The following is a 54,377-nucleotide window of genomic DNA, read 5'->3' on the forward strand; positions in this document are numbered from 1 at the left end:
CGATAAAATTCCACAACAGAATGCTTGAAAGCAGTGCTGTGCCTGGACATGAAAAACCCCCGAAGGTTGACATCCAACTTTCGGGGGTCAGTTCACCATTGCGGCTTTTGCTTTTTGACTGGAGCCTTCGGTTGTCTCAAGCGTGGCTTGAAACTTTTCGAATTGCGAGGCCGTATCGATCAACTGCGTGGCGGCGAGTGTTGCCCCACCGACAGCTATACCGGCAGCGCCAGCGGCGACACCACCAGCAACAACGGCACCGCGTACAGCTTTGCCGCCGCCATTTTTGACGTGTTCGATCCCCTTCTTGCCGATCGCCTTGGATCGCTCATGCAGGGCCTTTGTCGCGCGTCTGGTCGCTTGTTCAGCAGCACGCGCTCCCGCCGCGACTTTGTTATAAGCGCTTCGGCCAGCCGATCCGAGCCGGTTCAGCGCGGATACCTGTTTCTCGGTTGCCCTGGTGTTGTTGTCGGCGGCGCTCTTGGATGACTTCGCCCCGGCTTTGGTGGCGGCCGCCGTTTTCTTCTCCGCAGCCATGATCTTGTTCATGACCTTGGTCGCGCGGTCGACGCCTTCGAAAATCATCGCAAAGCGCATAAAAAAAACCTCCGGCCGGAATACCTGCCAGAGGTCGCATTTTTCGGAAGTCAGGATGACCGGAACCGGGTTCCGGTCACTTCTCCTGGGCTTTGCGGATCGCCGCCGCTTTTGCCTCTTCGAATTCTACTGTTTCGTTAAACCAAAACAGGAATTCGTCCATATCCATGGCTTCCAGCCTATCATGGTCCCAGCCCTGTTCAACGAGGAAAACATGCTGGGCGGGATATGACAGGTCTAGTTCAGCGCCTTTCCCGGCTCCCCCTCGCTGTCACCTCCATCCTTGCCGCCAAAGACTTCGCCGATCAACTGGAGCATGTCGCCGGCAGGCACGAGTTCAGTGAGGTCAGTCAAGGTCAATTTTTCACCCTCGAAGCGCACCACCTCAGCGACAAACGAAGCCTGCGCCTTCGGGTTATCGCCCTTGGCGGTGCGATGTGCCCGCATCCAAGCGCCGTGATTAATGAAATTCAGCACCGTGCATTCAATCCCGCTTTCATCCAGTTTGACGGTGCGGCTACCAGCACTGGCTTCTTTATGGGCCTTCAGCTTGGCGCGAACGCCGGTCAGTTCTTCAGGCATGTGATTTTTCCTTTTCGGGTGCGTTAGAAATTGCGGATCACTGCCCGGCCCTAACGGGGCCAGACCGGAACGCCGTTGATGTTGTAGATGTTGTTCCAGGCGTCGAATTCGATGATCGGGACACTCGCCCCATAAACCGACTGCTTGAAAATCGAGATGGAGATGTCGTGCTCCTGGGCGAGGTTCTCGCCAAGCTTCGCCGTCCGCCCGCCCGTTTTCATGGTCTGAAAGCCGAGATGGGTGATGAGCGTATGCGACTGGTCGCCATTGAGGCCATCGCCGTCGAAGATATCGACATAGGAGTGGAGCTGCAGCTTGTGGACCTTGGTCGGGTTGAGGATCGACCGGGAAACCTCCTCATCCAGCCATTCGAAGGAAATCTTGCCTTCAATCGCCTCCACTGGGCGACCGGGCAGCTTCAGAACGCCGATCATGCCGAGCGTTTTATGTTCGACCTCGGTGTGACCGATCTCGCCCATGTCCAGTTCGGCCACCCGACCGCACACATCCACCTCGTTGATGTAGCAGTCGGCCTGCGTGATCTGTCCGTTTTTCCGTGCCATAGTTTATGCCTCCTGTCAGGCCGCGAGCGAAAGCGCGTCGGCAATGAATTTCGTATCGACGTAGGAATCGACGGTGATGCGCTCCATGACAGAGATCGGGTGACATTCGAGCCGATAGAAGAAGCGGCCATCCGCGATCTGCTCGGGCGTGTTCTTCGTCCGGTCGAAGCGGAAGGACGCGCCGTAAAACACGCCTTCGCCAACTTTGGAGCGCAGATAGGCGTTGACGCCTTCTTCCGCCGCCTCGACATTCTGGCGGGTGCCGAGCCGATCCACATAATTCATGAGGAAGAAAATGATCGCCTCATGCGTCATGTCGAGGATGCGGCGGGCATGGATGAAGTTCTCGACATGCGAGGATGACGGGAACGCAGCCGACCGGTTGCCGAAGGTGCGGAAGCCGGTGGCGAAGGAGCGCATCGCCGTGACGATGCCCGCTTCGTTCAGAAAGTTGGTGTCGTTCTGGTAGTCGGACGGATAGAAGTTGATCGGCACTTCCAGATCCACGATGCCCTTGATTTCGCGGTTCGATGACGAATGGTGCCAGCCCTGTTCGAGGTCGGTGGCGATGATGACGCCGGCCAGACGCGAGGACAGCGGGTCGAGCCGGGTTTCAGCCGCGCCGGCCGTGTCCTCGATCACGACATGCGGATAGGTCAGGATCGTGCGGGCGCTGGAAGTGTTGGCGATACCCGTCGCGCCGCGCGCCTCGACCGCCTGCTGCTTGGTCAGGCCAAGCGGTAGATCGGCAATCGCCAGCGCATTGAGGCGATGTGCCACCACATCCATTTCGGCACGGACGGTCGCAGCTGGCGAATAGCCCGGCGCGATGAGCAATTTCGGGAAATAGCCGAATTTATTGTAACACTCATACGCACCGGAAAATCCGGTTGCCTGCCCGGCCGGCGTGATCGTGCCGTTGATTTCCTGCGTCGTTACCTTGGACGGATCGGGCGCAGCGCCGTCCTTGTGCGTGTCCGGATCGAACACGTTATTGACGATGATCGTGCCGCCGTCGCCCTGGTCGAAGATGGCGTCCAGTGCGGCAGGGATCGTATAGCCCGCCTTGTGCGGCCCGAATGCCGCCGAGGCTTCAAGGTGCGATCGCACGATCATGCGCTTGTTGATGTAGCCGGCGCGCTTCTGGGCGGTGTCATGAACATCGTGAATGGGGGCCGTGCCGTTGACATATGTCACGGCAGATTTGACATCGCGAACGACCGTCACGCCGTCCTTGTGCTCAACGACCTCCGGGCCGTGGTGAAATGTTGCCGCCATAGGTCAGGCTCCTTCTACAGGGATATCGGCGGCAATGGCTGCGGTCTCGCCGTATTCGGCGACGAGCAGCTTGCGGTCGATCAGATTGCTAACGATCACATGATCTTCCGGCAGGCCGGTATAGGACGTACCGGGAAACAGCATCCGGGTCGGCTCGCCCTCGATGTCGAGCGGTGTGACCGGGCCGGTGTAGCGATAGGACTTTCGGTTCTGCGGCTGCTTTGCCATTCCTTCGTTCCTTCAGAGGGTTGAAAATGCGGGCCGCATGAGCGGCGCGGGTGACTGATTGGCACGGGCGACGGCGGGAAGGCCGAGCGCGATGCGGATTTCCCAGCGCCAGACGCCATCGTCCTCTCCCATCAACTGGTCGCGGGCTATGATGGCGGGACCGGCACCGGCGAAGGCGCGGCCCTGCAGGGCAAGGCGGATATCTTCCAGATGATTGTACGCGCCGCCTTCGCCGCGTAGCGACCGCACCAGGAGCACCAGCGAGAATTCCATGGTGCGGATCTGCGACGTGTTTGCCGGTCCCTTGGGATTGGCATAGCGCGATCCGGCATAATGGATCAGCAGCGCGGCTGGCAGGCCGGAAAAGTCGTAAAGCTTCGGATCGTTTGGAAACACCTCGACCTTGCACTGGCCGGAGACGTTTTCCTTCAGGAAGGCCAGAAGCGCGTCTTCGACCTGTTCGATGACCAGCGGCGGACGGACGGTGCGAAGGCTGTCACTCATGAGTGCCACCCATGAAGAATGCCGCTCACGCGGGAGGGTGGAATGATGGCGTCTACACGGGTCGAACCGGCCTCGCCGTTGACCGGCTCGCCGCCGATAGGCAGTTCGAATTTGCCTGTGGCGACGGCCTTGATGTTGGAGAGCGCCGCGTCGTGGCGTTCCTTCACGATATCAGAGACCTGTCCCTGACCGCCCGACTTGTCGCGCAGCCGGTAACGGGCAACGTCGCCGATCAGGCCCTTGACGAGCACAGGCGTGGTTTCCGGTGTCAGCGTCTCGATGACAGCATAGCGGGCACGGGCATAACCGATCAGAATATCCTCGGCATAGGCGAGCGCCGCGTCGATCTTCACCACATCGAGCGTGCGTCCGGCAGGATCGTTCAGATTGCCGATACCCGCGATCTGCGAGACTTCGGCAAGCCCGAACATCTGCGTAAATTCGTCAACCGTTAGAAATCGCGGCATTAGCGGGTATCCATTGTGAGAGAAAAAGCGAGCGGAGTGGCCCAGGAGAAAAACCACCCCGCTCGAAAGGCCCGGCTTGGGAGACTTCGGGACGGGCCTTATTCGCAATCGATACGGGTCGGTCGAAACACAGCGCGATTGATCGCCATAAAACCCTGCTCGATGTGGGTACGACCGATGGCGAGCCAGCGCTTATCGATGTCATCATTCGTCTGAAAGGCATCCAACAACCGCAACAGATGCTCTTCCAGTTCCTTGTTGGCTTTCACCAACTGGATCGCGCCGTCGGTTTGAGGCTGATAACCGGGGATTGGCAGACCTTCGTGTTTCGGCATCCCTATTTCCCCTCTTTCGCTGGTTTGGATGATTTACCGGCTTCATCTTCCGGCTTCGACTGAGGAACCTCGACCAGCTTCTTTTCTGCCGCCTCGGCTCGGGCGGTCGCGTCGGAGAGCTTCTTCTCCAACTCGTTGGTGTGCGTGACCATCTCCACAAGCTGACGGTCCCGTTCGTCGATGGTCTTGCGATACTCGGCCAGATCGTTGCCGAGTTTGGCGATTTCCAACTGATGCTTTGCCTTCATCTCATCGCATTCGCGTTTCAAAAGCCCGACAACAGCGGGGATCACTTCATCCACCATAGTCTCTGCAAGCACCTTGGCCTTTTGGGCCACCGCCAGATCGAATGCCGCTTGGGAATTGATTTCCAGCGACGTGTCGGACAAATCGACGTTGGCCACACCTCTAACCACTACCGGGTCGATAACGCCGGAGGCGGCAAGCTGGCGCGCGAACGTCGTAGTGACGGCGACAGTCTTTCCGGCCGGTTCTCTAACGCCGTCGATCTTGGCGGGGCCGGTCAGGGTGACGGAGATTTTCCGATCTTCCATATCAGCCTCCATCAAGCCGCTGTTCCAGCGTTCTGGATAAGGAACCCGGCCTCGGCACCGGTGATGGTGGCGCGGCGCTCGATGGTCGTCGGATAAATCCACGAACCGTTGCGATCCTCGAAATAGGGTTTGTTGACCTGCGGATAGCCAATCAGCTCGTAGGTATAGGCGTAGGCCGGCACCTGAAAATTGTTCCCCAGCTCAGGAACGTAAGCGAGGATGGCATCATCGCCCCATACATCATTGGCGAGTGTGCTATCGTCCGCCGTTTCGGGTAGATAGACGGCTGCGCCAACGACGACCTTCTTGACGTCGAAATACGCCGCCAGCATCTCGGTCGAAATGCTGTCCTTTGACGTATATTTGAACTGCTCCCTGATCTTCGGATGGCTCTTCAGCGCATTGGCCGCGTTCGGGCCGAGGGCCAGCGTGTTCGGATAACGCCCGACGGAACGGCGGATCGCCTCCTTCGCCGCGTCGAGATCGCCCTTCGGATCGGAATTCGGGTCCGTCCAGCGGTCCGGACCGATCAATGCCAGCTTGTGATTGGCATCGTATCTCGAAGCATCGCGGGCGAGCCTGGCGCTATCGACCTCCAAGGTTAGGTCGAGAACGTCGAGAACCATGTTGACGGCGCCGGCCGCGAGATCGATGCCGGGAACGGCATTGGCTTCTTGCTGATGTTCGACCGGGACAATCGCTTCAAGCGAATCCTGCGCCAGCGACACCGGATCGTCGGCATAGCCGTACTGGATGCGCTTGCGGTCGGCTCCCGGCGCACGGCGGGTGTTGAGCAGGCGAAAGCTTTCCTTGCCGAAACGGATCGTGCGCATGGAGCGGTTCGGGATCGACACGCGGGGCATCAGGTCGGCGGAAATGAAAGTGGAATTGCGATAGCCGCGCGCATGGGTCGAAAGGATAGGATCGACAACGGCGGCGGTACGCTGATTAAGAGCGGGCATGGACGTTCCTTCTGAAGTTCGGCGAGAGCCTATCGGAGGAGGATGGTGACGAATTCGCCGTCAGCCGCGCTGGTGAGTGCGGTGGCAAAGACGTTGACGGAACCGGCGGCAGCGGTCTTGACGCCGCCCGCCGCAGCGGAAATGAGCTTGTCACCCTTGGCGACGGGGCCGCGAGCTCGAACTCGCGCCGTGCCGATAAGCATCCCAGCCACGTCCAGGCCGATTTCGGTTGCCGGGTTGCAGGCGACGGCCTTCACGGGCGCATCGTCGGCGGTGACCTTGCCATCATTGTAGCCGACAAGGTCAAAAGCATCGAAAAGCGTGGTGGCGGTAATCGTGTCGCTAAGGACAGAATGAAAGAACTGCATGGCGTAATCTCCGGTTACGAAACAGCGGCAACGGCGTCGAGATAAGCCATGCCGGGATGGACCTTCTGGTAGGCGACCGCCTTCGCATGCAACTCCATGTCGGACGGATCGACGGGCTTGCCGTCGGCGGCGAAGGACGCGGCGCGCCCACCTGCGCCGGTCATTTCCGGCATGTCGAACGCGCCGAAGGAAACGATCTTCGGCTGCGCCTTCAGAATGTCGCGAAGCGCCTGGGCAACGGGAACGGCGGCTTCACCGGCAGCGAAGGAAACCGAGGTTTCAGCCGGGAGTGCGCCGAGGATCAACACGACCTTGTCCTTGCTGACCGGCAACAGCTTGCCATCCGCAACAAGGCTTTCGGCAAAAGAGGCGTTGTCGGCGTGCGCGGCTTCCTGCTCGCGCTTCCTGATGCGCTCTTCGCGCTCGGTCAGGGCGGCGTCGCGCGCGGCAAAAGCCGGATCGGGCGGTGTATTGGGTTTCGTCACGGGGAGAGGCTCCTTTTTGCGGGGAACAGGGGGTTCGGAAAAGGCCGGGCGGAGTGAAGGCTTCTCGATCTCGATTTCCGAAAGCCACTCGATGCGGAAAGCGGGCAGCGCCTTGTCGGCATCTTCCCTGCCAAATTTTTCGAGGATGAATTCGCGCAACATCTGGAAAAGACCGGCTGCATCCTCGAAACCGCGCTCGCCGAAATCGGCGCTCACGGTCACCGATGCGTCGGGCGCGGAAAACTGGACGTTCCTCAGGCCGGTCACAGCGGGAGCCGCGCCGCCGAGGAAGCCGATGTGCTTCGGATACCACGTGCCAGGCACAGGATTTGCGGCATGGTCGGGCCGGAAGAAGGAAAGGCTGACTTTTTTATAGCGCCCCTTTATAGCGCCCCGCCTTCACCGCCTCCGAAAACGCCGGCTCGATCTCACCCACCGTTGCATAGAGACGCTGCGCGCTGGCGTCATACTCAAATCCCTTTGCCCAGGCATAGGCCGGCGCGTCGGTGGATGGATGACCGACGACGCACGGCGCAGGGGCGGTTTCCGGATCGTAGCAGTCGGCAACCGCCTTCAGGTCGGCGGCGGTATAGGTGATCGCCGCGCCCTCCATGGGGGTGAAGGTGCCGGGGCGGAAAACCTCGATACGGGCGGTGGCGGTATTGGCGGACGTGGTCATGTCGGCTCCAGAAATCATCTGAAGCGACCTTGCCGTATGCCAGAAAGCAAAATGACCGGAACTGGGTTCCGGTCAATCGAACTGGTGAACTCTCAACCGACAATGCGTCAGGTCGCGGCGGGTTTCAAGCCGGATCGTTTCCGGCAGGTGCCATCACCGGCCCGATAGCCCGGCATTCGATTTCTAACGCGTGTCTAACGCGGGGTGAATCTGAAATCGGTAGATCGGGGCATTGGCAAGGCTTATGCGCATCCGTGGGCCAGAAAATCAAATGGCGTCATTCCACCGCCAGCCAGTCTTCCGCAATCGCAAAAATCTCTTCCTCGTCCCCGGTCGAGATGCCGACTGCCGGACGGGCGGGAATGACAGCGCCCGTCATATAGCCTTTCGATTCCCCGCCGAAATGCATCATCGCCGCCTGGACTTTTGCCGTCCCGACACGAACCTCCGTATCCGATGCTTCATAATTGTAGGAGCCACGCAAACCACCCGTTACCCGCAGGATAGGCGTTGGCCCATATCCCGCCGCTTCGCGCCGGGCAATGGTCACTGGCGACAACGGTGCCCACTTTTCCCCGTCCGGGCCTTGTTCGTTGTCAAAATTGTCGCCAACCGAATTCAAGAGATGCTCGCCCACATTGACATAAAATCCTCGCGGGCTTTCCATGCGGTCGATCAACTCCGCCAGCTTTTCGCGCATGTCCGTGTCGTCAACGGTAGCCTTGTAGCTGATGCCGGTCATGGACTTTTCCTTCGGATGGAACTATATTGAGGCCTGTCAGCAACGCGAGGACCGGTGATGGTCATGGTAGCTCCCTGACATAAGGTCGGATCACCCCGGCCTTTTATTATTCTGGCCGCTTGTAAATGAGTTTCCCCCCACGACGCAGGTCGATGCCTTTCAAGTTAGGCTTTCCAATCTCGCCAGTATTATAAGCGGTAGTTTCCTCCCAGAGCCTTTCTCCAATTTCAAAGACGATCATCAGGCCGTTTTCCGGGTCTGCACGAATATAGCGCCGATCCACAATCAACTCCTCAACCGCCTTGTCGACTGGGTCTTTTTTGCGAGCTACACCTAGCCAGATTTCATCGGGGTCCATGAGCGCCTCCGCCAGCAACCGTGTGACAGTGGCTCGGTGCCCCTTCCCAACCTTCAAATCGCCTTTGCGATCCCGAAAAAGCCGGTCGGAAATAGGTATTTTCGTACCGGCCTTGTCCTCGAACAGGACAGCCTTGCCGATGTCGGCACCGAATGGCTTCAGGAACGCCCGCACGTAATCTTCCGGCTGCAAGCCCTCTTCGAGGGGCTTTGCGGAAAACGGCTTGGCCTTCTTCAGCAAATCCTCAAGCGGCTCCGTAATATCGATTTCAACGGCCATCCGTGGATTGTCCAGCAGCTCGCGGCCTTCATCCATCAGGCTGGATGGCGTCAAGCCCCGCTCCCAGAGGTCACCGGGCATATAGTCCCAGCCATACCCGATGCCCTGCGGCTGCTCGATCAGCTTGCCGGTCATCGGATCAATGATCGGCTCCATCAACTCGACCGGCGCGGCGTCCGGCTTGTCCTTGCCCAAGCGCTTCAGGTCGCGCATGGAGCGCGAACGAACGCCGCAAGTGCAAAGCCAGCCGTTAGGCGGAAAATGCGTTTCCCAGAATGGATCGTCATGCGGAAGGCAGAGACCGTGCCATGCCTCGTGCTGAGGACGCGGCGATCGCGGTGTGCGGGTCTCGCCGTGGCGGTATTCCCAGATCGGGCGCAGCTTCAGTATGTCCGGATCGCGCATCTGCTTGAGCCGTCCGGCCATATAGGAGGTGCGGACATTGGTCTCGAAGATCACCCGCGTTCGCCAGCCGCGCTCGCCTTTATATTGCCAACCATATTTGGCGACGATCCGGTCAAAATCGGCCCGAAAATCCTCGATCGTGCGGCCCTTTTCGATCGCATCGGCAATTGCCGTCTGGAAATCGGAGAGCATCGCCAGATCGGTTGCACCGGCAATGACAAAACCGCGATCATGAACGCCGCGCATCGCGTCGGTCCAAACCTTCGTTATTTTGCCGCGCTTTTGGCGTAGATAGTCGATCTGTTCACGGAACGGTTGGTTGAAAACGTCTGCGTCGGCAAAGCTGGCCTCATCCTCGCCGTCCTGGTAGACCGCCTCGCGGCCATGTAGGGCCGCCAGCTCCAGCCCATCAGCTAGCAGTTTTCCTAACGCGGCGGGCGTCCATGTGGCGGCCAACTGGAGGACCGCGCGGGCGGCGGCGGGCAGATCGGCAGCGGCATCCAGCGCGGCGCGGATGGCACTAAGGCGGCGGGTGAAATGGCCGCCAGCCAAATCCTCGACCCGGCCGGCAATGTCGCTGACCGGATCTGGCTCGGCGGCAAAGCTTACCGAGCTATAGAGTTTTTTTTTACGTCGAGCGGACCAAACAGCGCGGCAAAGACCGGATTTTCCGCCGCAGCCTTTCGCATCACTGCATCGCGCTTGCCATTTTCCATGAAGGCGAAGCGAGCTTCCACGAGACAGTCGATGGCGGTTTGCGACAATGCATGGGTCAATTCGAACGACACGATGAATTCGCGGGCGTCGTCATCATCGTCGATCAAGGCCGCTGATTTTAGAATTTCGACCAGGGCGGCATTCTCGGATGACGCCGCCTCGGCCTTGGCCTTGCGGGTTTCCGCCTTAGCCTTTTCGTTGCTCGGTCGTACCCGCCAGACACGGGGAACGCCGGCGCCGGGGAAATTATAATCCACCAGCCACTGCACGAGCTGCTCATGCAAGGTGTCGGAGAGATGATCGGCATCGCTATCCACCAGCAGGTCGAGGATGCCGGCATGGGTTTCCGCCGCTGCCTTCGATCCAGCCGCGCCGATATCGGTCGTTAGCGTTTCGCCGAGGATGCAGATGGAAATCTGTTTGTCCCAATATTCCAGCCAATCCTGATAGCTGACCGATCCCGACCGCGCCGCTTCCAAAAATTTGACCGACGCACCGACCGGAACCGTGACGGCCGCGCTGGTCTTGATGCTGGCAAGCTTTTGCAGGAACTGGTTTTGCTCTTCCGACAGCATCCCATAAGGCGTTTCGCCAATGACGGTTGGACCAGCGAATTTTTCCAGAAAATGCAGCCAGAACGCCACCCCCTCGCGCTTGAACAGCACGGCCCAGAAGAGTTGATGCCCGAGGCCGAGGCCATAGGGATTGTTGCCGACGACACCATGGCGATGGACAATGAACTTGCGCTCGGGCAGTTCAATACCCTCGTTCATGTTCGTCCAGGTCAACAGCCGGGGACGCCAATCCTGCCCGAAGGCGAAACGCCGCTGATCATGGGTGACGATCTTTTCCAGCACGATGCGGTTGCCATCGCGCTTCCAGACGATTTCTGAGACGGCAAAACCTTTAAGGATCGCCCCGCCCGACAAATCCTCACAAATCCGGTCAAAGGGCAGATTTTCGAGCGTTTCGCGCACGAAATTCGCAGCCTCGACATCGAGGGGCTTATCCGACGCCGCTTCGCACTCCCATTCGCGCGCCACGAGCTGCTTGGTGCGCTTAGTGAGGCAGGCCGACGCATGGGTGTCGCGTTTGATTTCGTCATAAATCTTGAGCCCCTTGCCGCCGCCGCGCTGGATCAGCGTATCGTCGGCATGCTGCAAGGCACCGCTGTAAAACGGGATGGTGATATCGTTCTTTACGTCCGCGATCAGCGTACGGGCATCGGCAGGTAGGTTTTTGCGCTCGGCCGCCGTCACCTCTGAAAAGCTGGCTGTCTTGCGATTCTTGCGGCGGCTCATAGGCGGTATCCCTCAAGTCCTGAATTGCCAGCGCCGGCGGCGGTCATCATGCCACCACCGCCCGCACCAGCCTGCCCACCGCCCGCATAGTGGAGAGCGTGTTGCCAGAGCATGTCGAGACAGTCGGGGCCGTCATCATGGTCGGCGTCGGGCCATTGCTGGAGCTGGTCGATCAGCGTCTGTTGCGTCTGATTAAGGCGGATCAGGCCGTTCGCGATCGGCGGCTGAAGCCGCTCGATGCGCAGATCTTTGTCGGCGTTAGGAATGACGGGCACGGCGGATATGCCGACGCCTTGCTTGGCAGCGGTCATCATCAGCGTGGTCCGCAAAAATTCCTGAAACTGGACCGCCTCGACGAACCACAGCACGCAGCGATATTGCCGCTGCAAGGCGATGATGTCGGAAATGATGATATCCGGCAGGCGGCGGCGGATCGACGCTTCCAGCACATCCATAGTGCCATGCAACCGGTTGTACCCGCCGATCAGGATGGCGCTCGGGTCGCGTCCGTGACCCTTTTTGCCAAGCGACGGATCAACCGCCCCGAAATGGATCAAGTCTGGCTGCTGAAGTGTCCAGAAGGTCAGCTTGCTGAACGGACTGCCGGCATTGATCGGCTTGTTCTGATATTCGGTCTGGAAACTGTCGTGATCGGCGGCGCGCTCGAGCATGAGCCAGACGAGCGGCTGCATCGCGGGCCAGTTGACGATGGCGCCGGCGTCCATATCCGCCTTGTTGGCGTCGTAGAATGCGCGAGCGGCTTCCTCGCCGTCATTCTGGAAAAGCTCTTCGAACCTGTCCCACATATCCATGCGATCCGGAAACCGGATGACCGCCTGGAATTCGGCAACCCGCCAGACGGGAGATTTCGCGGCGCGCACCAGCACGGCGTCGTAGTGCAGCACCGTGCCGACCCAGACCACATCCATGCTGCCGTCGGGCGGACCTACCTTCAAGGCAGCGCGCTTGATCCACGTTTCCAGCTTTTTGCGCTGTTCGGGTGAGCGCACCGCCTCGTCATTTTCCAGATCGTCGAAGAACATGAGGTCCGGGCGATGCGGACCATGGCGGCGACCGCGCAGCTTCTGCACCGCGCCAAGCCCCTCGACACGGACATTGCCCTTGGTGACGATCTCGCCCTCGCGCCAGACCCGGCCCTGTCCGGTGGCGTCTGGAAAATCATAAGATAGGCGCGGGTTTTCGGTCAGTTCCGCCTTGATCGCCTCGATCAGCAGCGCGGCCTGCGCATAGACATCGCAGACCTCAAGGATATAGCGCTTGTGTCCGAGACAGATGCAATAAAGGGCAAACCCGAGCGACAGGTGCGTGGATTTCGACGATCCGCGGGGCGCGATAAACAAGTCTCTAACGCCCTTTTCAGAAGCGAGGATTTCCGGAACCCGTGCGAATATCGCCTTGTGAAAAAGGCTGTGCTCGCCCTTCACATAATGCGGCAGGTAGGTCTCCAAGAAAAACTGGAAGCCGGTTTCGGGATGCCGGACTTTAGCCAGGCGCTCGTCCCTAGCCTTCGGATCAGAGGCAAAGGCTGTAACCGACAGCTCGATCCAGCGCGAAAGCTCATCAGCCTTTTTGCTGATGAACTCCTGAAACTCTTTCGGGCTGACTTTCGCCTTCAGGACTGGCCGCTTGCTCATGATGCGTAACGGCTCGCCAGTCGTTCACCGAACGGCTCGATGATTTCCATGATAGCGGCGACATGCTGCGGGAAGTTTTCCTGAACGAACTCGATCAGGTATCCCATGACATCCTGTGCAACGCCAAGCTCGGAAATTTTTGGAGCAAGTTTCCCGGCGCTGGCGGTCATCTTCGTCATGGCGTCGGCAAGGGCCACCAGATGGCTCACCTTCTGCGCCAGTGCAAGTTCGCCGTTCTTGATCTCGTCAAGCAGCGACTGCGCCATAATCATGAAGTCTTCAACGACGCTGGAAACCACCGTCTCAATGCCTTCACCGGCGATGACGGAGGCCGAGCGCGCAATATCCCAATCGTCGCCGTTTTCCTTGGCAGCTTTCTTCCACCGGCCAAATGTCGCCTGCGAAATGCCGAGTGACAAGGCAATCGTGGCAGCGGTCATGCGGCGATAGATATAATCCGAACGGGCCTTGCGGCGGGTATCCTGATCGCTCGCCATTATTTGCCCCCCTTGCCGAGGCCGAGGATATCCTTGATGAGCTGCGGCGGATTGGCGGATGCCTGCTTGAGCCAGAGGATGAGGTTGCGGCCCGTGATGCCGTAGGCGGCGGCGACGGCATAGCCCCACGATCCGGGGTTTTCCGCCACGCCCAGAAGGTCGAGCGTCAGTTCCGTGGCGACGGTGGCGACGAAGACGCCGGCGATGATCGAGCCGATAGCCGTCAGCGGGCTATGGGAGCGCCACTCAAGCAGGACCGACAAGGCCGCCGCGATGGTGGAGCTTAAAAGTGTCGCGACTTTCATGCCGAAAATGGTTTCAGGCCCTGTCATTTATTTCCGTCCCCTTATGGCGGCAGCAATCGCGTTCAAGCCCCCGCCAAGAGCCTGAATTCCGAAAAATGAAAGTAGGATCGCGCCCTCCCATTCGTCGAAGGGCGCGGGAAACTTGGCGATCCGCCAGCCTAGCGCAAAGCAGGTGTCGAGCGTCACCAGGAGCAAATGCAGCGCGAAGCAACCGGCGATGACCGCCGTGATGAACCGCATTTCCCAAAATCCGGCGGAAGCCAGCCGGATTTCCTTGGCGTTTCGCGCGGCCTCGACATGCCGGGTCACGTCCGCGATCGCGGCATCGGCAACGAGCCGCTGTTCGTCGTTTTCGGCCTTGAGCTTCATCTCATAGGCGCGGGTGAGCGCGCCCATGAGATCGCCGGTGAGCCATTGCAAGAGGGAGGAGAGCATCAAATCTCCTTCAGGCGGTTGACCGACCAGCGGCCCGACGCGAACATATAGACCGCGCCAGCACCAAGAAGCAGGAGCAGCGCGGTAATGCCGAAAGCCCAGGGATTGTTGATGCCGACGATGCCGGATGCGACAGCCGTGCCGACCGTGCCGCCGATCAGGCTCTTCACTGAGCCACTGGCAGCGGGCGGCACATCGTCGGCGGTGGCAAGCGCGGGACTGACGTCGGGCAGTTCTTCCTCTTCGCTCGCGGCATCGATGGCGTCGAGGAAGTTTTTATGGTAGCCCGCGATGAGCTTGGCTTTGTCGGTGCCATTGACGATCCGGCGCGCATTCACTGGATCGTCCACCGTGTCGCTGAAATAGTCCGGGAGCCGTTTGCCGGTAAAAATACCTTCCGTCATGCCGACGATGGCGATCCGGGCGCTGATGACCGGGTCCAGCGCCTTCGTCGGGTTGGTCACCAACTCGAGACCAAGACGTTTGCCGAGACGCCAGTAGTTCCGCTCATGCGTGATCTGGATGAAGCCGCGCCCGAAATGGCCATCACGCCAATAGGGCGTTTTAACGGACGGAAGATCGCCCTTCTTCCAGGCATTTTCGAGCCGATTCATTGCCTGCGTATCGGACGAGGCAAAGGTTTCCCGTACGGGCTGCATGCGTCCGCCCGTCTCGTGGAAAATCTGGGCAAGGATGTTGGCGAGCCAGCGCCGGTCGGTGAGGTGGTAATAGTCCCACTGGCTCAGAATGACATTGATGCCGTCGATCTGCGCCTGTGTCAGCCGTCCGCCGAAAGGTGCGCGGCGCAAATAGGAAAAGAAGGTAGTCGGGTTTTTGATCGGGGACACGGGTTGCCTCGCGGAGCAGGATTGCAATGCGAGGACTTTGGCGCGGTCTCAAAAGCAAAATGACCGGAACAAGGTTCCGGTCAGCTATCATCAAATTCAAATAAAGCCATCTGGTTGCTCGGCGGTCCATTTGCCGCCTTGCGGACCCACCGCTGCGTTATACCGAGGCGGCGGGCAATTTCTCGCCTGGACAAACCTATCGCCTCCAGCCGCTTGATTTCGGCCCGCGCGCTACGAGGCGGACGGCAATGCGGCACGGACAAGAGATTTCCGCCCATATAATTGCATATCGCATAGCCATCCTCCTTGCCAAGAGCCAGAATGACCGGATGCTGGTCATGCGGGTTCTTCGGGAACTTGATTTCCTGCCCGCCATAGACCTGCACGATCTTGAGCGCCAGGCGCACACCGATGGTATCCGCGATCATCTCAATCGATGCCGGCAACGCCTGCAAATCGGTCATGCGGCACCCGTTAAAAACGATTGTCCGCAATGCGGCGCAACTGCTATGCGATCGCCATTGGAAACGGGGACATCACCATGAAAACCATACTTATAGCTGCCTTGCTGGCCCTCGCGCCGACGCTGGCATTTGCCGAAACCAATCTGGAGGATTGGCAGAAAGTTGGTCTGGAAAAGATCAAAGGAGAAAAGAAAGTACGCGATGCTATATGGTCGCAAGGCATCAGCCTTTGGGTTGCGTTGGATGACGACGGAACCAAAAGAAGCGGTTTTGGTGAATATCTTTGCCTTGTTCTCAACCAGGCAGGACGCCCCAAGGGTAGATTTGTAGCAATTTCGCTTCTCGACTACGCGGCAATGTTGCGACAGGAACACAAGGAACTGGGCAAGGCAATTTGCCAATAAACGCGTCATATCCCGCGCGCCTCCATCGCTTTCAGCGCCTTAATTATAGGGTCGGCCTGTTCAACGGATAAAAAATCCGGATCATCAACCGGCGCGCGTCCGCTAACGAAGGACCGCAAGGCGGTGCGGGAACCGTCCTGAATGATACCCTTGCGGTGGCAGGATCGCCAAAGCGCGTGGATCAGCCGGATATAAGGTTTGTGCGAGGCCGGGAGTTGCTTCCCGGCCTTTTTGATTTTGAAGCCACGGCGCTTCAGTTCGTCGACCACGGCGATAAGCTGGCGCTCAGTCATGGCGCGCAAGGAATCGACGCCGGTCACGCGCATGTACATGGCGCGCTTGGTGTCATCATCCAGTCCAAGCTGCTGACAGGCGATATTGATGATGGCCTTGCTGTTCATTTCCGCGCCGCCCTCTTTCGCCGGATGTCATAAACTTTAGAAAGATCATGAAGGACGCTGACGCGGATACGCTGCTCTGCTGCCTCTACCGCCCGGCATGGTCTGGCGTCCAGATTGGAAGCACAACGGCACGAACCGTTTGCGAATTCGCAGACCAGTCGCCAAACCGGCTCCGGTGCGGGCGCGCCAGTGGAGAGAAGATTGGCTTTGCCAGTCACTTCGCACCGCCAATCAGCTTCTGCGGCTCCCGGCCGCGTACGCCATGGGCGATGTTGACGTTGTCGCCCGCCAGTGCACCGGCATACCGGGCATGATCGAAGCGCGGCTTATACGCTGGTGTCTTTACCGACCTCGTCTCGGGATAGCGGCGGTCGCGCTCCGCCTCGGCTTGCTGGATTTCCCTCGCCGAGATGCGTGGCTTGAACAGATCGAGTAGCCGCATCGTGAGGCTGAAAACCAGACCCGAGGTGAATTCAGCAGAAGCCTGCTTGCGCGTGGCCGTCGAACGGCGGCGGCGGTAAAACTCGCTCTTCTTGAATTTTTTCACCTCATGAGTGATCGCAGTTTCGCAAACGTCATGAAGATAAGCAGCGATTTCTGGCCCCGGCTCTTTGCCGATAAAGATGATGACACGGCCATCCAGCGAACTGGAGAGCATCGCGGCGGTGTTCGTGCAACGGGCAATCGCAGCCCAAAGAGTGGCGCGCGGCGAACGTTCGGAGGCATGAAGACGCGCCGCCTCCTGCGTCATGTCCAGTTCGTCGTCGGACAAACCGTATTCCCGCATCAGTTCGGCCATTTTGGCGGCGGCTTCCATGGCCTCCGCCTCGGTGCAGCCGCGCGCCGTGGTGCGCTGACGCAAGGCATTGATGCGTTTCCGGAGAGCTTCGCTGATCATGCCGCACCTGCCGTTCTAGGGCAGTTCAAAACGGCCATGAATATGACGCGTCTCGCAATTCTAGCCGTCATCGTTTCGATGACCTCATTCGAAGCCGAAGGATTGCAGGCCATAAAAATGCCGGCGATCGCATCTGCCAGAAGCATCATGGCTTCGCCGTGAGGCATTCCCGCCGTAGCAGCGGCTATTTTCGAAAGCCGCTGCTTGTCAAAGTCAGAACGGACTCTAGCCATGATCACTTCCTGCGTGGTCACGATCTTGCGCTTGAGTTCGGCCACCCGACCTTTCCAATAGGTCATCTCGCGATCACGCCGTGTGCCGCTATCGATCATATCGGCGCAGAAAAGCTGCGTCTCGGCGCGTTCCAGTTCCTTCTGCAATGTCTCGAGCGTTTCCATCACGCCCTCGCAAGTTCAACGGCGGCGGAAATGTCGGCCTCGAACGGCTCGACGATGAAGTCCTCGCCAGCGGTGCCAATGCCAACGCCGGCGATCATCCGGGCGCGATCAGGATCGGCCAGGAGCGCTTCCTTATTCACCTCCTCCTTCGTGCGGAGGAAATCCGCTGAAAAGCCCAGTTTCTTGATCGCCTCGATTACCCGATCCGCCCCGGTGATGCGCACGCTAGGCGGACGAAGCCGCCAGCTCACCTTGCCCGTGCCCAGATCGGCCGTCTTGGTCCGACCACCAGCGGTCAGTGCATCACGGTTGGCTTCCGCCCATACTTTCAGCCCTTCTGTTTGCGCCGCGACCTTTTCTTTCAACGGAGTGGCCTGCTTTTCCGCTTCGGCCTTGAGGCGGGCCATCTGATCGTTCATATCGGCCTCAATGCGAGCGATCTGTCGGTTCGCCTCGCCGATATCGCGCAGCGCTTGCACAGCGTCCTCTCGGTTCTGCGGTACGGGCAGGTTGACCCCAAGGGTCTTTGTCTTTTTAGCCATTTCTGGTTTCCTTCGGTTCAGGCAATGTTGCTGCCGCCGTCGCCGTCTGGGACAACGAACAGCCGGGGGCGTTTCGGGTTGGGAAAGGGAATGACGGTTTCGTCGGTCGCTAAGGGCGCATCTTGGGCGCACTTTTCCAGATGCCGCGCCACTCGCTCATAAGTCGTCAGGGCGAGAATGTAGGATTGCACCTGGGCACCGGTGAAAAAGACCGCGTTGCCGTTCGACCGGAACGAAACTGTTTCCATCTCGGAACGCAACTCACGCAGGCAGTCAGACAGCGACATCTTTCACCTCGATATTGATGGAGACGGGGTTTTGCGAGCAGCGGCGGCATGCCGCCCAATGGCGCAGCTTGTCGGGATCGCTGGTCGGCATGGGCGCGCTCGCATTATCGCGGCAGGCATCCGGCGCCAGATCGCTGCGAAGGTGTGGGCACCACACTTTTTGGGCGTAGAGCGCCATGACCTTCGGCGCGAGCTTGACTGACACCTTGTCCATGCGGGCCGAGTATTTCCCGGCGACGATCAGGGACACGGCGGTGCGCGAAGTGCCGAGTTCGTTGGCAATGGCCTGCTTCGTCCGGCCCGGCTTCTCGGTTTCCGCCTTCAGGACATCGACCCATTTTGGATCGGCCATTCGCATGAGGGTCATTTGTCGCATGACACCTCCTCGGCGAATTGGCGCAGGTTATAATCCCAGAGCGCCCCCTTGTGTGTCCGCCACGCCGGCGAAATCGGACCGGTGTCCTTCACCAGCCGAAACCGCTTGGAGCTGCCACCGTTGCGGTGCGTTCCGCGCTGGCGAGTAGGCAGTTCCGCCACATACCCGGCACGGCGAAGCAGCCTGATATACTGTCGCACCGCAATATCCGGATAGCGTTCGTCGCGGGCAGCGGCCATGACGATGTCGCCCACGGTAAAACTCGGGCTTATCCGTATGGCGTTCCAGGCCCGCTGGCGAAGCGTATTCTGGAGCGGTTTGCGAGCGATGCAGGTATCCGGCCCGATCGGGCCACCGGCGATCTTTTCCCCGTTAGCGGCTGCGTTCAGACCGGCTTGTGTCAGGCGATAACAACCCCTTTCTGTCCGATCGAGATAGTCGCGCTTGATCAGGATGGAAGCGCCGCCCCAGATTTGCCGCCTGCTCAAGGGCAGCACCGCGCCAATCTCGTCTACCGTCCGGCACGATCCGTCGCTCAAACACTGCAGGACCATGGTGGGGATTTCTCCCGGAGCGTATCTTTCCATCAGAACGCCTCCGGAACCTTGACCGCCTGACTGCTCCGGCGGTCGGTGAAGATGACCTGACCCGCCATGTCGGCAAGCGTGACGCCCTCCGGCCCATAATCGAAGCGCAGGCCGAAGCGTTCGATATTGGCGATGGCTTCCAACACTTCGCGGTTGTAGCCGCCGCTGACCGTATGGACGAACTTGATGAGATCGTCGGCTACCGGCACCTCGCAGCGCGCCGCGACCAGCGCTTTCACGTCTGCTTCGGTCATTTTTTCAAAACGGACCCGCTGCGACACGCGCGAGGCCACTTGCGGGAAACGGCCAAGGTGGTCGTTGACCTTTCCCATACCGACCAGGACGGTCGGCAATTCGATCATGTCGGATATGTCCCGGATCGTTTCTAGAATGCTGGGTTTGTTGGAAACGTGATCTGCCTCGTCGATGACGAGCCCGAACGCGCGCCGCCCCATCATGGCCGCGTCCTGGCGCAGCGCCAGTTCTTCTAACGCCTTGGCATATTTCTTGGCAAAGGCGTGAGGCGGATGAACCCGAAGGCTCTCCAACAACTCGTTCATGAACCACGCCGGCGTCCATTCCTTCTTGGCGCGCAAGTACACGCAGCCATTCTGCGCCACCCAATGCTTGAGCGTCGTGGTTTTGCCGAGACCCGGCAAACCATCGACAACGACGAGACAGGCTTCCTGCGCGCCGCGCTGTTCCAGTGCGGCAAGCGCGCCCTGGTAGCGCTTCACGTTGGATGTCTCGACAAACTGGTTTCTCATGCCTATTTTCCCTGTTAGTTGAGGCTGTCAGGCTACGGCGCGGATGACGTTTCGAAGGGCATCCACGTCGATGCCTGACAGCCGGAAATGTTCAATTGCGGCAGGGCTTTGCAGGCACCCGCGCAAGACGCGAACTTGGTTACTCATTAGCTCGTCGGGATGGTCGAGCGCCCACATGGCAAGCTCGACATCGGAACTGAAGGTCCGCCGTTTCGGCTGGACCTGTTGTTGAGGCTCGCGGTAGTCCGCAAGCACCTCGACATTCGAGGCGGTGACCAGTTCCGGCGTCACGTCGATGATCGGCATGGGCTGGATAGCGGACTGTTCGATGAGATAAGGCGTAATGAATTCCGCCTCGGCATCCTGAAGCTTGCTCTGAAGACGCTTGACGCGGCCCTTCTGGCGCTTTTCTTCCGCCGCCTGCTGGAAGGTCAGCGGGACATAATCCCGCTTGTTACCGGTGTAATCCGCAACGCAGATCAACGGGCCGGGCTGGCCTTCATCACGGTCGATCTCACGCACCCAAACAAAGCGCGCCTGGTCAAAGTCGTACCCGACCATGACCTCTTCGCCGTGATATGCCTCCAGCGCTTGGTGGTAGTATTTATTGTTGTTCCACTCGACGAGGCCGCGTCGCGCCACCCGGATTTCGTAGGGGCGGAACAGATCGTCCATCTCGTCAGCCACAACCGGCACCGGCTCGAAGCCGTCCGCGACATGCTGCGCCCAGAACTCGTTAGGCGAATAATGACGGTACTTGCCGGTCGCCTCGTCCATGAAGCGCGGCAGTCCGCGATGCGGTTTGGCGTTATATTCGGCAATCGCCTCCGCACACATGGCGCGGAAATTGTCCCATGAAGGCAGCAGGCGTGACATGCCGAGCAGCTTCAAATCCTGCCGTGTCGCCTTGTGCGCGGCCTTCGCCGCTTCCTTGTCCATCGGCGCGCCGAGATAGGTCGGCAGCTTCTGGGCAAGCGGGTTCCAGACGGTGCCATTGAAACGTTCGATGATACCCTTGGCCTGTGAGTTATATGGCAGGGCATGCATCTTGGTGATGGCAAGCCGGCCCATCAGGCCGTTCACATCCGCGTCGAAGGTCTTGTTTTTGTAACCGGGACCACGATCGGTATAGAAAATCGCCGGAATGCCGTGGCTGACGCAGGATTTGCGCAAGGCTTCCGTCACCGAGATGACGTTTTCCTTCAGGGCAATGGAAAAGCCGACACATTTGCGGGTTGCCACATCAAGCATGGACGTGATTTCCGGCTTGAACGCCTTGCCGGTGATTGGATGCGCGACCTCGGCGTCGAACGTTTTGCCGTCAGCCGTGTAGATGGTGGTCGGGAACAGGTTTTCCGTCGAACGCTGGATGTAGGCCAACCGCGAGCGCAACGTTAGAAGCCCCTCGCGACCGACATTCTTCTCAATGTCGTTGAGCTTGGTTCTCAACGTGTAACGGACCTTTTCGACGGTCAGTGTGGTGGCAGGATTTTCCTTGCGGTATTCCGCCAACGCCTCGCTTGCAGCAGGTTTACCTGGCTTGGCATAATGCGTTAGAAATCCCCTGAACTCTTCGGAGACCGGCTCTTCGGCCTTGGTCAGCGCAGGGGCAAGCGCGGTGATGCCGGCGCTGTCGCGCTGACTGTACCAGCGCTGAACGGTTCGCAAAGACACTTGAAAATCATCCCCGGCCCGGTCATTTGCCAGCCGCAAAGTATCTTCCAGCAGGCCGAAGCCTGCCGGATCGGCAAGAAGAGAAACACGCTCCAGCAACATGCGCTCGCGGGCTGCCAGTGCCTCACCAGCCTCGACCTTTTCCAAGGCGGCTTTGCGCTCGGCATGTTCCTCCTGCGCGCGAACGAACATCATGATGGCTTCGCGCCGCGCGGCCATGCCGTTGATGGTGATATAGCGGTCGATGGCGGTGAGGATTTCGCCGCGCGCTTCCATGGCCTGCCGCTGGCGGAACCGCAACGACGTAACTGGCAGAAGCGCGACCTTCCGCTTCTCTACTTCACGCCGACGCTCCTGCGCGGCAATCAAAACCGTCTTGATTTCAAGCCCGTCGATGACGTTCTGCATGACCTCCGGCAGCAGCGAACGGTGGTATTCGCGACCGCCGCCGCCTTCACGACCGCTTCGGATGCGGCACTGGTTGTCGGGAAGGCCATTCCAGCCATGTTCATTTGCATGGCGCTGGACGCTGCGCTCTGAACGCGGGAAGCTGGTAAGCCCACGATCATCGGCAATTTTCGCCAACTCTCCGGCGGTGAACCATTCTTTCATCGTCTTGCCTTCCTGCTGGCGGCGAGCGCTCGAATGCGAGCGTCCACGTCGTCGCGATGATCTTCTAAAAGGCGCTCTTCGATCAGATCGGCGTATTCGTCTTCGATCACGGTCAGGCCGAACTCTCCCGGTACAAAGCCGAGCAAATCCTTTGCCCCGGTCGCCTGGACAAGGGCGATGAAGGCGTCGAGCGGAATGCGATGCCCTTCCGATCCTTCGGAGGTCCATTTGTAGAGCGTGGCCGGCGTCACTTCGCGGTCCAGAAATTCACTCATCTTCTGCGCCACGGTTTCCCGGCTAAGCCCCTTTTCATCGCGGACATCGCGAAGGGCATGGGAAATCAACCGTGCAATTTTGCTGTCGAGCCGCCCGCGACCGATCACGTCCGCGCTGTATCCGACCGCCACCTTCGGCGGCTCCCAGCTGAACAGGTCTTTGGTGAGAGGATCGCGGCGGCGGGACATGATCAGATGCGGCCCCGGCGCTGGAGAGAAGCGACAATGCGCTCTTCATGCTGCTCGACAACCTTGTCCAGTTCGGCGTCTTCCAGCTTGGCAAAGAATTTGCTCAACACGGTGATGCTATTTTGCATTTCCGCAAGACGCTCATCGACAACCGCTGCGACCACCGTGTCCGGCATCGCCCTCAGCGTATTCTTGACGGTATCGACCTTCTTTTCCGTAGGCGTCAGCACAACGCCATGGGCGATGATCGTTAGCGCGTCCGACACATTGGTCGCCTTCGGCGGATCGCTGAATAGAATGTCGAGGACCTTCGCCTGATCGGCATGGGACTGCTCGGCAAGCTGCTTCAGCCCGGCCTGATGATCGGCCAGCCATGTCCCGGCGCAACGTTTGCGCGAGGCGTCGGACAGGTCTTTCCAGATTTTAACGGCGAGTTCGATGGAGCGGCGGGAAAGGCTTATTTTGTCGGCAGTGGCGGCGGCGAAGCCAAAGACCTCATCGCTGTCAGCGGCAAGCCGCAATTTTTGCGTTTTGCCACCTGTATGTTGATTGCCCCGGTCACCGCCATGTTTCGCATCGGGGTACAGACGCTCATAGACCTGCTTTAACTCGAATAGATGATGGCAACGGTCGAGCACCTTCAGCTCATGCCGCCCGAGATTCTCCATCACCTCTTCAAGGCGCGCTTCATCATCGGTCGCTGCGGTCGAAATGGTCGCGGGGATCATCTCCCATGCCAACATTCTGAAAGCTTCAAGCCGCTTACGTCCGGCGATCAGGCGAAACCGATCACCGACTAAGCGAACGCGGATCGGATGCTGAAGGCCTGATGCTGCAATGATGAACGCGAGAGCCCCGGCTTCGTCTTGGTCGAACGAGCGAGCGCGATTATCAGGAATGTCGATGTCGGAGAGCTTGATATCTTGAATGGCGGAAATGCGGATTTCCGGGATGGCGACATTGACATGAGTGGTCATGCGTCACCGCCTTCCGGCAGATGACCAAGCTCGCGCGCCATAGACAGATAGCCCGCCTTGAAGGCACGCCACGAGGTAAATCCGTCCGGGCGCGTATAGGCAGGAAGGTCCACATTCTCCCACCAAACATCAAAAGCCTTCTTGGCTCGCTCGACGATGTCGCGTTCGGATGCATACCCTTCCATGGCATTGCGGGCTTCTATGTCGCAGATGTCAGAAGCTGTTTCATGATTTGCCATCATCCGGCCCTCGCGACCATGACGGCAATCGCGGCGATCTCGGCGTAGAACATGACGCCCAGGACAAATGCGATTACGGCCCAAAACGAGAGCGCGTCCAGCAGGGAACCCCTGTCAGAAACGCTAGTGAGTTTAGACAGAAACGCGCTCATGCCGCTGCTTTCCTGTCAAAAGCAGCGTTAGATTTTAGACTTTCTAACGAGGGGTACTTTGAGGTATCAAGGATGCGGGTCTTCCGAATGGGATAGCGATCCGGGAAAAGCTCCTCGACAGGTACGTTGAGGAAATCGGCCAGCGCCCTTTCCGCTGGACGAACGGTTCGGGACCAGACGGCGCGAAAGGTGTTGGGGTTAAGGCCGTGCATTTCAGCGAGGCCGGTGAGGGTCATGCTGCGATCCTCAAGCTGCTTCTTGATCTCGGACTTGGTCCACTTTTTGGGTCTCGACATTGGAACTCCTGAATGGAAAGCGGGTGTTGGCGCATCCGCTTTTTATTGATGGTTAAAACGCAACAGCGAAGCGCCGAAGCGCAGCGCATGAGTTTGGTATAATGACAAATCTGTCATCTGTAAATACAGAATGACATATTTGTCATTGAGGATGGCGCATTGAAAAAAGACCCCGATGACGATCTGATCGGTCAACGTCTTTCGCTCCTAATTGCAGAATTAGGAGAGGAACGAGCCGTGGAGATCGCAGGGAAGTCAGGGCGTCAGCTGAAACGGTATGCGGCAGGCGATGAACCGCCATTTAGTGTGTTAAAAAATCTGGTGTCTGCTTCTGATGCGACTTTGGACTGGCTTACGTTTGGCAACGCAGTCTCGCGTATGGATCACATCCTGCAACAGCGCTTCTTGGAGAAAGAAAATAAGGAGCTGAAGAAGAAACTTCGCTCAGCCGATACAATCGAAGAAATAGAATACTTAAAAGAGATGCTTTCGTTAAATCAAAAGCTAGTTGTTCTTGAGGATCAACTTGTTAAAATGAGAGATAAGTCTGTCTTGAGCCGCTCACGAATGACGACGCCGAGTTTCAAACTAAGCGAAGCCGATATCATAGAACTGTGCGGAAAAGCGGTAATTGAAACGTATAAACGGGCAGACATACATCTTCCAACCACCGCTCTTCCCGGTGAAATAGCTCGGTTCTTCGAGCAAGTCCGCCTTAAAATTGACCACGACACGAGTCGCGAGAAATTGCTTTCTTACATCGAGGAGGCTGCGGAAAACCTATTTAAAAAATTGGCGGATGCTAGATCGCAGCCCGGCTCTGGTAAACGCTCGGCTTGATGCTGGTGCACATCCTGCCCATTGCCGCATTCGCGGCATCGCTGCCCGACTGTAGATTCTTGATTGTCTGAGACGTGGAGATGGCCGCGTTGCCGCGTTAAAATGAGGGCTTGCTACATAGTCTTCTAACGCTGTCGGCGGTTTTGCCCGTGTCGGACCTCGATTTTACGAAGGTCGCAATCAACAGCGGAGAAAACCGTTATAAATCATGATTTTAGCTAAGGTCCGACAGATCGCTTAAAGGTCCGCCAAATTGGCGGACCTCAAATGCAACCATCAGATAAAATCTTCTGGATTAGCTATCAGGCACGTTGCTGACTTCGTCCGTCAGCTGGTCCCGCCTGTCCATAAAAAGCCCAGCACAACGCGGTTCTAACGCCCATGAGCGGCACCGCGCGGCAATGCATCGACTTTGCTGCCACAATGCGCGATAAACGATCTGAAATGCTCGATTTTGCCCCAACTTCTCAACGCCCTTTGCATTCCCATCCACGGCTTAAAATCGCCAGAACCGGAATTTCTCTTTTCTAAACAACCGCTTGTCTTGGTTTTATGGGGAACAGTCCGTGTGCCAAAGGTATTACCCCCCTACACTCGATCCCGAGCAAGGGATATTCGACCGGGCGATCGCCTGAAGCGACGCCCAGAATAAGCCGCCCTGCGGCGAGGCGGTCAGCAGACGCAACCGCCTTTGCCAGCATCACGGGATTGCGCAAGGGGAGCACGATGGCAGCAGTCCCCAGCGCGACATTCCTGGTGAGCCCAGCCAGAAATCCAAGATTGACAAATGGATCGTAGACCGAGCCGGCATCGCCGAAGTTGAGCGGATCGAACACCGGAACATCGCGCATCCAAATGGCGGCGAAGCCCGAGCGGTCGACCTGGGTGACAAGATCGGGATAGGCGGAAAGATCCGGCACACCGAAAGGACGGCCATCCGCTTTGCGGCGAGCCTCGCCTTCAGGAGACCAATCATTGTCGAGCGGCAGTTCGATGCCGAGAGTCAGCCCATCCCGACGGCGGATCAGATCGAGCGCGGTTGGGGAACGGTCAGTAGCCATGACCACCTCCCTGGAGCTGCGGGCCGGCATTTGTGACCATCGCCCTTTCCCGCCGGTCGAGCAGCCCACTCCAGACGGTGAGACCGAGAGCGACAGTCACCAGCAGAGCGCCGACCCAAGGCGTCGATCCAAGGCCGAGCCGCGAGTCGACGACCATGCCACCGACAGCGGCGCTCAGGGCGATGCCGAGGTTGGCGGCAGCGATATTGAGGGCAGATGCAACATCGACGCCGCCGGGACGGTGCTTTTGCGCAAGCTGCACGACGTAGAGGTGCAGGCCGGGAACATTGCAGAAGGACAAGCCCCCGAGCAGGGCCAGCGTAAGGACGGTTCCAATCAGGGAGCCGGCTGTCAGCGTGAATGCCGCCAGCGCGACCGCCTGCAAAGCGAACATGATGATGAGGACGGGAACCGGGTCACGATCCGCCACGCGCCCGCCGATGATATTGCCCGCGATAACCGACGCCCCATAAAGGAACATCATGATTCCGATCTGGTTCGGAGCAACGCCGGTGATGTTTTCCAGGATCGACGCGAGATAGGTGAACGCGACGAAGGTTCCGCCATAGCCGAAGAGGTTCATGCCGAAGGCCATCAACAGCCGCCCGCTTCCCAACACCCGTGCCTGATCAGCGAGTGTGCCCGGCGTCTGGACTTTTATGGAGCGCGGAAGAAGGGCGAACATGGCAAGGAGAGAGACGAGGCCCAAGCCGGTCACCGCCCAGAAGGATGCACGCCATCCCAGGGCTTGCCCCAGCATCGTGCCGAGCGGGACGCCGGTAGCAATGGCGATGGTGAGACCGGAAAAGACAATGGCGATAGCCGATGCCCTGCGGTTTTCCGGGACCATGCTGGCGGCAATGGTCGCCCCAATGGCAAAGAACACGCCATGCGCAAAGGCGGTCATGATCCGGGCGATGAGCAAAATCTCATAGTTCGGGCTGATCGCCGCGACCATGTTGCCAAGAGTAAACAATGTCATCAGCCCGAGGAGAAGCGGCCGCCGGGCAATATGTCCAGTTAGCGCCGTGAGGACAGGTGCGCCGATTGTCGCGCCAAGGGCGTAGACGCTCACGATAAGCCCGGCCATCGGCAGGGTGATGCCAAGATCGTGAGCAACGTTCGGCATGATGCCGACCGTCAGGAATTCGGTAGTTCCGATTGCGAAGGCACTGATTGCCAGTGCGAAAAGAGCTGGGTGCATTGTCGTTATCCCATTGTTCGTCTCGATGAGGTTTCTGGTTTCGGGCGGCAGAAACGCCGCAAACGGTGATGGAAAATGTATTGCCTCGTAATTCCGTCGTTAATCGCGTATATTGAAAATGGATCAGTGAATTAGTTTCATGATTGGAGCGGCGGATGAACAACCGCGCCGGCGAAATGGAAGTGTTTATTGAGGTCGCGGAGCAGGCGAGCTTCGCTGCCGCCGCCCGACGGCTTCACCTCTCGCCGTCGGCAGTCAGCAAGGTGATCAGCCGCATCGAGGAGCGGCTCGGTACTGGCTTGCTGGTGCGTTCAACCCGCTCCTTGCGCCTGACCCAGGAGGGTGAAGTCTATCTGACGCATGCGCGGGATATTCTCGCTCAGATCAACGGGGTCGAGCGTACGATAACGTCAGGAGCATGCGCGACGCCGCGCGGCAGGCTGCGCGTGAACGCGTCGGTGCCAATCGCCAATTGCTGGGTGACGCCGTTTCTTCCTGAATTCCTCGAGAAATATCCCGAGATCGAATTGGATTTCTCGCTGACCGACGCCCTGATCGATCTCATCGAGGACAGAACAGACGTTGCCATCCGCGTGGGTCCGCTGCGCGATTCAAGCCTGAAGGCGCGCAAACTGCGGGAAAGCCGCTATGTCGTGGTTGCCGCCCCGAAATATCTCGCCCGGCGCGGTATTCCGCAGAGGCCCACGGATCTCACCAACCATAATTGCCTGGCTTTCAACTTCCGGCGCAGCATGGATGAATGGCCTTTTCAGGAACATCCCGCCGCACCAATCCGATCCATTCCCATCCGCGGGAATATCCAGGTCAATAATGGCGAGACCGTCCGCCAACTGGCGGTAGCAGGCCTCGGTATCGCCCGTCTTGCCCGCTTCCATGTGCAGTCGGATATCGACGCCGGACGTCTGGTCCCGATATTGGAGGAATTCAACCCTGGCGACACCGAGCTGATCCATGCGGTGTTTGTCGGGCATGAACAACTTGTCGCACGGGTCAGGGCTTTCGTCGATTTTCTGGCGGAGCGCATGGGCGCAAGCAACTGAAAGCCGAAACCGCCCTTGGCGCCAGCTATCGGCTGGAACTCTCTCCCCCCCCCTCCCCCGTTTCGCTCCCACCACGGCGCACCTCTCGCTCTATTCAGAGCTTCATCCTGCAGGAGAGGCAGCAAGCAAATCCACCTTCGTTGAAAGTTCAACAATGTTGAACTTTTTGCGCCGGGCATTGGCAATTTTCGCTTTGCGATTAACCGTTGAATGGTCGCGTGCTAATCAATCCTACGTTCGCACCAGGCGGACGACAACAAATCGAGTGCTAGTCAGAAAAAGATCCTTCCCCGTTTCAACTACATTGAGAACGCGGTGTTACTTGGGATTGCCGAAAGGCCATTCCCGAGAAGGAAAGATGCGTTCAAGCGGGCGAAGCCTGTTTAACCCTTTTGGATGGACTATCATGCAGAAAATCGCCTTTATCTTTGGTACGCGGCCTGAAGCCATCAAGTGCGCTCCGGTTATAAACGCCATGAAAGAAGATCCGCGTTTTGAACCGATCGTCATTGCCACGGGGCAGCATCGGGAAATGCTCGATGTCGCATTGGAGGAATTCAATATCATCCCCGATCTCGATCTTCATGTGATGATGCCAGGGCAAACCCTGTCGCAAGTGACACATAGGATTATGGAGGCATTGTCACGGCCATTAAGCGAACTCGATATTGATGCCGTGATCGTGCATGGCGATACCGCCAGCACGCTGGCGGGCGCCCTTGCGGCATTCCAACACCGGATTTGTCTTGTCCATCTTGAAGCGGGCCTGCGAAGCGGGAATATCGCTTCGCCCTTTCCCGAAGAGGCCAACCGGCGATTGGTCGCGCAAATTTCCGATCTGCACCTCGCGCCGACTTCCGGCAGCGCGGCGAATCTTATTCGGGAAGGCGCACCGAAGGATCGCGTGAAGGTCACGGGGAATACGGTTGTGGATGCGCTCCGCTGGGCTGCGGCCAATGCGCCTGCTTTCCGGGACGGCCCCTTGGCCGACCTCGAACAGGACGAGCGCCGTATCATCGTCGCCTCGGCGCATCGTCGGGAATCATGGGGCGAACCCATGAAAGAAATTGCAGCGGCGCTTTCAGAAATTGCCAATCAGGACGATGTTCGCCTGATTGTTCCGCTTCATAAAAATCAATTGGTCCGGGATATCATGATCCCGGCGCTCAGCCATCGCGCCAATATCGATCTTATCGAGCCTCTGCCATATCGATGCTTCTGCCGGCTGATGCAGCGGGCGGATATCATCATTTCAGATAGCAGCGGCGCGGAGGAGGAAGGCCCCTCCTTGGGCAAGCCCACACTTGTCCTGCGAGAAATCACTGAACGCCCGGAGGCGATCGAAGCGGGAACAGCGCGCCTGGTGGGACGCTGTGCATCCCGGATTGTCCAGGAAGTGCGAGCGCTGCTGCGGGACGAGGAATTGTATCGGCGTATGGCGCGCCCAGTCGATGCCTATGGCGATGGCTGCGCGACAATGCGTGTGCTCGACGCGATTGCTGAATTTCTGCAATACCCGCGGGCATGTGATCTTCGCGTGGCCTGATCAAGGTGAGGAAAATGAAACAGAGCGAAACACGGCTCGCTTTCTCGGGCGAGTCATTAAAGGCGACCTTCATTGAAACGGCCGATGGCTATGCCGCCATCGGCAGAGCCATTGTCTTCAATCTCGGCTCAAATCCGGCGATTATCGATGGCGAACCGGCCCAGTCGGTTCCGCCGCTCGCATCGACCATTCTCTACAATGCCGTGGTGAAGACCGGAGAGCGGCTGATCGTCGTTCAGCTTCCTGAAAATTTCGTGACGGAGGGTTTCGCCGGTAGAGAGGGATGGGATAAATATTGTGATCTCGTTACCGATCCCAGCGAGCAACTTTCGCGCACCCCGCTTTACAGATCAGCACAACACCACCTCGGTCATTACGATTTTGGCCAGCATGTGCCCGCAGCCCTTCAGGATTTAGTGCGAGCCGATGAGCGCTTCACGGTGAAAGCCAATTTATGGTTTTCTCCGGCGGGGACTGATTGTCTCATTCATAATAGCCATGGGTTCCTCGAAACGCATGTACAGATCCACGGCCTTGGTCGTATGCAAAAATTCCGTAGCGCGGAGCATGATACGCTCTATGAGGAGATATTGATGGCTCCGGGGCAGAGCCACCGAATTTTCGACTGTCAGAGATCCTCGTCTGGAACTTACATTTATCCATGGCATCAGTATTATTCAGACACGGATTGCATATGGATGGCGATTGAGTTCCATCCTGCGAGCAAAGCTTGATTTATTTCTCATAACGATCCGCTGTGCTTTGCTCCGGTTGCCAAGGTTCCGACGGGACTGGAACAACTTTGTGGTGGGGGTATTGTGGGTGAGAAAAAGCTGATTCAATCTATTGAGCGCGCGGTCGCCCTCCTGGAAATCATAGCGCGAGAGGGCGGCAGCGCGAAGCTGAGCACCATCGCTGAAAAGGCAGGGATCAAGAAAACCACTGCTCATAATATATTGGCAACGCTGGAGGCGCTCGGATACGTAAAGCGGGGTATTGGCGATGTCCGCTACCGCCTCGGGGCGCGTATCCTCAATCTGGCACGTATCGCCGGTGACGACAGCATCTTGCGGAAACGGCTGCGCCCAGTCCTTGAGCAAATCGCCAAGGAGACCTCGGAAACGGTGTATCTGGCAGTCCCGAGCGGTGACGAGGTTTTTTATCTCGATGTGGTCGAGAGCAAGCGCAGCCCAAGAGCAAACTGCCTGCTTGGGCGACGGGAGCGCCTCGAAGGTTCGGCGATCGGATTGGTTTTTCTCGCGACGATGCCAGGTTTGCGCAAACGGGTTCTCGCCACACGTAGCGACGCCTTGGGGCGGTCGATCTGCGAGGAGATCGATACCGTCGCAAGGCTTGGCTATGCACTTGATCTGGAACGGCACCAAGAAAGAGTAAACTGCGTCGCCGTTCCTTATTATGAAGGCGGAGAGGTTCGTGCCAGCATCGGGCTGAGCGGTCCTTCAACGCGCCTTCATCGCGACGATCTTAATGCCTGCGCCTGGGTCATGCTGCGTGCGGTCGATCGTGCACATCGGATGAATCTGCGTCGACCATCCACGGCTTCAGAAGGTCTTGTTCTCTCCCATGTTCGGGAAGATGTTTAGATCCCGACGGCTGCGTTCACCCATGCTGAACTTTGGCGCTTTGGCTGATAGCCAAGACGGAAACCTACGGCGCTTTCGTTCATCCTCCGGCATACTCCGGACATAGAAGAGCCCCACGGCTCGGAGGCACTTCGGCTTCCGCTTGCGGGCGGCATGGGAGGTAGAGGATGGAAAGGCTTTTATATTATTCACCGGGGACGATTTCTCTGGCGAGCCATATTCTTCTGCGGGAGACAGGACTTCCGTTCAGCGCAGCACGGGTCCGCGTGGCGCAGAACAAGCATAGGAATTACCGCACTCCTGAATTCCTGGCAGTCAATCCACGCGGCCTGGTTCCGGTTCTGGTCGTTGGGCAGGAGACGATCACCGAATCCGTGGCTATCGCCCTGTATCTGGCCGAAACCACGGAAGGGCAAAGCCTGCTTCCCCCCATGGGGACATTTGATCGGGTGCGAGCGTTGGAGTGGCTCGCTTGGCTGGCCACCGCCGTGCATAGGGTAATCGGCGGATATTACCGGCCTGAGCATGTGGTGGAAGAACCTATCGCCGCGAGCGAAGTTCAAGCATTCGCGAAAGCCCAGTTTCAGCGCTACTGCGAAGAAATAGAGGCGAAGATCGTCGAAGGGAGCCATTATATCCTGGGCGACCGCTACAGCCTCGTCGATCCCTTCCTGCTGGTTTATTACCGCTGGGGTGCGCAGATGGGACTCGATATGCGTTCGCTTCGCAGATGGTCCAGCCTTGCCGAAAGAATGCTCGAACGCCCGGCGGTAACCGAAGCCCTTCAAGCCGAGGGCATCGCAATCTGGCCCGAGCCGCCGGCATAGCGCGGCATAGTTCACCACGATCAACAATAGACACTGAAACCGTCCTTCGAGGCGGATGGTGGAATTTTGCGTAAAGAAAGGAGGATGCCATGTCGAATGGTGAGAAATTATCGCAGTTTACACCGCCAGCGTTCCGGCCGGAAATCATCGCCGAGCACCTCAGAAGCGCCTACTGGATCGAGGCAATGGATCTGGACCAGGACGGCCGGATCGAATTTATCGGGCACGGCATGTCGCTCGATGAAATCTATTCATTCCGGAAAGAGCGCGGCGACGAAACCATCTGGCGAAAGCACCTCGTTGCCAGTGGGGTTAACATGCCGGTGGGAATGGACCAGGCCGACATCACTGGAAACGGCTATCCGGATCTGATCGTGTGCTACGATCTTTATGGCGAGGCGGGGACATTCAAAGACCCCTCTCCTGACGGCGGCAAGATCGACTGGCTCGAAAACCCCGGCGCGACCAGCTCGTCAGCAGCGCGCTGGAACCGGCATTATATTGGCCAGGTCCCCGCAGCCCACCGTGTAAAAATCGGCCATTTCACACAGACAGAACGCCTTGAGGTTCTGTGTTTTCCCATCGTCTCATGCTCGGGAACCCATGGCGTGCTGGATATCACGCTGTTTACCCAGCCCGACGATGTCTACAACGCCGAAAGCTGGCCAAGCACCGTTATCGACAACAGCTATTTTCGCTTCGTTCACGGCGTCGAGAAACATTCCGATCTCATCCCCGGCTCGAACCTCGATTCCGTCATCGTTTCCTCGGACGAAGGGGTGACATGGCTCTTCTATAATGAATGGGAAAAAATCTGGCGAAAGGTGCCGATCGGAAGCGGCGAGTTCAGCCAGATCGATCGAACCCACTTCAAAGGAACCGGCGATGCCGATGTCGGCCGCATCGGTGGCGATCGTTTTGCCTATGTCGCTGCGATCGAGCCCTTCCACGGGAATACTGTGGCTGTTTACGTCAAGGACGGCAGCGCTGGAACCGGGCAAACCCGCTGGCAGCGGCATGTTCTCGACATTTACAGCGAGCCGAATAGCCTTGGAGAGAGTCCAGGCCATAGCGTCCTTTGCGCAGATTTCGATGGTGATGGCGACGATGAATTCCTCGTCGGTCTGCGCGGCCCCCATCCATGGCAAGGGGTCCTCTATTACAAAGCGGTGGATATAGCGAAAGGCGCTTTTACGAAATGGAAAGTCGGGACGGAATCGGTCGCGCGTATCATCGCGGGTGATTTTTCGGGATCTGGCCGGATCGATTTCGCAACTATCGGCTATTCGATCAAGAACTATTACGAAGCGCCCAATCCGAAGATTGTCCTCTATCACAACCTTATCGGGGAAGATCGGTAGCCTGCGCCTTTCCAGGATAAATCCAGCTTTTCAGAGGAGTATTGCAATGCTGACTGACCTCAGTGGAGCCCGTGCTCTCATCACGGGGTCGACGACGGGCATCGGGTTTTCCATTGCCGAACAGATGCTTGCTACAGGCGCCCAGGTAATCATCAACGGCCGCTCTTCGGAGCGGCTTGATGCGGCGCTGGAACGGCTGAATTCGCGTGGACAAGTATCGGGCATCGTTGCCGACGCCGGGACGGCGGAAGGTTGCGCTGCCATTGCCGAGGCTGCACCGCACGTGGACATTCTGATCAATAATGTCGGGATATTCGCGCCGCGCCCTGTATTCGAAATTCCGGATGAGGAATGGGAGCGCTTCTTTGCGGTGAATGTCATGAGCGGCGTCAGGCTCACGCGCAGCTACATGCCCGGAATGATCGAGCGAGGATGGGGGCGCGTGATTTTCATCTCCAGCGAATCCGCTGTTCAGGTTCCCTCCGAGATGGTTCACTACGGCATGACCAAGCTTGCCCAACTCGCCGTCGCCCGCGGGTTTGCCGAGGCGGGTGCCGAAACCGGCGTGACGGTCAACAGCGTATTGCCCGGCCCGACATCGAGCGAGGGGGTCCAGCACTTTGTTCGCGAGTTGGTCGAGCATCGCGACCGACCGGGAGATGAGGTTGGCCGGGAATTTATGAGGCAATTCCGGCCCACATCGCTGATAGGCCGGCTAGCGTCCACCGAAGAGGTCGCGAACGCCGTTGTTTTTCTGGCGTCCCGGCAAGCCTCGGCCATTACCGGAACGGCATTGCGTGTCGATGGAGGGCTGATACGGCACGTCATTTGAGGTTCAGGCGCTGGACGCCGGCCTCAGAGCAAAACGCCGATCATGCTGGACCGGCATGATCGGCGTCTTGCTATGCTGTTCTGAACTATTTTATGCGAGTGGTTTCCGCATCGGGCGCGAAGATATGAACAGTCATTTCCTGCGCAAGCACTTCATGTTTCGTTTTCTGGAATTCCTCGAAGTGCTTCGATGCCGTATGTGCATCGAGATCATCCTGGGACTGCCAGTTCTCGTAAAACATCCACGTAGCCGGGTTGGCTGCGGAGCGGTGCAGATCGTAATTGATGCACCCTTTCTCCTTAAGTGTCGGCTCGATCATTCCGCGGAGCCGTTTACCCAGTTCTGCTTCCCGCCCGGGCTGGGCAGTGAGTTGCGCTATCACGGTGACGACAGACATGATAATCCTCCTCATCTGTTAGGCAGCGTTCTGTGCCGCCGACAAGATGAGGGTAGTAAATATGGCCGTTGCGCTAAATTCCTCGTCGGCAAAAGTTCATCCATGTTGAATGGTGACAGCATTTTGTTGCGCGCCGGATAAATTCGACGGCGTTTATGCAGGTCGAATTTCCCGGCTTGGATGCCGATCCGCTGTGGGTTTTAACGCTAGCTACCGCTGTGATCGCGATGACCCCGGCGGCTTTGGCCGCCGGGCCTTCGAAACCCGCTCAGAACGGTATATCGCTGTCATCGACGAGTTGGCCGTCCTCCTTTTCGGTCGGCTTCGCCCGGCTCAGGAAATCCACCGTCTCGGCGATGATCTCGGTGCTGTAGCGATCGACACCATCGCGGTCAGTCCATTTGGTGTAGTGGATGCGGCCGCGGACCAGCACCTTCATTCCCTTCTCGCAATATTGCTGGACCGTCTTGCCCAGCCCGTTGAAGGCAGTGATGCGATGCCATTCGGTGTCCTGGACCCGGTAGCCGTTCTCGTCCCGGACAACTCTGCCCTCCGAGTAGCGTGGCCGCGAGGTGGCCAAGGTGAAGTGGGTGATGCTGGTGCCGCCTTGGGTGGCGCGGGTTTCGGGGGCCTGACCGATGTTGCCGGCGAGAATGGCGATGTTCTGCATTTTAGTGTCTCCGTTGCTCCTCGGAGGGACCATTCCCTCCGACGAGACCCGGCCAAGGCCGTCGGGAGACACCTGCAACTGGCGGCCTGCCGCCAGCTCGCCCCCAAGCCCCGGGTGGAGCGGGCCAGCCGCGCTTGCGCGGCAACACGGCCGGGAGCCGCGGGGGTTGCGGGTGGAAACCGAACGGCATTAGGGGATCAGTCAGTCGGAGGGATTGGTGCCTTTCGAGAGCATAACGGAGATGCGCAACAGAACCATCGTCCTTGCCTTCCACAACGTGCGGTAGGCTCTGGCCGAACCATCATTCATAAGCGTGGCCGCAAGAGCCTCTTCATCGGTCATTCTGCAGTGACAGCCGAGAGGCAGGGTTGTCCGGGACGAGAACGACTATTGGAACCAAGGTATTTGGCACCCCCTCGCGCCGTGACCTCCACCAGCGGATTCCAACAATATTGTAAAAAGGGTATGCAGGTGACGGCCGTCGACTCTCACGGTATAGAAATGGATCGACCGCGACGGTGTCGATCGCTACAATCACGCGGTCGTCCGACGGTCTGGCTCGGCGGGCAGAGGTGCTGGCCGAATATGACGGCCAGTTCGATGACAGCGATATACCGTTTTGAGCGGGTTTCGAAGGCCCGGCGGCCAAAGCCGCAGGATAAGTGCAGCAAGTCGCGCAACGCCTCAGCGCGAGAACACAGCCGTACCGAGCGCGTTGAGATGGAGCATCGCCGCAATACCGATGAACAGGCCGCCTGCGCCGCCAAGCAGGTTCAACGCAACGCCCGAGTCGATGAAATGCTTCGTGGTGCCATGGATGAGCGCATAACCGGCAACGGTTGCGGGTACTGCGAAAACCGCCAGCGCGATCAGGCGCAAAGCCGGATTCTTCGCAAAGCCCAGCACTGCAAACACGAGCGCCACCGAAAGCAGCGCAGCGCCAACTGCGGCGAGGCCTGACATCAGGAAACCAGTTCCCATGTCATGGAAATACTGGAAGGCGCTCAGCCCGACCATGAACGGCAGAGCATAGACGGCAAAATTATAGGCGACGATGCAAAGTATGATCGTCAGAGAAATGGCAAGCAGGATCAGCGTCATGAAAGCCTCCGCATGAACAGTTGAGGATCGCGTCAGGCTGCCGTTGGATACGCTCCGCCTGCGACTATGCCACTGTTCCGGTTCTGCAAGGAAGTTTCATTGGACGGCGAAAATGGACTCGCGTCAAGTTATAGGCATGAAGTAGCGTCTCAGTTAGCCATTCGTTGCAATCTGAGGGGTCACTCCCAGTGTTTAAGATCCAGCTTTGTCGGATTGGCAATCTTGAAGGTTCGAGTAATTCCATCGCCGGCATACAGAAGACGAAACCCGCCGAATTTTCCATCGCCACTCTTGGACCAGCTAGTGAGGAGAGAGCCGTAAATTCCAGAATTTGTTTCACCGGCCAACTTGTCGTCTAGCGATAGCACCCATTTGACTCGGTCAAAAGGATGATCATCGTCAAAAGAATACAGCGGAAGCCTGGCGAGTTTTATCGCTGTTTTCCGGAAAATCGAGGTATCGCGAGCTTCAACTATTCCAGGGTCGCAAGCTTTGATCCTTGTCAGGAATTCTGCCAGAGCCACCGACATTTCCCCAACATAAGTAAGCACATTCCAAAGAAATGATGTGACTGAAAGAACAGCCTTGCCGCCGCTGTGAAGAACCCGATGAGGTGCAACACCTCCATCTACCCACCCCTCGATGAAGAACCCCAATACGCGAAGGGTATGTCCGTCGTGGTGAAAATCAGTCTCGTATAGTCGCAAACGACCATGCGCGTGTTTGATCGTATTGGCGAAGTTCGATATTTCATCCCGTAAAGGCTTTATCGCCTTCTTGAGCAATCTGACATCTGCCGACGAGGCGGATTCTCGGTCGGATTTATAGAATGTCTTGGCTATTTCTTCGAGATCATCGACGTGTTCCGCAGCCGCATACATAGTGAGTTCAAGGTAATCGATTATCTCGCCTTGAACGACATTGACGTTGTCCATGCTATCCAAGCTACTTGATACCTGCCAATAGGCTTCCAGCTTGTCAGCGCATTTAGCTACTTTGTCACAAATTCGGGCAATAGAAAGATTGTAGATACCAAGCGGATGCCGACTGTCGCGCTGCTCATGATAAGACAGACCATTCTTCAACGAAGGAAGAATATTGAGAGCGGGCAACGGTGATCGGCCGCCATCCGGCGATATTTCTATTACTGGCTTTGACATTATTCACCTAGTGATACCCGCTTATATAACGGTCTGATCTGGGATTCCCTTTTTGGACTGCGCGTGCGCGTCTGCGACGTGCGTATTGGAATATAACACCTTCGCGCTGCGGCGTTTGCCGGACAGAATCGATCCCGTGCAAGTCTAATGCCTTTCAATGCTGGGATTCGGGCTGCGGCAAATTAAGCTAGAAGACCACTATCAGGTCTGCAATTCGGTTTCAAAGATCTGATCTGACCGTCGCCCTAGAACGGTATGTCGTCCGTTGGCTCGAAGCGGACCTCGGGCACGGCACCGGCGGGCAGCGGGATGTTAGTCACGACAAAAAGATTGAGAATGTCCTCACGGTCCATGAAGAGAATTTGGGCTCGCTTGCTCTGATCCAGCTTGCCGCCGAGCCAATTCCGCGCCTGCTTGGTGATTTCGCCACCGGCGACGATGAAGGCGTGATCGACGAGGACGCGCCGGTTAAGCTCTGGATCGAAGATCTCGTGGCCAAGCATCATCGAGACCTGGTTGTAGATTTCGGCGATGTTGGCGTTGCCGGCCTTTGTGGCGCCCGATGAATCGATCTTGCCCTTTTTCGCCTGGATGCCGAAGTAGATTACGTGCATCGTAGGCAACGTGAAGCGCATCCAGATGTCCTTGCCGTACTCAAGCTGTTTGTCCGCGTGCCCGGCCGCCGTTATGCGATGGTAGCCGAGTTGCCGGAACATCGGCAGCAAGATCTCCTCGATCAACTCGTCCTCGCTGCACTTATCGAGGTAGTCCGACAGTTGCGACCGCTTCTTTATCTCTTCGGGCGCGAACGGCCGGTGCGGGTTCGAGACCTCCGTGACCTTATTGGTCTTGATGTGCCGGAACTGAAGCATCGCCCCTTCGTCGAAATAGGCTTCGTAACCCTCCTTCCGGAAAGGCGCATTTAGCACCTCGAGTGCCGATGACCGATCAGGGTCACCATCAACTGCCTCGGAACGATCCATGAGTGTCCTAAACAGGTGGACGAACCTGGGCGGCAAGGCATTCGGCTGGGCCGACGGCTCTGCCAACAATTCTGTGAGCCTGTCCGCCGCCCAGATCGCCCGAGTGGAGCCGTCGTGCCGAAATGGTAGACCGCAGTCCTCGAAAAACTCGCTGATGTAGAAGCTGGAGCGGTACGGAAAATGCTTCGCATCCCCCACGACACACTCTGCCAGCGCCCGCATGTTTTTGGTTTTAAACTGCATTCCATTTCCAAGGCCGATTCAGCAAAACTATGATAATATAACAGCTCTGCAAATTGTATGGCGGCTCGTTCACCGGTTTGTTTAAGTTATGAGGGGTGATGCGGCCGAGAAGATATCAACCCGCGACTTTTCCCGAGACGCGAAGTGATTGTGAGCGCCTGAAAGAGAGCAGATGACGCGCCAACGGCACAATTCAGGCCAGTGTGTATTTCGGGATTTCGTGTCGTGAACCCAACTGGCCGCAATGGTTGCAAGCGGAAATTCAAGATTTGTGCGGCTGGAACAGTTGCCTGACGGCGACGCTTACGCGCCGCCGTCGAACTTCATGACGGGGATGCCCAGCTTGCGCGCCTTGTCCGCGAGGTTCTCCTGGATGCCGGTGCCGGGGAAGACGAGGACGCCGACCGGCAGGACATCGAGCATGGCGTCGTTACGCTTGAAGGGAGCGGCCTTGCCATGCTTCGTCCAGTCCGGGCGGAAGGTCACCTGCGGCACCTTGCGATTATCTGCCCAGCGGGAGGCGATCAGTTCGGAGCCCTTCGGTGTGCCGCCGTGCAAGAGCACCATGTCGGGGTGCTTGGCGTGGACCTTATCGAGCTTCGCCCAGATCAGGTGATGGTCGTTGAAGTCGGCGCCGCCGGTTACGGCAACCTTGGGTCCGGCAGGCAGCAGTACCTCGGTTTCGGCCCGGCGCTTGGCGGCGAGGAAGTCGCGGCTGTCGATCATCGCCGAGGTCAGATGGCGGTGGTTGACCATCGAGCCGGCTCGTGGCCGCCAAGCGGTGCCGGTGTGGTGCTCGAAAGCTTCCGCCGAGAGGTCACGGAAGAGTTCCATGCTGTTGCGCCGCTCGATAAGGGTCTGCCCTTCTGCCGTGAGGCGTTCGAGTTCGACCGACTTCACCTCGCTGCCGTCCTGTTCCCGCTGAAGGCGACGCTGCGCCTGCTCGTTGTCGTCGAGTTCCCGCTCCACCCGGCTGGCGGCGCGGTGGAAGAGGTTGACGGTTCCCCAGAGCAGATCGTCGAGGTCGGGTTCGAGCCGAGTGTCGCCGAGCGTGGCGACGAGGGCATCGAAGATATCCGCGACCGCGGCGGCTATCATGTTGCCCTCTGGCAGCGGCCGGGGATCGGGTTCATCCCGGAACGGACGCCAGCCATAGAGCTGGAGTTCGGTGAGGAGATGATCGGTGGGGGATGAGGTGCGGGCCGCATCGAGACTCAGGTGTTCGTCTGCGTTCATCATCGGGAGCGTCCTTCTTTCCGAGACCGCGCCCATCGCGGCCTTCGCAGGCGTCGAAGCTCACAGGCGGGACGGACTGGCACCCGGAGCGAAGCGCAGGGCTCGATGGCCAAGGCCGGCTATTTTGCCTCGCGATGCAAAGGCGGCTGCCCACCGCGCGCGCCGTGTCGCGTGCGGTGAGCAGCCGCCGGCGGAAAATAGTCGGCCGCCGCGCCATTGCCCGGCCGGCCCGTTTGTGAGCCGATCGCCCTCTTGAGAAGGCCGTGGGCGCCGCTCTCTGCGACAATGAAGGATGTTCCGATGATGAACGCAGACGCCGATGAAGAGAAGAGCCTGGCCGCGCCTCATTCCCCACCGCGCTCCTCACGCCTCCATGAACCGGCTGACGTCCTCGGGATGAAGCTGTTCCTTGAGGACCGCCCGGAGGGCATCGACGCCGCGCTGACGCAGATCGTCGTTGAAGTCCGCGCCGATCGGCGACACCGCAATCGCCTCGATCCCGACGCTTTCTGCTCTGGCCATCAGGCTGTCTCTTGCAGCGTTGCCTGCCGGGTCGCGATCTCGCAGAGTATAGAGCCTGCGCAGCGTTGCCGGGAACAGGATTGCGGCGAGGTGTGCGGCCGAGAGCGCCGCCAGCATCGGCATTTGGGGCAAGACCTGACGGGGCGACAGAACGGTCTCGATCCCCTCCCCGGCGGCGAGCACCTCATCGGCAATGCCGAAGCGGACGCCATGCCCGAGAAGATCGCCCATCGCCCGTCTCGGCGTCTCGACAGGCGCCTTGCCCGAACCGTCCGGAGCGAGCCCAAGAGGAGCAAGATACGTGCGGTGCGCGCCGGTCTGCCGTCCGTCGAGGTCGGTGACGGAAGCGACCATCGCCGGCCAGATCTCTGTGGGAGAACGCTCGCCCGCCCAATAATAACACCGTGGATGGTAGCGCAGCGCGGCGGTGCCGGAGAGCGACCTGATCGCCCGCCCGTTGAGGTAGATCTCCGCAAGTGTTCCGGGGATTGGCCGGGACATGGTGAAGAGCCGCCGCGCCGCTTCAGGCGAACGGACGGCCACGTTCGTTGTTCCGCCGGGCGGTCTCCTGGTCTTCGCCGGTCCGGGATGCGGGAGTGAGAGGAACCGGCGCGCTTCCTCGACAACCTGCCTGAAGTCGACAAGGCCAAGCGCCTCGCGGATGACATCGAGGAGGTCGCCGTGCTGTCCCGTCGCCATGTCGGTCCATTTGCCCGCCGCCCCTTTGCCGGTTTCCGGCCCGGTCAGGCGCACGAACATGGACCGGCCCGGACTGTTCTTCACGTCGCCGACAATCCAGTATCGCCCGGCGCGCCGACCGGACGATAGATAGTGGCGGCAAACCGCCTCGGCATTGCGGCCGAGACGGATTGCCAGATCGGAAACATCGTGGCGGGACATCAGGCCGCCTCCCGCTCCGTAATACGCTCGACCGGATAGGTGTCGAGCAGCTTGCCGAGAACAGCCGGACCGGACGCGTCGACAGGCACGAAGAAGCGAAGCTTCCACGAAATGATCTCCGTGAAGAGACCATAGACGCGCAGGCGCTCCCGCATGGCCTCGGTAAAACCGGAAAGCTCGATGCGGTTCGCGCCCATGACACGGACGCGGCGAAGCTGCAGGTCTTCGGCAAGATCGAGGATCGTGCGGCCATCCAGAAGCGCGGCGAAGGCATCGTCCGCCGCAAGCGATGCCGTGCCCATCGCGGTCGCGTTGGCAGCCCAGGCCGGAGAGACACGGCGGCCGATGATGCGCTCGCCGTCATCGGTCTGGAGCCGATAAACCCGCGTCGACTCGTTCGGCAGGCGCTTCCACACCGGCAGGAGAAGCCCGGCGACCATATGGATGGTGGTGTCGGAGAATTGCGGGACCTCCGAGACTTCCCGGCTCCAGATGGCGGCGAAGGTATCGTGGTCGGTTTCCTCCCAATGGCTTTCGGCCATCATCTTCAGCGATGCGTGATGGTGGTCCATCGGCCGGATAAGCCGGACGCGCCGCTCGATCTCGCCATCGTCGAGCATCAGCGAAGGAGCCGGAACCTGCACGGCGGCACGGCCCGACTTGGAGTTCACCAGCAGCTTGCCACGATTATCGTCGGCAAGGGCCAGAGCCTCTTCCAAAACCTTCGGCCGGTTGCGCCGCCGCTCGGTGATGGTGAGCAGCCGCGTCTCCGCGCCCGTCGCCGGATGGATATAGATCATCTTCCGGTCGCTGACGACGAAGCTTTCGGCCGTCAGGGTCTCCAGCCCGACATCGTAGACGCCGCTGGCGACGGCTCCTTGCACCTTGGCGTCGAGTAATTGCTCAAAGGCGGTAAACAGGATGCCCTGAAGCTCAATGGTGAGCGCCAGCAGGCGGTTCAGGAAGGTCGTAATGGACGGCAGCTCATCCTTGATACCGTTCGGGTCCGTCAGCTTCAGGCCGGTGGCCGTCTCGAAGCAGTCGAGCGAGCAGCCCTCGATCTTACCCCGCACCAGCAGGAGATAGAGCTGACGCAGGGCGTCGCGGGCATAAGACGATTCCAGATTGTCTTCAGGGCGGAACAGCCCCTGCCCGCCCGTCTGGCGCTGGCCTCGCGTGATCGCGCCGAGCGTGTCGAGACGCCGGGCGATGGTCGATAGGAAGCGCTTTTCCGCCTTCACATCGGTCGCGATCGGGCGGAACAGGGGCGGCTGGGCCTGGTTCGTCCGGTTGGTGCGGCCGAGGCCCTGAATGGCGGCGTCGACCTTCCAGCCCGGCTCAAGCAGATAGTGAACACGCAGCCGCCGGTTTCGCGCCGACAGATCGGCATGGTAGCTGCGCCCGGTTCCGCCCGCATCCGAGAAGACGAGGATACGCTTCAGGTCGTCCATGAAGGCGGCGGTCTCCGCGAGGTTCGCGGACGGCGCGCGGTTCTCGACCACAAGACGGTCGCCCTTGCGAACGATACGGCGCGAGCGGCCCGTCACCTCGGCGACCTGTGTCGTGCCAAAGCGCTGGACGATCTGGTCGAGTGCGCCGGGAACGGGCGGGAGCGAAGCCAGCCGCTCGATCAGCTCGTCGCGGCGGGCGACGGCTTCGCGGCTTTCGACGGGCTGTCCATCGCGATAGACCGGCCGCGACGACAGATTGCCTTCGGAGTCGGTGAACGGCTCGTAGAGCTGTACCGGAAAGGAATGGGCGAGATAGTCGAGCACATATTCCCTCGGCGTGATGTCGACGCGGACATCGTTCCATTCCTCGGTCGGGATCTCGGCCAGCCGGCGCTCCATCAGCGCTTCGCCGGTCGAGACGATCTGGATCACGGCGGTATGGCCCTCCTCCAGATCGCGCTCGATCGAGCGGATCAAGGTCGGGGTCTTCATGCTGGTGAGCAGATGGCCGAAAAACCGCTGCTTGGCCGACTCGAAGGCGCTGCGGGCGGCGGACTTGGCCTGCCTGTTCAGCGTGCCATCGCTGCCGGTGATATTGGCCGCCTCCATCGCCGCATCGAGATGATTGTGGATGATGGCGAACGCTCCGGCATAGGCATCGTAGATGCTCCGTTGCTCGTCGGTGAGCTGGTGCTCAACCAGCTCATATTCCACGCCGTCATAGCTAAGCGAGCGCGCGGTATAGAGGCCGAGCGAGCGAAGGTCGCGGGCCAGAACCTCCATAGCCGCGACGCCGCCATCCTCGATCGCTTCGACAAACTCGGCGCGGGTGGCGAACGGGAAATCGTCACCGCCCCACAGCCCGAGCCGCTGCGCATAGGCGAGATTGTGGACGGTGGTGGCGCCGGTGGCCGAGACATAGACGACGCGGGCATCGGGAAGCGCGTGCTGCAGCCGCAGGCCGGCGCGTCCCTGCTGCGAAGGGGCGACATCTCCGCGTTCTCCCTTGCCTCCGCCGGCGTTCTGCATCGCGTGGCTCTCGTCGAAAATGATTACCCCGTCAAAATCGGAACCCAACCATTCGACAATTTGTCGGACGCGCGAAACCCTCTCCCCACGGTCGTCGGAGCGTAGCGTGGCATAGGTCGTAAATAGGATGCCTTCATGAAGCGTGATCGGCTTTCCCTGGGGGAAGCGCGACAGCGGCGTGATCAGCAGGCGCTCCATGCCGAGCGCCGACCAGTCGCGCTGCGCATCCTCGATCAGCTTGTCGGACTTCGAAATCCACACGGCCTTGCGGCGTCCGCGCAGCCAATTATCCAAAATAATACCGGCCGATTGGCGGCCCTTGCCCGCGCCGGTGCTATCGCCGAGCATGAAGCCGCGGCGGAAGCGCACGGCACCCTTGGCGTCAGTGGGCGCGGACTGGACGAGATCGAAGGTCTCATCCACCGTCCAGGATCCGGTAAGATAGCCGGAATGTGCCTCACCGGCATAGATGACGGTCTCCAACTGGGCGTCGGACAGGAGATCCCGAATGTTCGCCGGGAGCATCGGGCGATAGCTCGGCTTTGGCGGCGCGACGCTCGCCATCGCGGCGGACTGCACGAGCTTGGTGGGATGCGCCTGAGAGCCGGGAATACGGATCGACTGCAATTCGTATTCCTCATAGATGGCATCGGTCAGCCGGGTGCCCCCGGGCGGCGTCCAGTCAACGGTTTCATAGGCGAGCTCCACACCCTCCGGATCGGCGGCAACGGTCGCGATGGGACGCACAGCGGATGAGCGCGCAAGATAGCCGCGCACAGATCGGGGCGTTGCGGCCGGAAGCACCGCCGGGATTTCCGGCAGCGAGACCGGCAGACGTGGGGGCACCTGCGCCTCGATCCATCCGAGCAGCGTTGCGACATCCGGCGCCATGCCCGGCGACGCCGGGAAGACAACGGGATCAGCGGCGGGCGTCTTGTCTATGATGGTTAGCCGCGTCGGGAAGGCCGTGCCATGCTTGGCATAGACCGAACCGGCTATTGCCGCAGAGAAGACAATCGTGCCCCGCTCCTGCAAGCGGACGAAGGCATCGCGCCAGTTGGGAAGGTCCGGCCCGACATTGGCCCCGGTAATCGTCACCAGCCGCCCGCCGGGTGCAAGGCGGTTCAGCGCCGATGCAATATGGCGGAAACCGGCATCGGCTACGCGCCCAGCGACGTTCGCCAGAGCCGAAAACGGCGGGTTCATCAGCACGACTGAGGGCACGGTGCTGGCCGCGAGATGATCGTCGATTTGGGCTGCGTCGAAGCGCGTCACGGCAATGGCCGGAAAGAGTGAGGCGAGCAGATCGGCGCGAAGCTCGGCCAATTCGTTGAGGATAAGAGAGCCGCCGGAGATCTCGGCGAAGATGGCGAGGAGACCCGTGCCGGCCGATGGTTCAAGCACGATATCGTTCGGCGTGATGGCGGCCGCGGTCGCTGCCGCGAGACCCAGCGGCACCGGCGTCGAAAACTGCTGGAGCACCTGGCTCTCCTCGGAGCGGCGCGTATGCGTCGGCAGGAGGCCGGTGATTTTCGTCAGGGCGGAAAGCCGCAATACCGGAGAGGCGGCTTTACGGAAAAGCGCACGTCCGTACTTGCGCAAAAACAGAACGGTCGCCACCTCGCAGGCGTCGTAGGCCGCTTTCCAGTTCCAGGCGCCAGCAGTGTCGGAAGCGCCGAAGACTGTTTCCATGGCCGCGCGCAGGATGGCGGCATCGATACGTTCCCCGCGTTCAAGATGGGCAAGAAGACGGTTGGCGGCGCCAAGTATGGCGGGCGTATGAGCAATGGGCGCGACCGAAGCGGCCACGGGCAAAGTGATGTTCATGTGAGAAGCCTTGAGGAGAGCGGAAACAGGAGAGCCGGCGCAGCGCTCTCTCAACCGCCCAGGCTCACCCGTCCCGCCGGTCCTCTCCCTCTCCATGCATGGCGACAGCCCGCATAGAAAAAGCGCCTCGCCGGAAAGCGAGGCGCTGGACCAAATCACCCGAAACGGCGGCCGTTTACGGTGAAGGTATATTCGTTGGCGGCGATCACCGCATCGACGGCTTCGTCCGAGGTCAGATATTCGTATTCATATTCGAGCTGGCGATAGAGCCAGCCTGCCAGATCGCGAAGCGCCTCAATCACGATTTCCTCGGCATCCGCCGTCACGTCCTGACAGGTCGGACTGTCGCGCGCGACCGAGATGGCCATGCAATTCTCATGATAATAATGACCGCGATGACTGGCTTCGGCGTGAAGCTGGTAGAAATTGCGGCGTTGGATAGCCTGAAGGGTGTCTGCAATCCCATGCAGCGCCGCATCCTTCGGCGCGTAGGCACGGATCCGATGCGGAGCATCCTGCTCATAGGAATAGAATGTCTCGAAGCAGGCGCCGTCGCCCTGACTCCAAAAACCGCGGAACCAGATGCAGGGCTTCTGTCGAGTGCCCCCGCCCAGAAGGGGAACGGCGCGGGTTTTGAGGCGCAGCCCCAGGATTTCCGCGATCTGCTGGAAATCCCCGTAGACTGAATCATACCAGTCGTAGTCGAAACCGCCTTCGCGGTACCAGGCACGCGCCTTCTCCTTGGCGGCATCGGACAGTTCATCGAAGCGATAGACCGTGGTTTCGATGATTTTACTCATCGGCATCACCTCCATCGAGAACCTGCGTGAAATGTATGGAATGGTCGGCCATGTCAGGCTCCTTAAAACGGAAAACCCGGCGCGATGGCCGGGTCGGATTTACGGGAAAATGGAATGCGTGATCGTGAGCCTCACTCGGCCTTAAGCAGTGCCATCCGCGCGGCCTGCCGCCAGTCGGGGTGAACGAGGCGACCTTCGATTACGCTGGCGCGTATGCCGAGCCTGCGGGCGGTATTATAATTGTCCCAGCCCGCTTCGAAGGACGCTTCAGCGCGCAATTTGCTCGCCTCTTCCATCACGAGACGAGCTTCGTCGTCCGAGGCAACAGGATGACACCATTTGACACCGCCCCGTACGGGTTCACCGGCGAGAACCTGACATTGCTCGTTGTCGATAATGATGAACAAGAGCGGCTCGAAATCGGCGATCTCGTCGTCGCCGGTATCGATGTGAGCCTGCCCGGCGATCCGTTCAACGCAGGTTATGGCGTCGTTGAGGGTATCGCATTGGTCCAACTCGATGGTGAGCAAAACCTCAGAGGAACCATAGAGCGGATTGTCTTTCAGACTGGCTTCGCCGAGGCAGGTGACCCGCAGAGGAAATTTCCGGTGGAGCGCCGCGTTCGAGGACAAGTTCGTAGCGGTAACGGAGTTGAAGGTGTTCATCACGATTGTCTCCCTGACGGGCGGCGGAAGCCTCTCTCCCGCCCCACAATCCCGTCACGGCCAAACCGGTCGCACTCTCCCTCTCCTCGCCCTCATATAATTGGCCGTAGCCTGCATGAGAAAAGCGCCCCGCCGTGGAGCAGCAGGACGCTCCACATCAGTCAGTCGATGGCCTGGAATATCTCGGACGCCTCCGGATGGCCGGTCGAATAATCGTAAAGCCGCCCGTAACCACGCGCGAGAAACTCGGATTCGTACCGGAAGGAGAGATGCGAGAAGGTGAACAGCGTGGCGATGATACCAGCCGCCTCCGCCGAGACCTCGCCGCAATATTGGGTGATGCCGCCCTCAATTCTGCAGCGCTGCTGCGAGGCGGGCGCCAGGAACAACGGCTGGCCTTCATACTCGTAGAAATTCCAGAAGCCACCGCCATAATCGCGCGGGCTGAGCCGCTGCATGAATGTATAGACCGCGTTCTCGGCGACTATCAGAAGCGGCAGTCCGAATAGCCCCGGCAAGAACGTCTCGCGGCGATCCTGCGGAACGAGTGTAGCAAGGCGGGATGTGGTGGCCTGTGTTGTCATCGGGCTTTCTCCGGAGAGCGAAACGGGAAAGATTCGGACAGCGCTCTCTTTGCCCGTCCGAACCCATCCCGGCCCCAGATGGCCCTCTCCCTCTAAATCCCCTCTAGACGGCTCCGCAGCAGAGTAATTCCAATAAACTGGTGGGCGTGAACAGTTTTCGGAAATCGCGAAGTTGCAGCAAAGATACTACAATAACTCAGTGATTCGAGGAGATATAAGAATGGTATCTGTTATTTGGACCCCAGCAGACAAACCAACAGAACGGCACGTTGTTGTGCATGCACACCGCGACGGAATGCCAGCCGCAGACAAGGGTTATTTCTTTCTCAGTGATGAGAGCGACTGGGGTGGATCTGGTCCGTTTGACATGAGATTGGACGAGGTCATTGACCGGGCGAAGCAAAAGGCCTCGGACGAGGGACTTCACACCGTCGTCGTGGTTCGCAAACCCTGATGAGCACCCACATCCGCTTGATGGAATAGCTTGTATGCCTGCGATCAGCACTGATCTTTTCAAGAAGAATTTCACAACCACACCCAAGACGGTAAGCGCTGAAGTGCGGGCGTTTTGCCAGCATATCAGTCCCGACCACGAGCCTACCTATGTGCCAGTGTCTCCGGATGCCGGTGCGTTGCCCTCGGAGTGCTTTAACAACGTGGCGAGCAAGGTCGAACGCGATGGCGGAACGCTGGTCTATGGCTGGCTGATTTGGGAATGGCCCCGTGTCTTTGTCGAAGCCGAGCATCATGCGGTGTGGGAGCAAGATGGCGTTCTCACCGATATCACGCCCTATGTGAATGACGAGCGGCAGATCCTATTCCTGCCCGATCCAACGCGTACATATGATTTCATCACGCAGAAACGCCTGATCAACATCAAGAAAAACTTGGGTAAACTGACATCAGTTGATGATTGGATCGCGGCGGCCGACCGGTTGCATCGTGCTATCAAGACGAACTCCATAGGGAACCACTTTATGCTTGAGCGCTCATATCTCGCGTCGATGGATCAGGAGATCCGAAATGCTTTGGGATTGGTATTTGTCGATCTAGCCAAGAGCACAGGCCCCAATAGCCAGTGTTTCTGCGCAAGCGGCCGCAAGTTCAAGAAATGCTGTGGACCGCTCATCCAGCTTCACCCCTAACAGTACCCAGGTTGTCATGACAAATGGCCCGGTGCTTTAAAGGAAGCACCGGGCCACGGTGAAGTTGTGGGTCTATCGATTACACAAAATCACTCGGCCGCGATCATTGGGGCTTCGTTGTTTTCTTCGGCGTAGGACAGCCCGTCCTCGTCGATGTCCTCGGAGAGGAAGGCGGGCAACGTGTCGCTACTACCCCCTTGATTGCAAGCGTCGGACCTGCGCAGCGGTTCCGGCAGCCAGCCGCTGTCCGCCAGAAGGCGTTCGGCTTCCTTGGCCATGTCGCCCTTCTTGAGGTGATCGATGAGCTGCGCCGCCCGTTCGCCCGCGCCTTCCCATACCGCTTCGAGGATGCGCGGCTTGGTCACGCGGCCGAGATAATTCTCGGCAGTCGTCCTGAATCCGGCGTCTACCATGTCCAGACCGACGGCTCGCGCCAGCCGATCCGCCTCGGCCATGCGACGGTCGAGCCCCGCCTGCGAGATGCCAGTGGTGCTATAGGGATTCGGCCGTTCGTAGAGCGCGTTGATCCCGTAGGCGACGCAGTGGGCGAGCAGCGCCAGGCGACTGGCCTCGTCAAGCGTGGCGAGCCAGTCCCAGAGAGCGTCCTCCTCATTCGGCAACTCAGCCTTCCAGTCTTCATGACGCCGCATGACGGATTTCGCGTAAGGAGCCTCCGCGAGATCCTTGCCCTGCTCGCGGAAGAAGACATGCGTGACGGAAGCCTGCAGGCTGGCGCCTGACGTGCTGGCGCGTTGGAAGGTGTCGCGTACCACTTTGTAGAGCAGCGCCGTGAGGGCGACATGCGGATTGGCTCCGACCGCATCGCGTAACGCCAGGGTGCGATGCGCCGTCAGTTCGGTCACAAGCCGTTCCGGAAGCGGCTTGATGGCATCCTCCTCTTCCTCCTCCGGCTCGGCCGGCTGCCCGCTGAGCGTGATGACGGCACGCTGGACGGAGGCTGCAACGGAATCAGCACCGGCACCGCCAGCCTCCCTGGTTCCCGCGCCATCGGCATCCATCTGGGGCTCGTCCTCGGAGCGGACATATCCGCGATCCACCAACAACGATCCGTCGGCATCGATGCCGATGAAGACGCCGGCGATGGCGATGTCGGCAGGATCGTAGACCATCGGCCGCTTCTCGAATGCCTTGAGCGCCGTCTCGATCTCGCCGAGACGCTGATCGATTTCGTCGGGCAGCTCGTCGGCGCCTTCATATTCCGCCTCGAGACGATCATATTCCTCGCGCAGTGCATCGCGAGCGGCGCGCTCCTCATCCGTCAGATCGGCGAAGGTGCCGGCAAGCGCGCGAAGGCTGTGATCGTAGCCGTAGGGAAGATTGATATCGACGGCGATCCATTTCCATCCCTCGGTGGCGATCTCGTCGGCGGCAGCCTTCAGCTTCTCCGCCACCAGCCGGTCGAGCAGCGGCACATCCTCCAGCCACCCCTCCCCGTCGTCATCGAAGAGATAGCGCGGCAGCAACGAACCGCCCGCCGCGATATAGGCGTCGATGCCGACGAAGAGCGCACGCTTGTCGGAGGCGGGAACGCTGGTTTCGGTCAGCATCTGACGGATGCGCCAGGGCTCGCGATAGTAGGACTGTTTGACCGCATCCCATACCTGCTCCTGACGACCATGGTCCGGATGCGCGGTGAACGCTTCCAGCGTCGCGAGCGTCATGCCGTTCTGGGCATAGACCTCGTGCAGCACCGGCGAAACCTTGGCGAGCACCAAGCGCTGCTCGACATAGCGCTGGGTGGTGAAATATGCGCTGGCCACCTCCTTGGTGCTCATCCCGCCGTCGACCATGCGCTTGAACGCCTTGAATTGGTCGAGCGGATGGAGCGCGAGCCGGAAGGTGTTCTCGGCGAGCGAGTCATCGATAGCCGAGGTCTTGGCATCGGCCTTCTTGACGATGCAAGGGACAAGCCCGTCCTCCGGGAAGCGGCCGGTCTTGACCAGCCGTGCGATCGACCTGTAACGGCGTCCGCCCGCAGGGGTCTCAAAATCGCCGGTCTCGTTGCCATCAGCATCGAGGATAGCGCGGACATTGAGGCCCTGCACGAGATCCTCGCGGCGCTCGATGTCGGAGGTGAGTTCATCGAGGCCGACATCAATATCGGTTTCGCGAACATTGCTGTCCGACAACCTGATCCGGTTGAACGGAATATCGCGCGCCCGCGAGAAGACGATCATCGGGGCAGGTTTCTTCTTGGCAGCTTTGGCCATGGTGGTTTCTCCGCGACGGGCGCCGAGAGCCTCTCTCTCAGCCCGAAACCCGTCGAGAAGCGCAGCGCCGCCCCTCTCACTCTGGAGGGCAGCGCCACGCAATCGGCAAAACGGAAATGCGCAAAGCCGGAGAAACTGCATTTCCGGCTTTGGGCAAATTAGAATGACCAGATGTGTAAGTCTTTGTGACGAGTTGATCGGCTCTCGCGTACGCCAAGCTGCGATAGCGTTACCCGAGGATATCCGCTTTTCCAAAACCGGCTGAAAAACCGGCTGAATTTTAAAAATTAAGCCGGTGTCAGTTGGCCTAAGTTTCTGAATTGCTATGAAATTCAAATAGATGGAATGGCGCGCCCGAAAGGATTCGAACCTCTGACCCCCAGATTCGTAGTCTGGTGCTCTATCCAGCTGAGCTACGGGCGCTTGACCATTTTGTGCGTCACTTGACGCAGCGCGGTAACTAATTGGTTCGGTTCCGGATTGCAAGCGCTTATGACAAAAAACTGTAATCTATCAGCAATTTCTTTTTGAGCGGCGAAAGGTGGTAGCGCCATGTTTTTTAAGCCGCATGATCTTGTCCCGAAAAGTCTGCAACTTTCCTGGATCATGCTCAGGCGCTTTTGCCGGCTTTCGCGGCCTGCCGCTGCTTGCGCCAGCTCGCCAGCGAAACCGGCATGTCGGGGATACGGATCTCGAAATGCGTGCCGAATGTCCTGTCCCCGCGCAATTCGATGGCGCCGCCATGCGCGCGGACCAACTCATGCGCGATGGCGAGGCCAAGGCCTGTGCCGCCGCTGCGTGTCGAGCCGCGGAATGCGGTGAAGAGATTGTCGCGGGCCATTTGCGGCAGGCCGGGGCCGGTATCCTCGATGCCGATAATGGCAACCGACCCGACCCGTCCTCCCGTGATGGTCAGGCGCTTCACCACGCTTGAATCGCTCGGCCGGTCGGCCGCCATCGCCTGCACGGCGTTGCGGCAAAGATTGGTCATGATGCGGAAGAACTGCTCCGCATCCACATCCACCTCGAAATCCCGCGGCACCATATTGCGGAATTCTATGCCGCTGTCCGGGTCAATCGGCAGCGTCTCCTCCACATCGGCAATGATAGTGTGCAGCAGCACGCGGCGCTGCTTCGGGGGCGCTTCCTGCGCGCGCCCATAGGCGATGACGCTTTCCGCATAGCCAATCGCCCGGCTGAGCGTGCGAATGAGCTTTGGCGCGAAGCGCTGCACGATCGGATCCTTGGCGTCCGCCAGATGATCCGACATCAACTGCGCGGAGGCGAGGATGTTGCGCATGTCGTGGTTGATCTTGGAAACCGCCAGCCCCAGATCGGCCAGATGCTTCTGCTCGGAGAAAGTACGCTGCAAATCAGTCTGGATTGCCGCCAGCTGGCGCTGCGCCACGCCCAGTTCATCCTTTCGACTGTCGGGAACGATGATGCGCGTCGGGTCGTCCGGCGCTTCGGCGAAATGGATGATGTTGCGATGCACGCGGCGCACCGGGCGCAGCAGCAATTCGTTGATCGCGAGATAGACGAGGCTTGCGGCGATGAGCGAAATCACCAGTGATACAAAAGCGACGTTCGCCGCATAATCCAACATCGCCTCACGCAGCGGCGCATCCGAGGTGACGAGTTCGATCACCTTGTCGCCGTTGCCCACCGGCCCGTAGACCCGCAAGGTGCGGTTACCGCCGGCGAAGAGGGTATCGAAGGCGTCCCATATCGCCGCTGCCTCGCTGGTATGGGCAAGGTCTATATGTTGATCGATGGTTTTCGGCATCTCGGACATGGCAAGAAGCCGCGAGGCGTCTTTCTCGCGCAGCGCGATGGCCTTGGTGCCTGTCGCCAGAAGCACGCTGTCCTGCACCGCGCGCGGCACGTCGGGCGTCTGCCCGTCGGCCAGAACGATGCTGACGGCGGCCACGGTATCAAGCCGCGCCGTCAGCCAGCGCATCCGCATGCTGGCGACGGAAGGCACGAAAATCAGCACTTCCGCCACGAGCACGGAAAGAACGGTCAGCAGCAGGACTTTGCTGGAAAGGCGATGGCGCAGGGGCAATTTGATCAGCGGGCGGTTTTTCTCGCAGGCGCTGGCGCGGTATGCTGCCCCCGGCACGGCAGCGGCCCCACCCTCCATTTCCCTGCCATCATCTTTTTCGGCCATCGATCCAACCCGCCGTGCCGCCGGCGAAATGCCAGCAATTGCGGCTTATATATGCCGCGAAATGGGTGGTTTCCATGGCAGGCACACAATTTCTTGAGTCCTCCCGGATCGATCCCTCACGCGGCCTTATGGTCGGCACGGCGCTCACATCGATTTCGCGGGCCCCATGCCACGCATCATGAGAAGCCTTCGGTCATTGCGGTTATCCCTTCAATAATATTGCTCGAAATCGACCGAATAGGCAT

62 protein-coding genes and 1 tRNA gene are annotated in these 54,377 nt (G+C 59.2%); 11 read left to right on the forward strand and 52 right to left on the reverse strand.

Annotated features, from left to right (window positions below; genetic code table 11):
- Nucleotides 1-87 precede the first annotated feature (87 nt).
- From C7477_RS11025 to C7477_RS11125, 22 genes are all read right to left on the reverse strand, one after another.
- On the reverse strand, nt 88-597 hold the full coding sequence (locus C7477_RS11025) for a hypothetical protein (protein WP_110752038.1): 510 nt from the start codon (nt 595-597) through the stop codon (nt 88-90).
- A gap of 237 nt (nt 598-834) precedes the next feature.
- Complete coding sequence (locus tag C7477_RS11030) at nt 835-1,179, reverse strand: hypothetical protein (RefSeq protein WP_110752040.1); 345 nt, start codon at nt 1,177-1,179, stop codon at nt 835-837.
- Between the two features lie 50 nt (nt 1,180-1,229).
- Nucleotides 1,230-1,742, reverse strand: coding sequence for a phage major tail tube protein (locus tag C7477_RS11035; protein WP_110752042.1), 513 nt, complete (start codon nt 1,740-1,742; stop codon nt 1,230-1,232).
- A 15-nt stretch (nt 1,743-1,757) separates the two neighbouring features.
- Entirely contained in the window at nt 1,758-3,020 is a 1,263-nt protein-coding gene (locus tag C7477_RS11040) for a phage tail sheath family protein (RefSeq protein WP_110752044.1), read from the reverse strand.
- 3 nt (nt 3,021-3,023) lie between these two features.
- Complete coding sequence (locus tag C7477_RS11045) at nt 3,024-3,248, reverse strand: hypothetical protein (RefSeq protein ID WP_110752046.1); 225 nt, start codon at nt 3,246-3,248, stop codon at nt 3,024-3,026.
- A 12-nt stretch (nt 3,249-3,260) separates the two neighbouring features.
- Nucleotides 3,261-3,752 (reverse strand): Gp37 family protein, encoded by a 492-nt coding sequence (locus C7477_RS11050; protein ID WP_245411813.1) that lies wholly within the window; start codon nt 3,750-3,752, stop codon nt 3,261-3,263.
- On the reverse strand, nt 3,749-4,219 hold the full coding sequence (locus C7477_RS11055; protein WP_110752051.1) for a phage protein Gp36 family protein: 471 nt from the start codon (nt 4,217-4,219) through the stop codon (nt 3,749-3,751). Before C7477_RS11055 ends, C7477_RS11050 begins: the two co-directional genes overlap by 4 nt.
- Before the next feature lie 98 nt (nt 4,220-4,317).
- Entirely contained in the window at nt 4,318-4,554 is a 237-nt protein-coding gene (locus tag C7477_RS11060) for an Acb2/Tad1 domain-containing protein (protein ID WP_110752053.1), read from the reverse strand.
- Nucleotides 4,555-4,556: 2 nt separating this feature from the next.
- On the reverse strand, nt 4,557-5,108 hold the full coding sequence (locus tag C7477_RS11065) for a hypothetical protein (RefSeq protein WP_146226089.1): 552 nt from the start codon (nt 5,106-5,108) through the stop codon (nt 4,557-4,559).
- An 11-nt stretch (nt 5,109-5,119) separates the two neighbouring features.
- A complete protein-coding gene (locus C7477_RS11070; protein WP_110752057.1) occupies nt 5,120-6,070 on the reverse strand; it encodes a major capsid protein in 951 nt (316 codons plus the stop codon).
- Nucleotides 6,071-6,099: 29 nt separating this feature from the next.
- Entirely contained in the window at nt 6,100-6,438 is a 339-nt protein-coding gene (locus C7477_RS11075) for a DUF2190 family protein (RefSeq protein WP_110752058.1), read from the reverse strand.
- A gap of 14 nt (nt 6,439-6,452) precedes the next feature.
- Nucleotides 6,453-7,247, reverse strand: coding sequence for a hypothetical protein (locus C7477_RS11080; RefSeq protein WP_210206143.1), 795 nt, complete (start codon nt 7,245-7,247; stop codon nt 6,453-6,455).
- A gap of 46 nt (nt 7,248-7,293) precedes the next feature.
- Nucleotides 7,294-7,602, reverse strand: a complete 309-nt coding sequence (locus tag C7477_RS19090; RefSeq protein ID WP_210206144.1) for a hypothetical protein — start codon at nt 7,600-7,602, stop codon at nt 7,294-7,296.
- A gap of 277 nt (nt 7,603-7,879) precedes the next feature.
- Entirely contained in the window at nt 7,880-8,344 is a 465-nt protein-coding gene (locus tag C7477_RS11085) for a phage virion morphogenesis protein (protein WP_110752060.1), read from the reverse strand.
- Between the two features lie 106 nt (nt 8,345-8,450).
- Nucleotides 8,451-9,938 carry a PBECR2 nuclease fold domain-containing protein gene (locus C7477_RS11090; RefSeq protein ID WP_110752062.1) on the reverse strand — a complete coding sequence of 496 codons (1,488 nt, stop codon included), beginning with the start codon at nt 9,936-9,938 and terminating at the stop codon, nt 8,451-8,453.
- 53 nt (nt 9,939-9,991) lie between these two features.
- Nucleotides 9,992-11,404: a phage portal protein family protein gene (locus C7477_RS11095; protein WP_110752064.1), complete on the reverse strand. Its 1,413-nt coding sequence runs from the start codon at nt 11,402-11,404 to the stop codon at nt 9,992-9,994.
- Complete coding sequence (gene terL / locus C7477_RS11100; protein WP_110752066.1) at nt 11,401-13,059, reverse strand: phage terminase large subunit; 1,659 nt, start codon at nt 13,057-13,059, stop codon at nt 11,401-11,403. Before terL ends, C7477_RS11095 begins: the two co-directional genes overlap by 4 nt.
- A complete protein-coding gene (locus C7477_RS11105; protein ID WP_110752068.1) occupies nt 13,056-13,556 on the reverse strand; it encodes a DUF1804 family protein in 501 nt (166 codons plus the stop codon). The genes terL and C7477_RS11105 overlap by 4 nt, the downstream gene beginning before the upstream one ends.
- Nucleotides 13,556-13,888 (reverse strand): hypothetical protein, encoded by a 333-nt coding sequence (locus C7477_RS11110; RefSeq protein ID WP_110752070.1) that lies wholly within the window; start codon nt 13,886-13,888, stop codon nt 13,556-13,558. Before C7477_RS11110 ends, C7477_RS11105 begins: the two co-directional genes overlap by 1 nt.
- A complete protein-coding gene (locus C7477_RS11115) occupies nt 13,889-14,296 on the reverse strand; it encodes a hypothetical protein (RefSeq protein ID WP_110752072.1) in 408 nt (135 codons plus the stop codon).
- Nucleotides 14,296-15,144, reverse strand: coding sequence for a glycoside hydrolase family 19 protein (locus C7477_RS11120; protein ID WP_110752074.1), 849 nt, complete (start codon nt 15,142-15,144; stop codon nt 14,296-14,298). The genes C7477_RS11115 and C7477_RS11120 overlap by 1 nt, the downstream gene beginning before the upstream one ends.
- An 80-nt stretch (nt 15,145-15,224) precedes the next feature.
- Nucleotides 15,225-15,608, reverse strand: a complete 384-nt coding sequence (locus tag C7477_RS11125) for a helix-turn-helix domain-containing protein (RefSeq protein WP_110752077.1) — start codon at nt 15,606-15,608, stop codon at nt 15,225-15,227.
- 77 nt (nt 15,609-15,685) lie between these two features.
- Between C7477_RS11125 and C7477_RS11130 the strand changes: the two genes are divergently transcribed.
- Nucleotides 15,686-16,012 (forward strand): hypothetical protein, encoded by a 327-nt coding sequence (locus tag C7477_RS11130; protein WP_146226090.1) that lies wholly within the window; start codon nt 15,686-15,688, stop codon nt 16,010-16,012.
- A gap of 5 nt (nt 16,013-16,017) precedes the next feature.
- Here C7477_RS11130 and C7477_RS11135 read toward each other — a convergent pair whose 3' ends face one another.
- From C7477_RS11135 to C7477_RS11195, 14 genes are all read right to left on the reverse strand, one after another.
- Complete coding sequence (locus tag C7477_RS11135; protein ID WP_110752081.1) at nt 16,018-16,413, reverse strand: gp16 family protein; 396 nt, start codon at nt 16,411-16,413, stop codon at nt 16,018-16,020.
- A gap of 214 nt (nt 16,414-16,627) precedes the next feature.
- Entirely contained in the window at nt 16,628-17,311 is a 684-nt protein-coding gene (locus C7477_RS11140; RefSeq protein ID WP_110752083.1) for a DUF7168 domain-containing protein, read from the reverse strand.
- The gene (locus C7477_RS11145; RefSeq protein ID WP_110752085.1) at nt 17,308-17,709 is read right to left on the reverse strand and encodes a hypothetical protein; all 402 of its coding nucleotides are present in this window, start codon (nt 17,707-17,709) and stop codon (nt 17,308-17,310) included. The genes C7477_RS11140 and C7477_RS11145 overlap by 4 nt, the downstream gene beginning before the upstream one ends.
- Nucleotides 17,709-18,251, reverse strand: coding sequence for a host-nuclease inhibitor Gam family protein (locus tag C7477_RS11150; protein ID WP_110752087.1), 543 nt, complete (start codon nt 18,249-18,251; stop codon nt 17,709-17,711). Before C7477_RS11150 ends, C7477_RS11145 begins: the two co-directional genes overlap by 1 nt.
- Before the next feature lie 17 nt (nt 18,252-18,268).
- Complete coding sequence (locus C7477_RS11155; protein ID WP_110752089.1) at nt 18,269-18,538, reverse strand: hypothetical protein; 270 nt, start codon at nt 18,536-18,538, stop codon at nt 18,269-18,271.
- The gene (locus tag C7477_RS11160; RefSeq protein WP_245411814.1) at nt 18,525-18,914 is read right to left on the reverse strand and encodes a MarR family transcriptional regulator; all 390 of its coding nucleotides are present in this window, start codon (nt 18,912-18,914) and stop codon (nt 18,525-18,527) included. The genes C7477_RS11155 and C7477_RS11160 overlap by 14 nt, the downstream gene beginning before the upstream one ends.
- Nucleotides 18,902-19,501 carry a hypothetical protein gene (locus C7477_RS11165; protein WP_146226091.1) on the reverse strand — a complete coding sequence of 200 codons (600 nt, stop codon included), beginning with the start codon at nt 19,499-19,501 and terminating at the stop codon, nt 18,902-18,904. Before C7477_RS11165 ends, C7477_RS11160 begins: the two co-directional genes overlap by 13 nt.
- The gene (locus tag C7477_RS11170; RefSeq protein WP_110752093.1) at nt 19,501-20,268 is read right to left on the reverse strand and encodes an AAA family ATPase; all 768 of its coding nucleotides are present in this window, start codon (nt 20,266-20,268) and stop codon (nt 19,501-19,503) included. Before C7477_RS11170 ends, C7477_RS11165 begins: the two co-directional genes overlap by 1 nt.
- A 27-nt stretch (nt 20,269-20,295) precedes the next feature.
- Complete coding sequence (locus C7477_RS11175) at nt 20,296-22,554, reverse strand: Mu transposase C-terminal domain-containing protein (protein ID WP_110752095.1); 2,259 nt, start codon at nt 22,552-22,554, stop codon at nt 20,296-20,298.
- Nucleotides 22,551-23,018 carry a hypothetical protein gene (locus C7477_RS11180; RefSeq protein WP_181418397.1) on the reverse strand — a complete coding sequence of 156 codons (468 nt, stop codon included), beginning with the start codon at nt 23,016-23,018 and terminating at the stop codon, nt 22,551-22,553. Before C7477_RS11180 ends, C7477_RS11175 begins: the two co-directional genes overlap by 4 nt.
- Nucleotides 23,019-23,020: 2 nt before the next feature.
- Nucleotides 23,021-23,995, reverse strand: a complete 975-nt coding sequence (locus C7477_RS11185; protein ID WP_110752099.1) for a ParB N-terminal domain-containing protein — start codon at nt 23,993-23,995, stop codon at nt 23,021-23,023.
- Nucleotides 23,992-24,237 carry a hypothetical protein gene (locus tag C7477_RS11190; protein ID WP_110752101.1) on the reverse strand — a complete coding sequence of 82 codons (246 nt, stop codon included), beginning with the start codon at nt 24,235-24,237 and terminating at the stop codon, nt 23,992-23,994. The genes C7477_RS11185 and C7477_RS11190 overlap by 4 nt, the downstream gene beginning before the upstream one ends.
- Complete coding sequence (locus C7477_RS18975; protein WP_181418398.1) at nt 24,234-24,386, reverse strand: hypothetical protein; 153 nt, start codon at nt 24,384-24,386, stop codon at nt 24,234-24,236. The genes C7477_RS11190 and C7477_RS18975 overlap by 4 nt, the downstream gene beginning before the upstream one ends.
- Nucleotides 24,383-24,682 carry a helix-turn-helix domain-containing protein gene (locus C7477_RS11195; RefSeq protein ID WP_110752103.1) on the reverse strand — a complete coding sequence of 100 codons (300 nt, stop codon included), beginning with the start codon at nt 24,680-24,682 and terminating at the stop codon, nt 24,383-24,385. Before C7477_RS11195 ends, C7477_RS18975 begins: the two co-directional genes overlap by 4 nt.
- 159 nt (nt 24,683-24,841) lie before the next feature.
- Here C7477_RS11195 and C7477_RS11200 point away from each other — a divergent pair, with 159 nt between their 5' ends.
- Complete coding sequence (locus C7477_RS11200) at nt 24,842-25,522, forward strand: hypothetical protein (protein ID WP_110752105.1); 681 nt, start codon at nt 24,842-24,844, stop codon at nt 25,520-25,522.
- Nucleotides 25,523-26,049: 527 nt separating this feature from the next.
- Here the strand turns inward: C7477_RS11200 and C7477_RS11205 are convergent.
- Nucleotides 26,050-26,583, reverse strand: a complete 534-nt coding sequence (locus C7477_RS11205; protein ID WP_245411815.1) for an LLM class flavin-dependent oxidoreductase — start codon at nt 26,581-26,583, stop codon at nt 26,050-26,052.
- Nucleotides 26,573-27,787: an MFS transporter gene (locus C7477_RS11210; RefSeq protein WP_110752107.1), complete on the reverse strand. Its 1,215-nt coding sequence runs from the start codon at nt 27,785-27,787 to the stop codon at nt 26,573-26,575. The genes C7477_RS11205 and C7477_RS11210 overlap by 11 nt, the downstream gene beginning before the upstream one ends.
- A gap of 155 nt (nt 27,788-27,942) precedes the next feature.
- On the opposite strand from C7477_RS11210, the gene C7477_RS11215 reads away from it, so the two are divergent.
- The 7 genes from C7477_RS11215 to C7477_RS11245 all read left to right on the forward strand — a co-directional run bounded on the left by C7477_RS11215 (nt 27,943) and on the right by C7477_RS11245 (nt 35,018).
- Nucleotides 27,943-28,848: a LysR substrate-binding domain-containing protein gene (locus tag C7477_RS11215; RefSeq protein ID WP_110752109.1), complete on the forward strand. Its 906-nt coding sequence runs from the start codon at nt 27,943-27,945 to the stop codon at nt 28,846-28,848.
- Between the two features lie 406 nt (nt 28,849-29,254).
- Nucleotides 29,255-30,394 carry a non-hydrolyzing UDP-N-acetylglucosamine 2-epimerase gene (gene wecB, locus C7477_RS11220; protein WP_110752111.1) on the forward strand — a complete coding sequence of 380 codons (1,140 nt, stop codon included), beginning with the start codon at nt 29,255-29,257 and terminating at the stop codon, nt 30,392-30,394.
- 14 nt (nt 30,395-30,408) lie between these two features.
- A complete protein-coding gene (locus C7477_RS11225; protein ID WP_110752113.1) occupies nt 30,409-31,128 on the forward strand; it encodes a hypothetical protein in 720 nt (239 codons plus the stop codon).
- 84 nt (nt 31,129-31,212) lie between these two features.
- Nucleotides 31,213-31,998 (forward strand): IclR family transcriptional regulator, encoded by a 786-nt coding sequence (locus C7477_RS11230; RefSeq protein ID WP_110752115.1) that lies wholly within the window; start codon nt 31,213-31,215, stop codon nt 31,996-31,998.
- A 167-nt stretch (nt 31,999-32,165) separates the two neighbouring features.
- Nucleotides 32,166-32,825, forward strand: coding sequence for a glutathione S-transferase N-terminal domain-containing protein (locus tag C7477_RS11235; protein WP_110752117.1), 660 nt, complete (start codon nt 32,166-32,168; stop codon nt 32,823-32,825).
- A gap of 89 nt (nt 32,826-32,914) precedes the next feature.
- The gene (locus C7477_RS11240; protein ID WP_110752119.1) at nt 32,915-34,186 is read left to right on the forward strand and encodes an FG-GAP repeat domain-containing protein; all 1,272 of its coding nucleotides are present in this window, start codon (nt 32,915-32,917) and stop codon (nt 34,184-34,186) included.
- Between the two features lie 46 nt (nt 34,187-34,232).
- The gene (locus tag C7477_RS11245; protein WP_110752121.1) at nt 34,233-35,018 is read left to right on the forward strand and encodes an SDR family NAD(P)-dependent oxidoreductase; all 786 of its coding nucleotides are present in this window, start codon (nt 34,233-34,235) and stop codon (nt 35,016-35,018) included.
- An 85-nt stretch (nt 35,019-35,103) separates the two neighbouring features.
- On the opposite strand, the gene C7477_RS11250 is transcribed toward C7477_RS11245, so the two are convergent.
- The 11 genes from C7477_RS11250 to C7477_RS11300 form a co-directional block, all read right to left on the reverse strand.
- Nucleotides 35,104-35,415 (reverse strand): putative quinol monooxygenase, encoded by a 312-nt coding sequence (locus C7477_RS11250; protein ID WP_181418399.1) that lies wholly within the window; start codon nt 35,413-35,415, stop codon nt 35,104-35,106.
- A 268-nt stretch (nt 35,416-35,683) separates the two neighbouring features.
- Entirely contained in the window at nt 35,684-36,085 is a 402-nt protein-coding gene (locus tag C7477_RS11255) for a single-stranded DNA-binding protein (protein ID WP_110752125.1), read from the reverse strand.
- A gap of 684 nt (nt 36,086-36,769) precedes the next feature.
- On the reverse strand, nt 36,770-37,186 hold the full coding sequence (locus tag C7477_RS11260; protein WP_110752127.1) for a hypothetical protein: 417 nt from the start codon (nt 37,184-37,186) through the stop codon (nt 36,770-36,772).
- Between the two features lie 179 nt (nt 37,187-37,365).
- Entirely contained in the window at nt 37,366-38,346 is a 981-nt protein-coding gene (locus tag C7477_RS11265; RefSeq protein ID WP_146226092.1) for a hypothetical protein, read from the reverse strand.
- Between the two features lie 245 nt (nt 38,347-38,591).
- Nucleotides 38,592-39,572, reverse strand: coding sequence for a hypothetical protein (locus C7477_RS11270; protein WP_110752131.1), 981 nt, complete (start codon nt 39,570-39,572; stop codon nt 38,592-38,594).
- Nucleotides 39,573-39,875: 303 nt separating this feature from the next.
- Nucleotides 39,876-40,808 carry a DUF2493 domain-containing protein gene (locus C7477_RS11275; protein WP_110752232.1) on the reverse strand — a complete coding sequence of 311 codons (933 nt, stop codon included), beginning with the start codon at nt 40,806-40,808 and terminating at the stop codon, nt 39,876-39,878.
- A 363-nt stretch (nt 40,809-41,171) separates the two neighbouring features.
- Entirely contained in the window at nt 41,172-42,230 is a 1,059-nt protein-coding gene (locus C7477_RS11280) for a DUF7146 domain-containing protein (RefSeq protein ID WP_110752133.1), read from the reverse strand.
- A complete protein-coding gene (locus C7477_RS11285) occupies nt 42,230-46,537 on the reverse strand; it encodes a strawberry notch family protein (protein ID WP_110752135.1) in 4,308 nt (1,435 codons plus the stop codon). Before C7477_RS11285 ends, C7477_RS11280 begins: the two co-directional genes overlap by 1 nt.
- A 155-nt stretch (nt 46,538-46,692) precedes the next feature.
- On the reverse strand, nt 46,693-47,337 hold the full coding sequence (locus C7477_RS11290; protein ID WP_110752234.1) for an antitoxin of toxin-antitoxin stability system: 645 nt from the start codon (nt 47,335-47,337) through the stop codon (nt 46,693-46,695).
- A 131-nt stretch (nt 47,338-47,468) separates the two neighbouring features.
- Complete coding sequence (locus C7477_RS11295) at nt 47,469-48,002, reverse strand: hypothetical protein (protein WP_110752137.1); 534 nt, start codon at nt 48,000-48,002, stop codon at nt 47,469-47,471.
- Between the two features lie 161 nt (nt 48,003-48,163).
- Nucleotides 48,164-48,586 carry an antirestriction protein gene (locus C7477_RS11300; protein WP_110752139.1) on the reverse strand — a complete coding sequence of 141 codons (423 nt, stop codon included), beginning with the start codon at nt 48,584-48,586 and terminating at the stop codon, nt 48,164-48,166.
- Nucleotides 48,587-48,806: 220 nt separating this feature from the next.
- Between C7477_RS11300 and C7477_RS11305 the strand changes: the two genes are divergently transcribed.
- A complete protein-coding gene (locus C7477_RS11305) occupies nt 48,807-49,040 on the forward strand; it encodes a hypothetical protein (protein WP_110752141.1) in 234 nt (77 codons plus the stop codon).
- Between the two features lie 34 nt (nt 49,041-49,074).
- Entirely contained in the window at nt 49,075-49,731 is a 657-nt protein-coding gene (locus C7477_RS11310; protein WP_110752143.1) for an SEC-C metal-binding domain-containing protein, read from the forward strand.
- Between the two features lie 89 nt (nt 49,732-49,820).
- On the opposite strand, the gene C7477_RS11315 is transcribed toward C7477_RS11310, so the two are convergent.
- The 3 genes from C7477_RS11315 to C7477_RS11325 form a co-directional block, all read right to left on the reverse strand.
- Nucleotides 49,821-51,962 (reverse strand): ParB/RepB/Spo0J family partition protein, encoded by a 2,142-nt coding sequence (locus C7477_RS11315; RefSeq protein WP_110752145.1) that lies wholly within the window; start codon nt 51,960-51,962, stop codon nt 49,821-49,823.
- A gap of 346 nt (nt 51,963-52,308) precedes the next feature.
- Nucleotides 52,309-52,385 (reverse strand) — tRNA-Arg (locus C7477_RS11320).
- A gap of 187 nt (nt 52,386-52,572) precedes the next feature.
- Nucleotides 52,573-54,132 (reverse strand): sensor histidine kinase, encoded by a 1,560-nt coding sequence (locus tag C7477_RS11325; RefSeq protein WP_245411816.1) that lies wholly within the window; start codon nt 54,130-54,132, stop codon nt 52,573-52,575.
- Nucleotides 54,133-54,377: the final 245 nt, after the last annotated feature.

This window comes from Paramesorhizobium leguminum (genome assembly GCF_003217235.1).
Taxonomy (GTDB): Bacteria; Pseudomonadota; Alphaproteobacteria; order Rhizobiales; family Rhizobiaceae; genus Paramesorhizobium; species Paramesorhizobium leguminum.

What these genes read in the sequence shown, in the direction of transcription:
- C7477_RS11205 (WP_245411815.1), bottom strand. Translation starts at nt 26,583, where the DNA reads ATGGCTACTGACCGTTCCCCAACCGCGCTCGATCTGATCCGCCGTCGG.
- C7477_RS11060 (WP_110752053.1), bottom strand. Translation starts at nt 4,554, where the DNA reads ATGCCGAAACACGAAGGTCTGCCAATCCCCGGTTATCAGCCTCAAACC.
- C7477_RS11310 (WP_110752143.1), top strand. Translation starts at nt 49,075, where the DNA reads ATGCCTGCGATCAGCACTGATCTTTTCAAGAAGAATTTCACAACCACA.
- C7477_RS11150 (WP_110752087.1), bottom strand. Translation starts at nt 18,251, where the DNA reads ATGGCTAAAAAGACAAAGACCCTTGGGGTCAACCTGCCCGTACCGCAG.
- C7477_RS11025 (WP_110752038.1), bottom strand. Translation starts at nt 597, where the DNA reads ATGCGCTTTGCGATGATTTTCGAAGGCGTCGACCGCGCGACCAAGGTC.
- C7477_RS11240 (WP_110752119.1), top strand. Translation starts at nt 32,915, where the DNA reads ATGTCGAATGGTGAGAAATTATCGCAGTTTACACCGCCAGCGTTCCGG.
- C7477_RS11305 (WP_110752141.1), top strand. Translation starts at nt 48,807, where the DNA reads ATGGTATCTGTTATTTGGACCCCAGCAGACAAACCAACAGAACGGCAC.
- C7477_RS11115 (WP_110752072.1), bottom strand. Translation starts at nt 14,296, where the DNA reads ATGCTCTCCTCCCTCTTGCAATGGCTCACCGGCGATCTCATGGGCGCG.
- C7477_RS11270 (WP_110752131.1), bottom strand. Translation starts at nt 39,572, where the DNA reads ATGCAGTTTAAAACCAAAAACATGCGGGCGCTGGCAGAGTGTGTCGTG.
- C7477_RS11225 (WP_110752113.1), top strand. Translation starts at nt 30,409, where the DNA reads ATGAAACAGAGCGAAACACGGCTCGCTTTCTCGGGCGAGTCATTAAAG.
- C7477_RS11215 (WP_110752109.1), top strand. Translation starts at nt 27,943, where the DNA reads ATGAACAACCGCGCCGGCGAAATGGAAGTGTTTATTGAGGTCGCGGAG.
- C7477_RS11105 (WP_110752068.1), bottom strand. Translation starts at nt 13,556, where the DNA reads ATGGCGAGCGATCAGGATACCCGCCGCAAGGCCCGTTCGGATTATATC.
- C7477_RS18975 (WP_181418398.1), bottom strand. Translation starts at nt 24,386, where the DNA reads ATGAGCGCGTTTCTGTCTAAACTCACTAGCGTTTCTGACAGGGGTTCC.
- C7477_RS11130 (WP_146226090.1), top strand. Translation starts at nt 15,686, where the DNA reads ATGAAAACCATACTTATAGCTGCCTTGCTGGCCCTCGCGCCGACGCTG.
- C7477_RS11050 (WP_245411813.1), bottom strand. Translation starts at nt 3,752, where the DNA reads ATGAGTGACAGCCTTCGCACCGTCCGTCCGCCGCTGGTCATCGAACAG.
- C7477_RS11325 (WP_245411816.1), bottom strand. Translation starts at nt 54,132, where the DNA reads ATGGCCGAAAAAGATGATGGCAGGGAAATGGAGGGTGGGGCCGCTGCC.
- C7477_RS11250 (WP_181418399.1), bottom strand. Translation starts at nt 35,415, where the DNA reads ATGTCTGTCGTCACCGTGATAGCGCAACTCACTGCCCAGCCCGGGCGG.
- C7477_RS11285 (WP_110752135.1), bottom strand. Translation starts at nt 46,537, where the DNA reads ATGAACATCACTTTGCCCGTGGCCGCTTCGGTCGCGCCCATTGCTCAT.
- terL (WP_110752066.1), bottom strand. Translation starts at nt 13,059, where the DNA reads ATGAGCAAGCGGCCAGTCCTGAAGGCGAAAGTCAGCCCGAAAGAGTTT.
- C7477_RS11265 (WP_146226092.1), bottom strand. Translation starts at nt 38,346, where the DNA reads ATGTCAAAGCCAGTAATAGAAATATCGCCGGATGGCGGCCGATCACCG.
- C7477_RS11155 (WP_110752089.1), bottom strand. Translation starts at nt 18,538, where the DNA reads ATGTCGCTGTCTGACTGCCTGCGTGAGTTGCGTTCCGAGATGGAAACA.
- C7477_RS11280 (WP_110752133.1), bottom strand. Translation starts at nt 42,230, where the DNA reads ATGTCCCGCCACGATGTTTCCGATCTGGCAATCCGTCTCGGCCGCAAT.
- C7477_RS11045 (WP_110752046.1), bottom strand. Translation starts at nt 3,248, where the DNA reads ATGGCAAAGCAGCCGCAGAACCGAAAGTCCTATCGCTACACCGGCCCG.
- C7477_RS11190 (WP_110752101.1), bottom strand. Translation starts at nt 24,237, where the DNA reads ATGATGGCAAATCATGAAACAGCTTCTGACATCTGCGACATAGAAGCC.
- C7477_RS11030 (WP_110752040.1), bottom strand. Translation starts at nt 1,179, where the DNA reads ATGCCTGAAGAACTGACCGGCGTTCGCGCCAAGCTGAAGGCCCATAAA.
- C7477_RS11300 (WP_110752139.1), bottom strand. Translation starts at nt 48,586, where the DNA reads ATGACAACACAGGCCACCACATCCCGCCTTGCTACACTCGTTCCGCAG.
- C7477_RS11275 (WP_110752232.1), bottom strand. Translation starts at nt 40,808, where the DNA reads ATGAACGCAGACGAACACCTGAGTCTCGATGCGGCCCGCACCTCATCC.
- wecB (WP_110752111.1), top strand. Translation starts at nt 29,255, where the DNA reads ATGCAGAAAATCGCCTTTATCTTTGGTACGCGGCCTGAAGCCATCAAG.
- C7477_RS11135 (WP_110752081.1), bottom strand. Translation starts at nt 16,413, where the DNA reads ATGAACAGCAAGGCCATCATCAATATCGCCTGTCAGCAGCTTGGACTG.
- C7477_RS11195 (WP_110752103.1), bottom strand. Translation starts at nt 24,682, where the DNA reads ATGTCGAGACCCAAAAAGTGGACCAAGTCCGAGATCAAGAAGCAGCTT.
- C7477_RS11140 (WP_110752083.1), bottom strand. Translation starts at nt 17,311, where the DNA reads ATGATCAGCGAAGCTCTCCGGAAACGCATCAATGCCTTGCGTCAGCGC.
- C7477_RS11260 (WP_110752127.1), bottom strand. Translation starts at nt 37,186, where the DNA reads ATGACGCTGATCCTGCTTGCCATTTCTCTGACGATCATACTTTGCATC.
- C7477_RS11295 (WP_110752137.1), bottom strand. Translation starts at nt 48,002, where the DNA reads ATGAACACCTTCAACTCCGTTACCGCTACGAACTTGTCCTCGAACGCG.
- C7477_RS11125 (WP_110752077.1), bottom strand. Translation starts at nt 15,608, where the DNA reads ATGACCGATTTGCAGGCGTTGCCGGCATCGATTGAGATGATCGCGGAT.
- C7477_RS11315 (WP_110752145.1), bottom strand. Translation starts at nt 51,962, where the DNA reads ATGGCCAAAGCTGCCAAGAAGAAACCTGCCCCGATGATCGTCTTCTCG.
- C7477_RS11185 (WP_110752099.1), bottom strand. Translation starts at nt 23,995, where the DNA reads ATGACCACTCATGTCAATGTCGCCATCCCGGAAATCCGCATTTCCGCC.
- C7477_RS11075 (WP_110752058.1), bottom strand. Translation starts at nt 6,438, where the DNA reads ATGCAGTTCTTTCATTCTGTCCTTAGCGACACGATTACCGCCACCACG.
- C7477_RS11110 (WP_110752070.1), bottom strand. Translation starts at nt 13,888, where the DNA reads ATGACAGGGCCTGAAACCATTTTCGGCATGAAAGTCGCGACACTTTTA.
- C7477_RS11070 (WP_110752057.1), bottom strand. Translation starts at nt 6,070, where the DNA reads ATGCCCGCTCTTAATCAGCGTACCGCCGCCGTTGTCGATCCTATCCTT.
- C7477_RS11210 (WP_110752107.1), bottom strand. Translation starts at nt 27,787, where the DNA reads ATGCACCCAGCTCTTTTCGCACTGGCAATCAGTGCCTTCGCAATCGGA.
- C7477_RS11085 (WP_110752060.1), bottom strand. Translation starts at nt 8,344, where the DNA reads ATGACCGGCATCAGCTACAAGGCTACCGTTGACGACACGGACATGCGC.
- C7477_RS11180 (WP_181418397.1), bottom strand. Translation starts at nt 23,018, where the DNA reads ATGTCCCGCCGCCGCGATCCTCTCACCAAAGACCTGTTCAGCTGGGAG.
- C7477_RS11040 (WP_110752044.1), bottom strand. Translation starts at nt 3,020, where the DNA reads ATGGCGGCAACATTTCACCACGGCCCGGAGGTCGTTGAGCACAAGGAC.
- C7477_RS11145 (WP_110752085.1), bottom strand. Translation starts at nt 17,709, where the DNA reads ATGGAAACGCTCGAGACATTGCAGAAGGAACTGGAACGCGCCGAGACG.
- C7477_RS11255 (WP_110752125.1), bottom strand. Translation starts at nt 36,085, where the DNA reads ATGCAGAACATCGCCATTCTCGCCGGCAACATCGGTCAGGCCCCCGAA.
- C7477_RS11175 (WP_110752095.1), bottom strand. Translation starts at nt 22,554, where the DNA reads ATGAAAGAATGGTTCACCGCCGGAGAGTTGGCGAAAATTGCCGATGAT.
- C7477_RS11235 (WP_110752117.1), top strand. Translation starts at nt 32,166, where the DNA reads ATGGAAAGGCTTTTATATTATTCACCGGGGACGATTTCTCTGGCGAGC.
- C7477_RS11290 (WP_110752234.1), bottom strand. Translation starts at nt 47,337, where the DNA reads ATGAGTAAAATCATCGAAACCACGGTCTATCGCTTCGATGAACTGTCC.
- C7477_RS11245 (WP_110752121.1), top strand. Translation starts at nt 34,233, where the DNA reads ATGCTGACTGACCTCAGTGGAGCCCGTGCTCTCATCACGGGGTCGACG.
- C7477_RS11065 (WP_146226089.1), bottom strand. Translation starts at nt 5,108, where the DNA reads ATGGAAGATCGGAAAATCTCCGTCACCCTGACCGGCCCCGCCAAGATC.
- C7477_RS19090 (WP_210206144.1), bottom strand. Translation starts at nt 7,602, where the DNA reads ATGACCACGTCCGCCAATACCGCCACCGCCCGTATCGAGGTTTTCCGC.
- C7477_RS11055 (WP_110752051.1), bottom strand. Translation starts at nt 4,219, where the DNA reads ATGCCGCGATTTCTAACGGTTGACGAATTTACGCAGATGTTCGGGCTT.
- C7477_RS11165 (WP_146226091.1), bottom strand. Translation starts at nt 19,501, where the DNA reads ATGGAAAGATACGCTCCGGGAGAAATCCCCACCATGGTCCTGCAGTGT.
- C7477_RS11170 (WP_110752093.1), bottom strand. Translation starts at nt 20,268, where the DNA reads ATGAGAAACCAGTTTGTCGAGACATCCAACGTGAAGCGCTACCAGGGC.
- C7477_RS11095 (WP_110752064.1), bottom strand. Translation starts at nt 11,404, where the DNA reads ATGAGCCGCCGCAAGAATCGCAAGACAGCCAGCTTTTCAGAGGTGACG.
- C7477_RS11035 (WP_110752042.1), bottom strand. Translation starts at nt 1,742, where the DNA reads ATGGCACGGAAAAACGGACAGATCACGCAGGCCGACTGCTACATCAAC.
- C7477_RS11160 (WP_245411814.1), bottom strand. Translation starts at nt 18,914, where the DNA reads ATGCGACAAATGACCCTCATGCGAATGGCCGATCCAAAATGGGTCGAT.